56 protein-coding genes and 1 tRNA gene (2 of these 57 only partly in view) are annotated in these 57,671 nt (G+C 39.3%); 25 read left to right on the forward strand and 32 right to left on the reverse strand.

Going from position 1 to position 57,671, the window contains the following annotated elements; all coding sequences use genetic code 11:
- Nucleotides 1-644 carry the 3' portion of an AzlC family ABC transporter permease gene (locus F936_RS06535; RefSeq protein WP_005046063.1) on the forward strand. 73 nt of this gene lie to the left of the window's left edge, so the window shows 644 of its 717 coding nt (coding positions 74-717); the start codon falls outside the window, past its left edge; its stop codon occupies nt 642-644.
- Between the two features lies 1 nt (nt 645).
- Nucleotides 646-963: an AzlD domain-containing protein gene (locus F936_RS06540; RefSeq protein ID WP_005046064.1), complete on the forward strand. Its 318-nt coding sequence runs from the start codon at nt 646-648 to the stop codon at nt 961-963.
- Nucleotides 964-1,007: 44 nt separating this feature from the next.
- Here the strand turns inward: F936_RS06540 and F936_RS06545 are convergent, their stop codons facing one another.
- The 11 genes from F936_RS06545 to F936_RS06595 form a co-directional block, all read right to left on the reverse strand.
- On the reverse strand, nt 1,008-1,457 hold the full coding sequence (locus F936_RS06545; RefSeq protein WP_005046065.1) for an Mpo1 family 2-hydroxy fatty acid dioxygenase: 450 nt from the start codon (nt 1,455-1,457) through the stop codon (nt 1,008-1,010).
- A 570-nt stretch (nt 1,458-2,027) separates the two neighbouring features.
- Entirely contained in the window at nt 2,028-2,639 is a 612-nt protein-coding gene (locus tag F936_RS06550) for a septal ring lytic transglycosylase RlpA family protein (protein WP_003650639.1), read from the reverse strand.
- A gap of 289 nt (nt 2,640-2,928) precedes the next feature.
- A complete protein-coding gene (mltB, locus tag F936_RS06555) occupies nt 2,929-3,930 on the reverse strand; it encodes a lytic murein transglycosylase B (RefSeq protein WP_005046066.1) in 1,002 nt (333 codons plus the stop codon).
- A 19-nt stretch (nt 3,931-3,949) separates the two neighbouring features.
- Nucleotides 3,950-5,092, reverse strand: coding sequence for a rod shape-determining protein RodA (rodA, locus tag F936_RS06560; protein WP_005046067.1), 1,143 nt, complete (start codon nt 5,090-5,092; stop codon nt 3,950-3,952).
- A 127-nt stretch (nt 5,093-5,219) separates the two neighbouring features.
- The gene (locus F936_RS06565; RefSeq protein ID WP_003650645.1) at nt 5,220-5,870 is read right to left on the reverse strand and encodes a hypothetical protein; all 651 of its coding nucleotides are present in this window, start codon (nt 5,868-5,870) and stop codon (nt 5,220-5,222) included.
- 23 nt (nt 5,871-5,893) lie between these two features.
- Nucleotides 5,894-6,706: an NADPH-dependent 7-cyano-7-deazaguanine reductase QueF gene (queF, locus tag F936_RS06570; RefSeq protein WP_005046068.1), complete on the reverse strand. Its 813-nt coding sequence runs from the start codon at nt 6,704-6,706 to the stop codon at nt 5,894-5,896.
- The gene (locus tag F936_RS06575) at nt 6,703-7,476 is read right to left on the reverse strand and encodes an ABC transporter permease (protein ID WP_003650649.1); all 774 of its coding nucleotides are present in this window, start codon (nt 7,474-7,476) and stop codon (nt 6,703-6,705) included. Before F936_RS06575 ends, queF begins: the two co-directional genes overlap by 4 nt.
- Nucleotides 7,473-8,408: an ABC transporter ATP-binding protein gene (locus F936_RS06580; protein ID WP_003650650.1), complete on the reverse strand. Its 936-nt coding sequence runs from the start codon at nt 8,406-8,408 to the stop codon at nt 7,473-7,475. Before F936_RS06580 ends, F936_RS06575 begins: the two co-directional genes overlap by 4 nt.
- Nucleotides 8,409-8,524: 116 nt before the next feature.
- A tRNA-Arg gene (locus tag F936_RS06585) sits at nt 8,525-8,601 on the reverse strand.
- 101 nt (nt 8,602-8,702) lie between these two features.
- Nucleotides 8,703-9,335 (reverse strand): hypothetical protein, encoded by a 633-nt coding sequence (locus tag F936_RS06590; RefSeq protein ID WP_005046071.1) that lies wholly within the window; start codon nt 9,333-9,335, stop codon nt 8,703-8,705.
- Between the two features lie 149 nt (nt 9,336-9,484).
- On the reverse strand, nt 9,485-10,171 hold the full coding sequence (locus tag F936_RS06595) for a 3'-5' exonuclease (RefSeq protein WP_005046073.1): 687 nt from the start codon (nt 10,169-10,171) through the stop codon (nt 9,485-9,487).
- 248 nt (nt 10,172-10,419) lie between these two features.
- On the opposite strand from F936_RS06595, the gene F936_RS06600 reads away from it, so the two are divergent.
- On the forward strand, nt 10,420-11,649 hold the full coding sequence (locus F936_RS06600) for an alpha/beta hydrolase (RefSeq protein ID WP_005046075.1): 1,230 nt from the start codon (nt 10,420-10,422) through the stop codon (nt 11,647-11,649).
- Nucleotides 11,650-11,672: 23 nt separating this feature from the next.
- On the opposite strand, the gene F936_RS18665 is transcribed toward F936_RS06600, so the two are convergent.
- Entirely contained in the window at nt 11,673-11,834 is a 162-nt protein-coding gene (locus F936_RS18665; protein ID WP_080547567.1) for a hypothetical protein, read from the reverse strand.
- 59 nt (nt 11,835-11,893) lie between these two features.
- Between F936_RS18665 and glyA the strand changes: the two genes are divergently transcribed.
- Nucleotides 11,894-13,147 (forward strand): serine hydroxymethyltransferase, encoded by a 1,254-nt coding sequence (gene glyA / locus F936_RS06605; RefSeq protein ID WP_003650657.1) that lies wholly within the window; start codon nt 11,894-11,896, stop codon nt 13,145-13,147.
- Nucleotides 13,148-13,209: 62 nt separating this feature from the next.
- Here the strand turns inward: glyA and F936_RS06610 are convergent, their stop codons facing one another.
- From F936_RS06610 to adeF, 3 genes are read right to left on the reverse strand one after another with little or no spacing between them, the layout of a single operon-like run.
- Complete coding sequence (locus tag F936_RS06610; protein WP_005046077.1) at nt 13,210-14,685, reverse strand: efflux transporter outer membrane subunit; 1,476 nt, start codon at nt 14,683-14,685, stop codon at nt 13,210-13,212.
- A gap of 12 nt (nt 14,686-14,697) precedes the next feature.
- Entirely contained in the window at nt 14,698-17,877 is a 3,180-nt protein-coding gene (gene adeG, locus F936_RS06615) for a multidrug efflux RND transporter permease subunit AdeG (protein ID WP_005046079.1), read from the reverse strand.
- Between the two features lie 6 nt (nt 17,878-17,883).
- Nucleotides 17,884-19,104 (reverse strand): multidrug efflux RND transporter periplasmic adaptor subunit AdeF, encoded by a 1,221-nt coding sequence (gene adeF / locus F936_RS06620; protein WP_005046081.1) that lies wholly within the window; start codon nt 19,102-19,104, stop codon nt 17,884-17,886.
- Between the two features lie 197 nt (nt 19,105-19,301).
- On the opposite strand from adeF, the gene F936_RS06625 reads away from it, so the two are divergent.
- The 5 genes from F936_RS06625 to F936_RS06645 all read left to right on the forward strand — a co-directional run bounded on the left by F936_RS06625 (nt 19,302) and on the right by F936_RS06645 (nt 23,570).
- Entirely contained in the window at nt 19,302-20,330 is a 1,029-nt protein-coding gene (locus F936_RS06625) for a LysR family transcriptional regulator (protein ID WP_005046082.1), read from the forward strand.
- A gap of 174 nt (nt 20,331-20,504) precedes the next feature.
- Complete coding sequence (locus tag F936_RS06630; protein WP_005046083.1) at nt 20,505-21,290, forward strand: ABC transporter substrate-binding protein; 786 nt, start codon at nt 20,505-20,507, stop codon at nt 21,288-21,290.
- Nucleotides 21,291-21,381: 91 nt separating this feature from the next.
- Nucleotides 21,382-22,071, forward strand: coding sequence for an ABC transporter permease (locus F936_RS06635; RefSeq protein WP_005039343.1), 690 nt, complete (start codon nt 21,382-21,384; stop codon nt 22,069-22,071).
- Complete coding sequence (locus F936_RS06640) at nt 22,068-22,781, forward strand: ABC transporter permease (protein WP_005039344.1); 714 nt, start codon at nt 22,068-22,070, stop codon at nt 22,779-22,781. The genes F936_RS06635 and F936_RS06640 overlap by 4 nt, the downstream gene beginning before the upstream one ends.
- Nucleotides 22,782-22,793: 12 nt before the next feature.
- The gene (locus F936_RS06645; protein WP_003650668.1) at nt 22,794-23,570 is read left to right on the forward strand and encodes an ABC transporter ATP-binding protein; all 777 of its coding nucleotides are present in this window, start codon (nt 22,794-22,796) and stop codon (nt 23,568-23,570) included.
- Nucleotides 23,571-23,643: 73 nt separating this feature from the next.
- Here F936_RS06645 and abeS read toward each other — a convergent pair whose 3' ends face one another.
- From abeS to F936_RS06665, 4 genes are all read right to left on the reverse strand, one after another.
- A complete protein-coding gene (gene abeS / locus F936_RS06650) occupies nt 23,644-23,973 on the reverse strand; it encodes a multidrug efflux SMR transporter AbeS (protein WP_003650669.1) in 330 nt (109 codons plus the stop codon).
- A gap of 247 nt (nt 23,974-24,220) precedes the next feature.
- Nucleotides 24,221-24,472 carry a YfhL family 4Fe-4S dicluster ferredoxin gene (locus tag F936_RS06655; protein WP_005046084.1) on the reverse strand — a complete coding sequence of 84 codons (252 nt, stop codon included), beginning with the start codon at nt 24,470-24,472 and terminating at the stop codon, nt 24,221-24,223.
- A gap of 2 nt (nt 24,473-24,474) precedes the next feature.
- Nucleotides 24,475-25,845, reverse strand: a complete 1,371-nt coding sequence (gene trhP / locus F936_RS06660) for a prephenate-dependent tRNA uridine(34) hydroxylase TrhP (protein WP_005046085.1) — start codon at nt 25,843-25,845, stop codon at nt 24,475-24,477.
- Between the two features lie 56 nt (nt 25,846-25,901).
- Nucleotides 25,902-27,368, reverse strand: a complete 1,467-nt coding sequence (locus F936_RS06665) for an aminotransferase-like domain-containing protein (RefSeq protein ID WP_080595400.1) — start codon at nt 27,366-27,368, stop codon at nt 25,902-25,904.
- A gap of 232 nt (nt 27,369-27,600) precedes the next feature.
- Between F936_RS06665 and F936_RS06670 the strand changes: the two genes are divergently transcribed.
- On the forward strand, nt 27,601-28,470 hold the full coding sequence (locus F936_RS06670) for a PhzF family phenazine biosynthesis protein (protein WP_005046087.1): 870 nt from the start codon (nt 27,601-27,603) through the stop codon (nt 28,468-28,470).
- 53 nt (nt 28,471-28,523) lie between these two features.
- Here the strand turns inward: F936_RS06670 and F936_RS06675 are convergent, their stop codons facing one another.
- A complete protein-coding gene (locus F936_RS06675) occupies nt 28,524-29,303 on the reverse strand; it encodes a ferredoxin--NADP reductase (RefSeq protein WP_003650674.1) in 780 nt (259 codons plus the stop codon).
- Nucleotides 29,304-29,404: 101 nt separating this feature from the next.
- On the opposite strand from F936_RS06675, the gene tsaA reads away from it, so the two are divergent.
- Complete coding sequence (tsaA, locus tag F936_RS06680) at nt 29,405-30,124, forward strand: tRNA (N6-threonylcarbamoyladenosine(37)-N6)-methyltransferase TrmO (RefSeq protein ID WP_016802161.1); 720 nt, start codon at nt 29,405-29,407, stop codon at nt 30,122-30,124.
- Nucleotides 30,125-30,133: 9 nt separating this feature from the next.
- On the opposite strand, the gene F936_RS06685 is transcribed toward tsaA, so the two are convergent.
- Nucleotides 30,134-31,405 (reverse strand): MgtC/SapB family protein, encoded by a 1,272-nt coding sequence (locus F936_RS06685; RefSeq protein WP_005046090.1) that lies wholly within the window; start codon nt 31,403-31,405, stop codon nt 30,134-30,136.
- 288 nt (nt 31,406-31,693) lie between these two features.
- Between F936_RS06685 and F936_RS06690 the strand changes: the two genes are divergently transcribed.
- The 4 genes from F936_RS06690 (at nt 31,694) to F936_RS06705 (ending at nt 35,996) form a co-directional block, all read left to right on the forward strand.
- Complete coding sequence (locus tag F936_RS06690; protein ID WP_005046091.1) at nt 31,694-33,451, forward strand: type IV pilus assembly ATPase TfpB; 1,758 nt, start codon at nt 31,694-31,696, stop codon at nt 33,449-33,451.
- An 80-nt stretch (nt 33,452-33,531) separates the two neighbouring features.
- Nucleotides 33,532-33,891 carry a NirD/YgiW/YdeI family stress tolerance protein gene (locus F936_RS06695; RefSeq protein WP_005046092.1) on the forward strand — a complete coding sequence of 120 codons (360 nt, stop codon included), beginning with the start codon at nt 33,532-33,534 and terminating at the stop codon, nt 33,889-33,891.
- Nucleotides 33,892-33,996: 105 nt separating this feature from the next.
- Nucleotides 33,997-34,659: a response regulator transcription factor gene (locus tag F936_RS06700; protein WP_004643474.1), complete on the forward strand. Its 663-nt coding sequence runs from the start codon at nt 33,997-33,999 to the stop codon at nt 34,657-34,659.
- Entirely contained in the window at nt 34,656-35,996 is a 1,341-nt protein-coding gene (locus F936_RS06705) for a sensor histidine kinase (RefSeq protein WP_005046093.1), read from the forward strand. Before F936_RS06700 ends, F936_RS06705 begins: the two co-directional genes overlap by 4 nt.
- A 72-nt stretch (nt 35,997-36,068) precedes the next feature.
- Here F936_RS06705 and hemP read toward each other — a convergent pair whose 3' ends face one another.
- The gene (gene hemP, locus F936_RS06710; protein ID WP_004643472.1) at nt 36,069-36,239 is read right to left on the reverse strand and encodes a hemin uptake protein HemP; all 171 of its coding nucleotides are present in this window, start codon (nt 36,237-36,239) and stop codon (nt 36,069-36,071) included.
- A 136-nt stretch (nt 36,240-36,375) separates the two neighbouring features.
- Between hemP and F936_RS06715 the strand changes: the two genes are divergently transcribed.
- Nucleotides 36,376-37,278, forward strand: a complete 903-nt coding sequence (locus tag F936_RS06715) for an NUDIX domain-containing protein (RefSeq protein ID WP_005046094.1) — start codon at nt 36,376-36,378, stop codon at nt 37,276-37,278.
- Nucleotides 37,279-37,303: 25 nt separating this feature from the next.
- Here F936_RS06715 and F936_RS06720 read toward each other — a convergent pair whose 3' ends face one another.
- Nucleotides 37,304-37,855 (reverse strand): tetratricopeptide repeat protein, encoded by a 552-nt coding sequence (locus tag F936_RS06720; RefSeq protein ID WP_003650683.1) that lies wholly within the window; start codon nt 37,853-37,855, stop codon nt 37,304-37,306.
- Between the two features lie 21 nt (nt 37,856-37,876).
- A complete protein-coding gene (gene mrcB / locus F936_RS06725; protein ID WP_005046096.1) occupies nt 37,877-40,273 on the reverse strand; it encodes a penicillin-binding protein 1B in 2,397 nt (798 codons plus the stop codon).
- A gap of 185 nt (nt 40,274-40,458) precedes the next feature.
- Between mrcB and F936_RS06730 the strand changes: the two genes are divergently transcribed.
- The 3 genes from F936_RS06730 to F936_RS06740 all read left to right on the forward strand — a co-directional run bounded on the left by F936_RS06730 (nt 40,459) and on the right by F936_RS06740 (nt 42,106).
- Nucleotides 40,459-41,367: an NAD(+) kinase gene (locus F936_RS06730; protein WP_003650688.1), complete on the forward strand. Its 909-nt coding sequence runs from the start codon at nt 40,459-40,461 to the stop codon at nt 41,365-41,367.
- Nucleotides 41,364-41,636, forward strand: a complete 273-nt coding sequence (locus F936_RS06735; protein ID WP_004643467.1) for a YeaC family protein — start codon at nt 41,364-41,366, stop codon at nt 41,634-41,636. Before F936_RS06730 ends, F936_RS06735 begins: the two co-directional genes overlap by 4 nt.
- 62 nt (nt 41,637-41,698) lie before the next feature.
- Nucleotides 41,699-42,106, forward strand: coding sequence for a hypothetical protein (locus F936_RS06740; RefSeq protein ID WP_005046099.1), 408 nt, complete (start codon nt 41,699-41,701; stop codon nt 42,104-42,106).
- A 38-nt stretch (nt 42,107-42,144) separates the two neighbouring features.
- On the opposite strand, the gene F936_RS06745 is transcribed toward F936_RS06740, so the two are convergent.
- A complete protein-coding gene (locus F936_RS06745; protein ID WP_005046102.1) occupies nt 42,145-43,140 on the reverse strand; it encodes a glycosyl transferase family protein in 996 nt (331 codons plus the stop codon).
- 504 nt (nt 43,141-43,644) lie between these two features.
- Between F936_RS06745 and F936_RS06750 the strand changes: the two genes are divergently transcribed.
- Nucleotides 43,645-45,003: a dicarboxylate/amino acid:cation symporter gene (locus F936_RS06750; RefSeq protein WP_003650695.1), complete on the forward strand. Its 1,359-nt coding sequence runs from the start codon at nt 43,645-43,647 to the stop codon at nt 45,001-45,003.
- 163 nt (nt 45,004-45,166) lie between these two features.
- A complete protein-coding gene (locus F936_RS06755) occupies nt 45,167-46,312 on the forward strand; it encodes an acyl-CoA dehydrogenase family protein (RefSeq protein WP_003650697.1) in 1,146 nt (381 codons plus the stop codon).
- A 50-nt stretch (nt 46,313-46,362) separates the two neighbouring features.
- Here the strand turns inward: F936_RS06755 and F936_RS06760 are convergent, their stop codons facing one another.
- Both F936_RS06760 and F936_RS06765 read right to left on the reverse strand, forming a co-directional pair.
- Complete coding sequence (locus F936_RS06760) at nt 46,363-46,989, reverse strand: hypothetical protein (RefSeq protein WP_005046105.1); 627 nt, start codon at nt 46,987-46,989, stop codon at nt 46,363-46,365.
- A gap of 107 nt (nt 46,990-47,096) precedes the next feature.
- Entirely contained in the window at nt 47,097-48,041 is a 945-nt protein-coding gene (locus tag F936_RS06765; RefSeq protein ID WP_005046107.1) for an alpha/beta hydrolase, read from the reverse strand.
- A gap of 185 nt (nt 48,042-48,226) precedes the next feature.
- Between F936_RS06765 and pheA the strand changes: the two genes are divergently transcribed.
- The 4 genes from pheA (at nt 48,227) to F936_RS06785 (ending at nt 53,832) form a co-directional block, all read left to right on the forward strand.
- A complete protein-coding gene (pheA, locus tag F936_RS06770) occupies nt 48,227-49,336 on the forward strand; it encodes a prephenate dehydratase (protein ID WP_005046108.1) in 1,110 nt (369 codons plus the stop codon).
- Nucleotides 49,337-49,443: 107 nt separating this feature from the next.
- Nucleotides 49,444-51,690, forward strand: coding sequence for a bifunctional prephenate dehydrogenase/3-phosphoshikimate 1-carboxyvinyltransferase (locus F936_RS06775; protein ID WP_005046109.1), 2,247 nt, complete (start codon nt 49,444-49,446; stop codon nt 51,688-51,690).
- A 127-nt stretch (nt 51,691-51,817) separates the two neighbouring features.
- A complete protein-coding gene (locus F936_RS06780) occupies nt 51,818-52,201 on the forward strand; it encodes a hypothetical protein (protein ID WP_005046110.1) in 384 nt (127 codons plus the stop codon).
- Between the two features lie 170 nt (nt 52,202-52,371).
- Nucleotides 52,372-53,832 carry an aminoacyl-histidine dipeptidase gene (locus F936_RS06785; RefSeq protein WP_005046111.1) on the forward strand — a complete coding sequence of 487 codons (1,461 nt, stop codon included), beginning with the start codon at nt 52,372-52,374 and terminating at the stop codon, nt 53,830-53,832.
- Between the two features lie 34 nt (nt 53,833-53,866).
- Here F936_RS06785 and rtcA read toward each other — a convergent pair whose 3' ends face one another.
- The 5 genes from rtcA to F936_RS06810 all read right to left on the reverse strand — a co-directional run.
- A complete protein-coding gene (gene rtcA / locus F936_RS06790) occupies nt 53,867-54,913 on the reverse strand; it encodes an RNA 3'-terminal phosphate cyclase (RefSeq protein ID WP_005046112.1) in 1,047 nt (348 codons plus the stop codon).
- Nucleotides 54,914-55,171: 258 nt separating this feature from the next.
- A complete protein-coding gene (locus tag F936_RS06795) occupies nt 55,172-55,630 on the reverse strand; it encodes a DIP1984 family protein (RefSeq protein WP_005046114.1) in 459 nt (152 codons plus the stop codon).
- A gap of 12 nt (nt 55,631-55,642) precedes the next feature.
- A complete protein-coding gene (locus F936_RS06800; RefSeq protein ID WP_005046116.1) occupies nt 55,643-56,026 on the reverse strand; it encodes a DUF7684 family protein in 384 nt (127 codons plus the stop codon).
- A 2-nt stretch (nt 56,027-56,028) separates the two neighbouring features.
- Entirely contained in the window at nt 56,029-57,297 is a 1,269-nt protein-coding gene (locus tag F936_RS06805) for an RtcB family protein (RefSeq protein ID WP_005046118.1), read from the reverse strand.
- Nucleotides 57,298-57,551: 254 nt separating this feature from the next.
- On the reverse strand, nt 57,552-57,671 hold the 3' end of the coding sequence (locus F936_RS06810; RefSeq protein WP_005046119.1) for a ribonuclease Z. The gene runs 855 nt beyond the window's last position; 120 of the gene's 975 nt are visible here — the last part of the coding sequence; the start codon falls outside the window, past its right edge; its stop codon occupies nt 57,552-57,554.

A 57,671-nucleotide genomic window follows, 5' to 3' on the forward strand; every position in this document is an offset into this window, starting at 1 on the left:
TGGATATTTTACTCTTGTCAATTTCTGTCATTCCGTGGGCAATTTTAGCAGGCTCTATGGCAATTCATGCAGGATTATCTTTTTATAAGGCGCTTGCGATGTCAGGAATTGTCTTTGCTGGGGCAGCGCAATTAGTTAGCTTAAGCATGGTAATGGAAGGTGCATCCATTTTTACAGTTTATGTAACTATTTTCTTTTTAACGGCTCAGCATTTTATTTATGCATTAACTTTAAGAAATGACATTTCTATTTTGCCTCTTTCGAAGCGATTAAGTTTGGGGTTTTTATTAACAGATGAATTATTTGCGGTGTGTGCATCCGGTGAAAAAAGGCAGCCACAATATCTATTGGGCGCAGGCCTGTCTTTTTATTTATTCTGGGTGATTTTTAGCTTGGTAGGAATACTTTTGGCAACAGTGATTCCTGATTTATTAAATTATCATTTAGATTTTTCAATTGTGGCTATTTTTATTGCAATGATAGTACCGTTATGTAAAGGGTTGCCTGTAGTCGCTGGTGTGTTAATGACTTGTTTTAGCGGATTTTTCTTTAAATCTCATCAAGTTGAAGGGGCGATTTTACTTTCAGGATTACTAGGGATGTTGGTTGCTGTGTTAACTGAAAAAATAGAGAAGGAGCGATAATATGTCTTGGTTCATGATTTTAGGCTTGGCAGCAATCGTCTTTTTTAATCGTTATTATTTTTTAGAGCCTAACGTTAAAATTAAGCTGCCTCTTATTATGAATAAGATGCTTAATTATTCTGCTCCCTGTTTATTAACAGCAATTTGTATTCCAGTTGTTTTTTTTGATGGTGATAATTTAAAAGGAGTTTTAGATAATTCTTATATTTATGCAGCAATCTTTTGTATTGTGATTTCCATTTATCTAAAAAGAGTACTTTTAAGTGTTATCGCTAGTTTGGTTTTTTTCTATTTTATAAATTTTCTAATAAATCAGTAAAATGTAAAAAGCTGAATCGAGATGATCCAGCTTTAATTTAATAATTAGGAAAGAGCGTGTTTTTGTCTGCTTTTCCATTTAGGTAAGACTTTTCCTAAATAGGCATCCATGCACCAAACTGGTCCAATCAGTAGAAATTGTAAATCTTTAAAGAAAGATGGCTTTTTGCCCTCGATTTTATGGCCATAAAACTGTCCGACCCAAGCAACCACAAAAATAGCAATATAAAAACCGATTCCTACAGGTAGGGTGTAAATAAGCCACGCCATAACCACCAGTAAAGCAGCCATTGCAACAGCAAGTACAAGATCTAAACGTGCATAAAATACGAGAGTCAGTACAAGTAATAGAGCTGTGAGTAAAGCGCTGAAATGGGCAATGATTCCAATAATAGAAAATAAAATGGCAGGAACGCAGAGCCAGTGAATTTGTTTATTGGTTGGGTTTTGATGGCTTTCGCTATATTCATCAAACCATTCTGTAATGGATTTCATTAATGGCACACTCCTTGTTTTAGCTTTGATTTATTTTTTCTGAGTATATTTTATCCTGTTCTTAAGGTGGTCGACAAGAAACCGGTACTATTCAACTATAGGAACTTGGCAATAGAAGCTAAAAAAAAGCATGAGAAAAACTTAATGCCTTGCTTATATAAAAAGTACTCAATGTAACCTTAAGAATGATGCAATATTTCAGAATATTTTTTATAGGTTGCTAGATGATGAAATCATCAAAAAAAGTGTAATTTTGAGATAGGTGGGAAAATTGTATGAAAAAGCTCTGCTCATCTACTCTAAAAACGCCATAAATAGCCCTGATTTTAGAAAAATGGTACTAGGGTAGCGCGAATTTAATAAAGTCGCTCTAAGCGCAATTTAGAAGTGAAATAAGCTTGGGGAAAATAAACGTACTTTTTTGTGTAAAAAATATTCAAATTTAAGGGTGGGAAGGGGCTAAAAAAGATGATTTTTTTAACCTAAGCTAGAAATTATTTTTATAGTTTAAAACATAAAAAAGCCGCAGAAAAAATTGCGGCTTTTTACATGAACTCTAGAGGCTATAACTTATGAAGTTGGACCATCAACACGTTCAATATTTACTTTTGCAGTTCCCGCATTGGTAATACCAAGACGTTTAGCAGCACCGTATGATAGGTCAAGTACACGATTGCCATGGAAAGGACCACGGTCATTTACTTTTACAACCACACTTTTACCATTGTCTTTGTTGGTTACTCGGATGTAACAGTTCAATGGTAGGCTACGGTGAGCAGCAGTGAGCGCATTCATATCGAATGTGTCACCACTTGCTGTTTTGCGTCCATGGAATTGACGACCATACCATGAAGCCATGCCAGTTTGGCTAAACTTACGAACAGTATTTGAAGCTACTGTGTTAAGTTTTTCAATCACTGAAGGCTCATCTTCAGGGATTTCAATTTTTGCTGCGATCGCTTGACGACGGATTTGATCGCCAGAACGTTCAGTGATTGAAAGACTGTTAATGTTAGAAAAACGAGAATTAAAATTTTGAGTATCTTTACTCAATACACGAGCTGCTAAATTAGAGCCATCTACATCACTATTTAATGATGATGATTGCACCATTTCAGCATGCAATGGGGCCATACTTAAACTAGCCGTCAGTGCAAGAACGTATTTCAGCGATAACTGCATTTGTATAAACTCCTGAGAACATGTACTTTTTTCTTTCAGCGATTGACTGAAATTTAAAGTGAACATGTCTGATTATTCACTTTTGCAATTGCTACATTGGGGTGGATAATATTCATCGCTTACGGAGAGTGTCTAGTCTTTAACGAGAAATCGTTACAAAAAGGGCAAAAACTTACAGTTCTGGGTTAAAAAATAATCAAAAGTGTAACAAGATATTAAATTTGTGTGTATTGTGACCTATTTAACAAAAATATTTATTGACTTTTACATAACTCATAAAAAAGCTAGCCTATCGGCTAGCTACCTCAGTGCCTAATAACCATACAGCAGTCGCATACATACGACTCTTATTATAGGTCGTAATCACTTGAAAATTCGGGTAAGTTAAATAGTAAATTGGTCCGTTATAGTCTTGTAATTGAATAACATTCACCATATCCAGATCATCAATTTTAACTAAAGGATTTAATGGTGAGACACCTAGTGTCTTTAATGCACCATATGGAAAAGGCTGAGTTAAATCTTTAGCAATAATACTTTCCGGATTTGATCCCGTGTAACGTGCCATAAAGCCGATAGGTTGATCGCGTTGCCATCCTTGTTTTGCTAAGTAGTTTGCGATTGAACCAATTGCATCTTCCGCAGAGTTTCTTAAATCGATATGTCCGTTACCGTCATAATCGACACCATATTTACTAATATTGCTCGGCATAAACTGTGGATAGCCAATTGCACCTGCGTAAGAACCTACAATACTATTTGTTGGGTAACCTTCTTTATAAGTCCATGCAATAAGAGCAGCTAACTCATCGCCAAAATATTCAGCACGGCGAGGGTAGCCAAAAGCAAGTGTGGCTAAGGCATCACGTGTAATAAAAGAACCTTTATTCGAGCCATAACCTGTCTCAACACCCAAAATGCCCAAAATGACAGCTTGAGGTACACCATATTGTTGTTCAGCGCGGTTTAAAGCATCTGCATATTGGTTTTTAAAACGGATGCCACGTTGAATTGTCCCTTCAACCAAAAACATAGAACGATAGTCATACCAAGGTTTGCTTTCCCCTGGACGAGTCATAATATTTAGAATGTTTGGTAAATTCTTTGCACCACTCATGGCTGCATCAACTTGATCGCCACTTAACCCATAAGCGCTCATCGTTTTTTGTTTAAAATTTACATAATCAGGATGTGTTGCAAAATCGTTGGCCTGAGCGAAGTGACTTGTACTGATTAAACCAGTACACAAAGCGAGCATTTTTAAAGTTTTATTTAAGTGTTGAGACAACATATCGTTTTAAAATTCCAGATTATCGATGTGTATGAATGGACATGACTAAACCAAAGGTGGCCATTAAAGTAATAATAGCTGTTCCACCATAACTCATAAAAGGTAAAGGAACACCTACTACAGGTAAAATACCACTGACCATTCCCGCATTTACAAATACATAAACAAAAAAAGACAAACCAAAGGCGCCAGCAACTAAACGTCCATAGTTATGGAAGCTTTGTAAACCGATTTGGAATGTTCTAAAAATAATAGCAAAATAAAGAATAACTAAAATAAGTACACCGATGAGCCCAAATTCTTCGGAATACGCAGCAATAATAAAGTCGGTATGACCTTCGGGTAAAAAGTGCAAATGTGATTGAGTTCCTTCAAGAAATCCTTTGCCTGAAAAACCACCAGAGCCAATCGCAGTTTTAGATTGAATAATATTCCAACCTGTACCGAGTGCATCTGCCTCTGGGTCAAGCAACGTTAAAACCCTTTGACGTTGATAGTCGTGTAAAAGAAACTCCCAAGCAATCGGAATGATAATCGCAGCGCAGGCTCCTGCGGCACTGATCATACGCCATGATAGTCCACTTAAAAATAAAACAAATATGCCGCTTGCTAGTACTAAAAGTGATGTCCCTAAATCCGGTTGTTCTGCAATTAGTAAAAAAGGAATACCAATTAACATTAATGATAAAACAACTTGTGAAAAGCTAGGGGGAAGAGGTTTACGTGCTAAAAACCATGCAATCATCATGGGCATGCCGATTTTCATGAACTCACTGGGTTGGACACTTCCGAAACCAGGAATATCAATCCAGCGCTGAGCACCCATCCGGACTTCGCCAAACACCATAACTGCAACAAGTGAAAATAAGCCAAACAAATAAAAATATGGTGAAAAAGCTTGATAGACCTTGGGCGGAATCTGGGCTAGACCAAACATAACTAAAAAGCCAATACCAAAACTCATGGCTTGTTTACTCACTAACCCTACATCCTGCGCAGAAGCACTATATAGTACGGTTAAACCTAATAGAGCATTTAAGAGCAGAAATAGGCATAACCAAGGGTCAACATGGAGTTGTTGCCACTTTGACGGTTGCATAGCGGTGCTAAGACCATCTCGAGGAGCTTGGCGTAAAAATTTATATTGTGGGCTAGGAGACATGCGGCGTTAACTAAGGTCAATCAGTGCTTGGCGCATGCTAACATAAACGTGGTGAATGGCAATGTATATCAATATTTTGCAATAAAAAAACCTAGCGAGAGCTAGGTTTTCGATAGTCTATTTTTTATTAGTTAAAGAATAAACCATCATGATATTCAGCCATAGCTTTAAGTTCAGTGCGATTTAAGCTTGGAATCAGTTTGTCGATTGCAATGTGAACGGCTTTTGTTACAGCTGCTGCACCAATATCTGCTGCTTTGCGCTTGATCATGCCAAGGTCTAATGTTTTATTAAAATCAGACATGAAGTGTTTGATCATCGCATCGCCGAATTGTTTATATAATTCAGCTAAAGCAGCTTTATTAATGTCATTTCCTGCTTCAAGCTCAGCAAAGTTGTGCTTAAGGTTCGTCACTAAACCTGCATCTAAATTTACGCCTACTTTATATTGACCCTGTGGATCTTTGAATAAGCTTTTTTCAGAAAACTCTACTGACTGTTTAACCACATCATTTGGCGCTTTGCTTAACAATTGCTTTAAAAGAACAGCAACAGTTGATTTGACATAACCTGCTAGTTTTTCGGCAGTATCGCGTTTTTCACTTGCAGGAAAATGCTGAACTAACTTAATTAAGACATTATTAATAATTTCTTCATTAAGTTGTAAAGCAATCTTATCGCGAAGTGGATATAAAGGTTCACTAGAATTTTTATTCGCAATTCCAGTCTGCATATCGTTCAATAAGCCTTCAGAAGGGGTAAAACCAAAAAACGGCATGGTATATCCTCAAATTATTCGTTTTATTGTCGTGCCAATCGAATCGGTTTTGGCATCCATGAAAGATCCGATACTCGGCAAGGGTTAATATCAAGTCCGCCGCGACGAGTATAAGTTGCATAAACCATCAGCTTTTCAGGCTGTAGATTTTGCCAAATATCGGCAAAGATCTGCTCGACACACTGTTCGTGAAAGCCGTTATGCTGACGGTACGAGATAATATAAGCTAAAACACTACGATAACAAGGTTTTTTGCCTTTAAAACGAATAAAAACTGTACCCCAATCCGGTTGTCCCGTGACTGGGCAGTTACTTCTTAAAAGATGAGAATACAATTCAACTTCGACTTCTTCACCAGACTCATCAAATTTTAAAAGGCTTGCATCAGGATGCTGCTCTAAACGCTCTGGAGTGAGGTCATCAACACAAATACCTTGAGGCTTAGAAATCTCTAAATCATCTACTTGAAATAGGGTTAACTCAACTTTTGCACCTGCCGCCGCCGAGAGGTCTTTTTCAACAGTTTCAATAAATGATTGTTTAGACTCAAACTGAGTGAAATTAAGACTATTAAAGTAAAGTTTTAATGACTTTGATTCAATCAAATTCGGTGAAGATGCAGGTAGCGTAATTCTGCCAATAGCAACTTGCGGGATAGCATGAGCGTTTAACCATGAAATTTCAAAAACATGCCACCAATCTTTACCTTGTGTGATGCCTTCAATATGCGAGTAGGCTTCACGAGACTGAGCACGAGCAATTGGAAATAAAACATCAGGTTGATAGTTAGTTGGATATTGGGTTTCTTTACCCAATAAAGACTGTTCGACACTCATTCACGCATTCCTGAACCACGAGCAAGTAAATAGTAAGCAACTCCGTAAAGTACAACACAGCATGATGTCACAATGATTAAAGAGAATGAAACATTCACATCGCTATGACCTAAAATACCGAAACGGAAAGCATTAACCATATAAACAATAGGATTAATTAAAGAAAGTTTTTGCCAAAAAGGACTAAGTGCACTAATGGCATAAAACACACCACCTAAATAAGTTAAAGGTGTAAGAACAAAGGTTGGAATAATAGAAATATCATCAAATGATTTTGCATAGACTGCATTAATAAAACCACCTAATGAGAAAAGAACCGAAGTAATTAAGACGGTATATATAGTTACGAACCAGTTGTGTATGAAAAGGTCAGTAAAGAACATGCTCATTGCAGTCACAATTGTACCAACTAATACACCACGGCAAATACCACCAATCACATAGCCCCACAAAATAATATGTAGTGGCACAGGACTCATGATGAGTTCTTCAATGCTTTTTTGGAATTTTACGCTAAAGAAACTGGAAGACACGTTGGCATAACTATTGGTAATGACAGCCATCATAATTAAGCCAGGCACAATAAATTGCATATAGCTCACGCCACCCATTTGTCCAATGCGTGAACCAACCAAATTACCAAAAATGACGAAGTACAAACTCATTGTAATTGCCGGTGGTAATAAGGTTTGTGGCCAAATGCGTAGAAATCGGCGTACTTCTTTACGAACTATGGTCCAGAGAGCAATTTGCAGTTGGCTAAAATTCATTTTGCCTCTCCTTCAAGATTTTTCTCGACCATTTTGACAAATAACTCTTCTAGACGGTTCGATTTATTACGCATACTGTGAACACGAATACCTTGAGATTCTAATAACTGGAATAGGTCATTCAATGTATGCGCTCTATCCATCGTGACTTCTAAAGTATTGCTATCAATTAAGTTGAACTTGACACCAATAATGTTTAACTGGAGCGGCCCAATCGGTTCGGCTAAATCGAAGATAAATGATTCTTCATTGAGCTGATTAAGGAAGCTCTTCATGCTGGTATCTTCTTTAATTACACCGCGATCAATAATCGCAATGCGACGACACAGCATTTCTGCTTCTTCTAAATAGTGGGTCGTTAAAATAATAGAAGTACCGCTTTCGTTCATTTCGGTCAGAAAATCCCACATAGAACGGCGTAATTCAATATCTACACCCGCAGTAGGTTCATCTAAAATAAGCAGTTTAGGTTCATGCATCATGGCGCGGGCAATCATCAGACGACGCTTCATACCACCAGACAGCATACGTGCTTGTATATTACGTTTTTCCCACAAACCGAGTTTTTCTAAATAATGTTCGGCACGTTTTTCTGCAATCTTTTTATGGATACCGTAATAGCCAGCTTGAGTGACTAAAATATCGAATGTTTTTTCAAACTGCCCGAAGTTAAATTCTTGAGGAACGACGCCAAGCTGCTGTTTTGCCAGAGAAGGATGGGTATCGAGGTTGTGCCCAAAAATCTCAACTGTTCCTGAGGTTTTTTTTGTGAGGGAGCTGATAATACCAATGGTTGTTGATTTGCCGGCACCATTTGGGCCTAACAACGCATAAAATTCACCTTCAGGCACAGTGAGGTTAATACCTTTTAACGCCTGAAAACCATTACGATATGTTTTGGACAAATCTCTTAAAACCAAAGCATCAGTCATGAAATTCTCACATTATGAAAGAGGGGTATATTTTGAGCGATAATGATTAATAAACCAAGTAAAATAGTCGGAATTTTATAAAATTAAGATAAATTGAGAAATTATTATATAAAAGCTGGTGCGCCCGGCGGGGATCGAACCCACGACCCCAGGTTTCGGAAACCTGTACTCTATCCAACTGAGCTACGAGCGCATGTGTGGGGCACATCATAGGAAAAAAACACTTGCAGGTAAAGCACGAAATACATGCCAAGTGATTTTAATGCTTAATTAAACAGCAAGTTGTTCAATATTTTATATGCTTTGTGAAAGAAGCTGAATTGAATAGTTAATTGTACGTAAAGATCTTGCAAGTTCCTGAGGGGGAATGCGTGATTCTTGTAAACTTGTAATCCATTGTACTTGACATAATTTAAGCTCTTGTATTGTTGTAGCTTTCTCTATTTTTTGAACAAGTGGTTTGGTCATTAGTCCGCAATAATTGCTAAGAGTTTTCATCATTAACTGTTGTATTTCTTCGAAAGAGAGAGGATGAGACGGTATTGTTGGTTGAGAATATCTAGTACTGGGCTGATCTAAAGTTTTTTGCTCGGAAAGCTGGATTTCTCCAACAAGATGAGCGGAATGCGGTATAGAGCTATCAACAGATTCTTTTTGATTTTCTTCTACTTTATTTATGGCTGATGTTTTTAGAATAATTTCTTCATTAGTAGATGTTTCGGTAGAGGCGATTGGGGCAATAAGTTCTAAGTTGATAAGCTGTTGAATCAGCTCTGGAGAAGCAATACGTTTTTTAAATTCACCATTTAAGTTCTGAAAATCTTCATGGTCTATTAAGAGTAATAAACGTCTTTGTTTTGCATTTAAAACAATATTGCGTTGTTGAAGCGCAACTCTTCCCAAATTGGTTCGATAAAAACCAGCCATTACTTTTCCCCAAAATAAAAAAATAAATCAGACTGTTCAATCATCTGAGTCGAACAGTACTGTTTTTAATAAAATATAAATGGGATTAACAATAAAACCTAAAAATGACAATATGATGAATAATCTATAAATATCATTTGGTTAAAATCTTAAAAGGCACTTTCTAATGCTTTTCGAAGATAGACATCAAGCTCATCTTGGCGTAGTAGCCATTGAATATAGTCTTTAGGAAGTTCAGCAATTGCTGTGCCTTTATGCTTACCAAAGTTAACAGTAGTGGGGATACGTGCTTCTTCAGAAATTCGGTAGAGCTCTTCAATATCTTGAATATTTAAATGATAGACAATATGCATCAAAATATTAGCAGTCAAAATAATATCAGCATCGGCACGGTGAGCACCTTTAAGCATTTCCCGAGCTTTGCTGCTGCCTTGAGAAATCATATAGATGAGTGCTGAGATATTATGAGCCTCTGCATCTGCCCAAACTTTACGAGCTAAAGCCAAAGTACAAATCGGTTTAATATTCGATACATCAACACCACAACGAGCAATCGCGGCAATATCGTAATCAATATTGTGACCAATAATATAAGTTGTAGTCTCTGGCAATTTAAAAGTTTTATAGTGAGGCTGGTTTTCTAAATCTGTTTCTAATATGTGGTGTACTGCCATCGCAGCATAAGAGATAGGCGCACCAACCTGATAGAGCTGATCAAACAATTTGCTTTTATCTAAGGTGAGTTTGCCTTCATTAAGCTCAATCGGGGCATACGCAATTTCAATAGGCAAACCATTTAGTGTATGAGTTTCTGTATCTAAAATAATGGCTTGCATATTTGGCCCTTTAAAAATCGCGAGTAATTAAGAATGTTAACAGTTGGCTATTCACTTTAAAACATGAAGTAGGGCTATAAAGTAGCTATAACGACAATTTCTATTAAAAAATGAGAGTATTTCAGAGATTAGTTTCATCAAATAGAACTTGCGAAAAATAAAGATTAGGCGTAATTGTTTTTAAGGCATTGGAAAATGTTGATTAAAAAGCTAAAGCACAACAAAAATGGAATTTAAGGGATATATCAATGAAAATAAAACTATTAATGACCAGCGTTCTTAGCACAAGTTTATTTTTAGTGGCTTGTGGTGGAAGCAGTAGCGATGATGACACGCCGATTGTTGATCCATCAGGGACTCCTGTCAATAACATTCAAAATCCAGTTGTTAAAGTTGATGCCTATACAAGTACCAACTTGGGAACAGTTGCTGCTGAAAGTAGTATTTTGACTTATAAAATGTTGGGCCAAAGTGGGCAAGAGGTGCAGGCAACCAGTTTGGTATTCACACCAAATACACCGCCACCAACAGGCGGTTGGCCAATTGTAGTTTGGGCACATGGGACAACCGGTGTTGCAGATGTTTGTGCACCAAGTAAAGCAGCGTTAGCAGACAGTACAAAAGATTTAATTAGTAAGTTACTTGCAGCAGGTTATGTTGTCGTAGCACCAGATTATGAAGGTTTGGGCACACCAGGAATACATCCATTTTTAAATGTTAAAAGTGAAGCTTTTTCAATTACGGATGCGGTAGTTGCAACACGTAACTATTTAACGCAACGTAATTTATTAACTTCAAAAAAATGGCTTACAGTCGGGCATTCCCAAGGTGGGCATGCTGCGTTGAGCGCTGCACAATATGCGAGTCGTGCGCAGTTAGACTATAAAGGTACGGTAGCGGTAGCCCCAGCCTCTAATTTGGGTTTTATTTTAATTGCTGGAGAGCAATCTGTTGCGAATGCAACCTTGGATAAAAAGATCCCAATGTATGCACAGCTTAATACATATACAGCTTTGGTTACAGCAGGGATGCGTAACACACAGCCGAGCTTTGATTACTCGCAAGTATTTACTTCGCAAATCTCAGGTATTGCAGCACAAGCCGAAATGATTTGTTCTGGACCATTGGGTCAAGCCTTTGGAGCGGACATGACAGATTATGCTACAAAACATAGTGGAACACTGGATGGCTATACGCGTACACAACCTAACTTTATGGCAGTGGCGTTGGTTAAAACCTTTTTAGATAAAGATTCGCAGCCGCTGCAAGCAAAAGTCACCACACCGATTATTATTTATCAAGGGGTAGGCGATACGACAGTACCTAAAGTCGCAACGGATATCTTGATATCTAATGCCACAGTAGTAGGTACTAAAATTAATAGTTATGTTACGGGTAACTGGGACCATGGTACGGTCATGAGTACTAATGTAGACAACATCGTTGGAAATGTTCAAACTTTGCTAACAGCACAATAGAGTTATTGATATTTAAAGTATTTTTAACATTGTTGTAAGGTAAAGTTAATGATGGGAAAATTAAAAATATAAGCTTTAAGCGGGCTTTTTAATTGATTTATAAACAATGGCTCATTTTTTATAAAACTTGAGCCATTTTTATTTAAAACTGAGCTAACTTGATTCTGTTTAATTATAAACTTCATGCTACAATATGTCGCAATCTTAGCACGGCTTAAAAGCCCTACTTATAGGACCCCCGCTAATGTTTGCCAATATTTCCATTTCTGAATTTGATCCAGAATTAGCTCAAGCAATTGCTTCTGAAGGTGAGCGTCAAGAAGCACATATCGAGTTAATTGCATCTGAAAACTATTGCTCTCCTGCTGTGATGGAAGCGCAAGGATCAAAACTTACGAACAAATATGCAGAAGGTTATCCAGGTAAACGCTATTATGGCGGTTGCGAATATGTGGATATCATTGAGCAAATGGCGATTGATCGTGCTAAAGAACTTTTTGGTGCAGATTACGCAAACGTTCAACCACACGCTGGTTCACAAGCTAACTCTGCTGTTTATCTAGCGCTTCTTAACCCAGGCGATACTGTTTTAGGTATGAGCTTGGCTCACGGTGGTCACTTGACTCACGGTGCAAAAGTAAGCTTCTCTGGTAAAACTTATAACGCGGTTCAGTATGGTCTAAACTCTGAAACAGGCGAGATTGATTACGAAGAAGTTGAGCGTTTAGCATTAGAGCACAAGCCACGTATGATCGTTGCTGGTTTCTCTGCTTATAGCCGTGTTGTAGATTGGCAACGTTTCCGTGACATCGCGGACAAAGTTGGCGCTTACCTTTTTGTTGATATGGCTCACGTTGCAGGTTTAGTTGCTGCGGGCGTATATCCAAACCCAGTTCAAATTGCTGACGTAACCACAACTACGACTCACAAAACACTTCGCGGTCCACGTTCTGGTTTAATCCTTGCGAAAGCGAATGAAGAAATCGAGAAAAAACTTCAATCAGCTGTATTCCCTGGTAACCAAGGTGGTCCATTGATGCATGCGATTGCTGCTAAAGCAATCTGCTTCAAAGAAGCAATGTCTGATGACTTCAAAGCTTACCAACAACAAGTTGTGAAAAATGCTCAAGCTATGGCTGAAGTATTAATCGCTCGTGGTTATGACGTTGTTTCTGGTGGTACTGACAACCACTTATTCTTGTTATCTTTAATCAAACAAGACGTAACTGGTAAAGAGGCAGATGCTTGGTTAGGTGCTGCTCACATTACTGTTAACAAAAACTCAGTTCCAAATGATCCACGTTCTCCATTTGTGACTTCTGGTATCCGTATCGGTACTCCAGCAGTAACAACTCGTGGTTTCGGTGAAGCTGAAGTACGTGAACTTGCTGGTTGGATTGCAGACGTGATTGACAGCAAAGGTGACGAAAAAGTTATTGCTGACGTAAAAGCGAAAGTTGAAACTGTTTGTGCAAAATTCCCTGTATATGCACAATAAGTTATAGATATAAAAAAAGCGCCGTATGGCGCTTTTTTTATATCTAGTTAATTACGTAAGAATTAACTTTTAGTTTTTAGCGATGACTCGGCATCATGCCATCCACCACCTAATGCCCGAATTAAATCTACACTAGCCATCATTCTGCTGCCGTTAAGCTGGGCAGAAAGTTGCTCTTGTTGCAAAATAGTACGGTCAGAATCAATCACATCAAGATAGCTAATAGCACCTTCTCGATAACGTAGATGAGAAAGCTGATTTGCGTGACGAGAAGAAGCGAGTGCTTGGTTTTGAGCTTGTATTTGTTGATCGAGAATACGTTGATCGGACAAACCATTTTCAACTTCACGGAATGCATTCAGCACTGTTTGGCGATAATTCGCAACGCTTTCTTCATAAGCAGCTCGCGCTTGAGCGACTCCTGCTTTACGTTGCCCGCCGTCAAATAATGGCAAAGATAAAATAGTGCCTGCGACTGGCCCAAGCAAGAATGTGCGGCTCGACCATTTACCCAAATCACCTAAAGTTGATGATTCATAACCAAGAGCACCTGTTAGATCTAGTTTTGGAAAAAAAGCAGCGCGTGCAATTCCAATACGCGCATTATCTGCTGCCATAGCACGTTCAGCAGCAGCAATGTCAGGCCGTCTTTCAAGCAAAGTTGAAGGTAGACCTGCTGGAAGGCGAATGCTGTTTGTTGCTAATGGTTGAGCTGCTAGATTGAAGTCAGCTGGCGTTTTTCCAAGTAAAACAGCAAGTGCATGTTCCGCAGTTGCTCGGTTACGGGCAATCGTTAGTGCATTGGTTTGGGCTGTAGCCAGTTCAGTCTGTGCGCGAGAAACATCTAATTCACTGACTAAACCATTACGAAATCGAGTTTGAACTAGATCTCGAGTCTCACCAAGTAATTTAATAGTGCGATTATAAATTACTTGTTCAGCATCAAGCTGGCGAATTAGAAAATAGCCTTGAGCAACATCTGCTTGTAAGGCTAAAAGTGCCGACTGATATAAAGCTTCTTGTTGCTGTACATCAGCTGTTGCTGCATTGACACTACTGGCGATACGACCAAATAAATCGAGCTCATATGAAACATTCGCTTGAGCACGCCATAAAGTTTGTGCAGATGTATGCGCATTATCATCTAAACCCAGTGAAGCAGGAGATGGTTTTTGGCGAGTTGGGCCAAAGCCAGCACCAATACTTGGTAAGCGTTCCGCTTGCGCTGCTGAACGTAATGCACGTGAAGCCTGAATATTGGCAGCCACCGCTTTAAGGCTTTGGTTACCAGCAATTGATTGTTGCTCTAGTTCGTTTAATAGTGGGTCATTAAAAACACGCCACCATTCGCCACGTGATTGTGCATCGGCAGGTTGAGCAATTTTCCAGTTGCTATCTTCAAGTTTAGGGTCTGACTCTTTAAATTTAACAGGAACTATGACCTTTGCAGGTTGATATTCCGGAGCCAATGAGCAGCCTGCAAGGAGCAGGCTTCCCATGAGTGAGGACACTAACCATTTTTGTTTTGATGATGTCATCAAATGTCCTCCTTAGTGATCATGTGGGTTAGCTAATGGCGCTTCATGAGCAGCTGCCGAATGCAGTTTATGTTTGCTGTTGAGTGTACGAATCAGGACATAAAAGGCAGGGGTGAGGAATAAACCAAACAACGTTACCCCGATCATGCCGAAGAACACTGCAATACCCATGGCATGACGCATTTCTGAACCTGCACCTGTTGAGGTAACCAGTGGGACTACACCCATAATGAATGCAATTGATGTCATTAAAATTGGGCGTAAACGCAGACGACTCGCTTCAACTGCGGCATTAAATGCAGTTGCACCTTGCATTTCAAGTTCCCTTGCAAATTCGACAATCAAAATGGCGTTTTTACAGGCCAGCCCGACCAGTACCATCAGACCAATTTGCGTAAAGATGTTGTTATCTCCACCTGTCAGCCAAACACCGGTTAGAGCCGCTAAGATCCCCATTGGCACAATGAGAATTACAGCTAAAGGCAGAGTTAAGCTTTCGTATTGTGCTGCCAATACCAAGAACACGAGTAATACACTAATTGGGAAAACCCACAGTCCTGCATTACCAGCCAAGATTTTTTGGTAGGTTAAATCAGTCCATTCAAACTTAATGCCGCGAGGTAGGGTTTGAGCAGCAATACGTTCAACAGCAGCTTCAGCTTGGCTAGATGAATAGCCCGGTGCAGGGCCGCCGTTAATGTCCGCTGAGGTATAGCCGTTATAACGCACCACCATTTCTGGACCATAAGTTTGAGTCACATTCACCAAGGAAGATAAAGGCACCATTTGTCCAGTACTGTTGCGGGTTTTTAGTTGCAAAATATCTTCAGGGTTAGCACGGAAAGGAGCATCGGCCTGAGCACGAACCTGATAAACACGACCAAAGCGGTTAAAGTCGTTGACGTACTGAGAGCCTAAATAAATCTGCATGGTGTTGAACACATCTGTCACAGCCACACCTTGCTGCTTAGCTTTTACACGGTCCAGATCTACGTTCAGTTGAGGTACATTAATTTGATAACTTGAGAACATTGGACCAAGTTCAGGGGCTGATTGTGCTGCTTTCATAAAGTTTTGTGCAGCATCATTCAAGGCTGAATAGCCTAAGGCACCTCGGTCTTCAAGTTGGAGTTTAAAGCCGCCCATGGTCCCTAAGCCCATCACTGGTGGAGGTGGGAAAACTGCAATATAGGCATCTTGAATGGCTGAATATTTCTGGTTGAGAGCACCTGCAATTGCATTGGCAGATAAGTCTTTGGCCTTACGTTCATCGAATGGCTTTAACGTCACAAAGACAATACCGGCGCTTGAGCTGTTGGTAAAACCGTTAATGGAGAGGCCAGGGAAGGCAACAGCACTTTCTACACCAGGTTGCTTAAGTGCTGTATCGCTCATTTTACGAATGACTGTTTCGGTACGATCTAATGAAGCACCATTTGGTAATTGAGCAAAGCTAATTAAATATTGTTTGTCTTGGGCAGGAACGAAGCCACCAGGAACAATATAAGAAATACCAACGGTTAAGCCGAGAAGTGCTGCATAGACACCCATTGCCGATGCTTTATGAGATATGACACGATTCACACCTTTACCATAGTTGTCTGACGCACGGGTAAACACACGGTTAAACAGCGCAAAGAAACGTCCAAATATGCGGTTCATAATGCGTGTTAATGCATCTGGTTTAGCATCGTGCCCTTTAAGTAGCATGGCTGCTAAAGCAGGAGAGAGCGTAAGGGAGTTAAATGCCGAAATGACAGTTGAAATGGCAATTGTCATGGCAAATTGTTTATAAAATTGCCCTGTTAAGCCCGTCATAAAGGCAAGTGGTACGAAGACCGCAACGAGAGTTAAGGCAATGGCGACAATTGGACCACTCACTTCTCGCATGGCGCGATAAGTTGCATCTCTCGGGCTTAAGCCCGCTTCAATATTCCTCTCGACATTTTCGACGACGACAATCGCGTCATCGACCACAATGCCGATGGCAAGTACCATCCCAAACAGTGATAACGCATTGATGGAATACCCAAAGGCAAGCATAAGTGCAAATGTACCAATAATAGAAACCGGTACTGCAAGCAATGGAATAATCGACGCACGCCATGTTTGTAAGAATAAAATAACAACCACAACAACCAGTGCAATTGCTTCAAGTAGGGTATGAACGACTGCTTTAATACTAGAGCGTACGAATTGAGTTGGGTCGTAAACAATGTCGTATTTAATTGAAGATGGGAAATCTTTTGAAAGCTCCTTCATTGTGCTACGCACTTGATCGGATACTTGCAAAGCATTGGCACCCGGAGCTTGGAAAATTGGAATGGCAACTGCTTGTTTATTATCAAGCAATGAACGCAAGCCATATTGTGAGGCTGCAAGTTCAACACGTGCAACATCACCCAATCGGGTGACTGCACCATCGGGTGCAGTTTTTAAAATAATGTCTGCAAATTCTTGCTCAGTCGTTAAACGACCTTGAGCATTCACTGAAAGTTGTACAGGTGAATTAGTTGGTGATGCACCAATTGTACCTGCCGCAACCTGAATATTTTGTTCACGGATTGCATTCACAATTTCAGTGGCTGTGAGATTACGTTGCGCTACTTTTTGTGGGTCGAGCCACACACGCATAGCGTAGTCACCAGAACCGAATAAACCGACTTCACCTACACCTTGTAAGCGTGCCAAACGATCTTTTACGTTCAGTACAGCGTAGTTACGTAAGTAAGTCATGTCATAGCGGTTATCTGGTGAAGTCAGATGTACAACCATGGTTAAAGTGGGAGAACTTTTTAACGTGGTGACACCCAAGCGCTGTACATCTTCAGGTAAACGAGGCATTGCCTGAGACACGCGGTTTTGAACCAATTGTTGAGCTTTATCTGGGTCAATACCGAGTTTGAAGTTCACTGTAATGGTTAAGTTACCGTCGCTGTTTGCTTGAGATTGCATATACAGCATGTCTTCTACGCCGTTGATCGATTCTTCAAGCGGAGAGGCAACAGTTTCAGCAATTACTTTCGGGTTTGCACCCGGATATTGAGCACGTACCACCACAGATGGTGGAACAACTTCTGGATATTCGGAAATCGGTAACTGAAATACGGAAAGTAGACCAGCGAGTAAAATCAGTACTGATAAAACACCAGCAAAGATTGGCCGATCAATAAAGAATTTAGAAATATTCATATGTGATTAACCTTTTGCCGGAGTTGATGTTTTTTCTGTTGGCTGAGGTTGAGGCGTGTTAGTACTTGCAGTGATTTGTGCATTCGGCATCGGGACTAGGTGCGGCGTAACAGGGTCACCCGGACGAATACGCTGTAAACCATTCACCACAATACGGTCCCCCGCTTGTAATCCGCTATTCACGATTTGCAAGCCATCTTGTTGTGCACCGATTTTTACTTCGCGGTAAGCAGTCTGGTTTTTAGCATCGACCACAACGACAAAGCGTTTATCTTGATCGACTCCAATAGCGGTTGGGCTAATGAGAATGGCTGAACGAGGTTGGCCACCACCCAGACGGATTCGTGCATATAAGCCTGGCAATAAAACTCCGTTTGGATTGTCAAAGGTCGCGCGAACACGAATCGTACCTGAGGTTGTGTCTAGGTTATTGTCGATTGAGTTGATAGTCCCTTCACGCGAGAAACCAGTTTCATTGGCAAGTCCCATATAGACAGGAACTTGGGCAGAATTGCGTTGATTACTGATGTATTTGAGATAAGTTTGTTCATCAACATCAAAAGATGCATAGAGACGCGATACAGACACTAAACTCGTTAAAACTTGTGCTCCGTTGCCCGCAGAAACCACATTACCCACGGTCACTTCAGCACGAGAAATTCGGCCGCTGACTGGTGCAGTAATACGGGTATATTCCAGATTTAAGCGTGCAGATTGAACTGCTGCTCTGGCTGCTTGTAGGTTGGCACTAGCTGAGCGTGCATCATTTTCTGCCAGATCAAGTTCTTGGCGTGATACAGCATTACTTTGAATTAGACGTTGAATACGGGAAAGATTGGTTGCGGTATAGGTGACTTGCGCTTCGGCTGAAGCAAGCTGAGCCTTGGCACGGTTGAGTTCTGCTTCAAATGGCCGAGGGTCAATTGTGAAAAGCAAATCACCTTTTTGAATGAGACTACCATCTTTAAAATGAACGGCAATTAACTTGCCCGAAACTTGAGGCCGAATGTCGACTTGATCAATCGCCTCTAGGCGACCGGAATATTCTTGCCAGTCGGTAATGGTTTTGCTGATGACATTGGAGATATCAACAGTGGCAGCTTGTTGGGCAGTGGTCGGTGCAGCTTTTGCATCGGCATTTTCATGTAAGAATATAAAACTGCCACCCGTTGCCAAAATGGCGACAAAGATGGCAGACAGTGCGAACTGTTTGCGGGAAAATGACATGTTGTGCTCCTACTTATTTGGATACCTGTTTTCAGACTTTTAGTTATGGTCCGTATGGGAGAAACAGGGTTTAGGCAATGGACGGAGCATAAAAGTTTGTCAATCACGAATAAATATATTAAATTTGATAACACTATTCGTATTTTTATAACAATTGATGTGTTTGAATTAGAAAATGCATTGATAGGAGTGTGCGTGTGGATCTATTTCATGCCATGAAAGTATTTAACAAAGTTGTCGAAACAAATAGTTTCAGTTTAGCGGCTGACAGTTTAGGCCTACCGCGTGCTTCTGTGACTACAACCATTCAAGGTTTAGAGAAACATTTACAAGTTCGCTTATTGAACCGAACCACCCGTAAACTCAGTTTGACACCCGATGGTGCGGTTTATTATGAACGTACTTCGCGAATTTTAGCCGATGTTGAAGATGTTGAATCGAATTTTCATGATTCGGAACGTGGACCAAGAGGCCGACTACGGATTGATGTTAAAGCTTCGATTGGGCGACTTATCCTGATTCCGATGCTTTGTGATTTTCATGCCAAGTACCCCGATATTGATTTGGTGATTGGAATGAGTGATCGTCCAGTCGATTTGGTACAAGATGCAGTGGACTGTGTGATTCGTATTGGTCAGCTGAAAGATTCAAGTTTAGTTGCACGTCGTATCGGAACCATTCAGTGTGTGACGGTTGCTGCACCTAGTTATTTGGCTGAACATGGTGAACCGCAAACCATTGATGATCTACAAAAACATCAGGTCGTGCATTACTTTAATAGTCGTACCGGACGTAATATCGACTGGGATTTTATGGTTGATGATGAGATTCATAGCGTTGGCGTGAAAGGGCGTGTTTCTGTCAACGATGGTGATTCATATGTTGATTTGGCTGTACAGGGTTTTGGCTTAATTCAATGCCCATATTATATGGTGGCGAAACATCTGGAGGATGGCTCACTAAAGGAAGTGCTGACGGAATGGTTGCCAGCACCAATGCCAATATCAGTCGTTTATCTACAAAACCGTCATTTATCGCCTAAAGTTCGAGTATTTGTTGATTGGGTGGCCGAATTATTTGCAGGTTGTCCATTGTTGAGTGGTTGCTCAATGGTATGGGATCAGAAATGTGAATTTGCCAGTGCCAAAGAACATAACCATGAATACACCATTCGGACATTGGTCGAAAATGAAAATATGGCAGAGGCTTATACACTCAAAAATTAACCTCGCAGTTTGATTGATTTTTCAACATTTAATCAGTTAATACGATCTGCTGTTTTGACATCTTCCTGATTCTTTAACTTATGGTATAAAAATTGCAATTATTTCGGCAGAAGAGTAATTTAGAAATACTCAAATTTTTATCACCTTATTTGGATTTCAAGGAGAAGCTTCAAGATGGCAAGCTTTATGAAAAAAATGTTCGTTTCAACAACCTTAGTTCTGGCTGCTGTTGCGACTAATGTGCAAGCAAAGGATTGGAAGGTGATTCGTTTTGGTACTGAGTCCTCTTATGCACCGTTTGAATATAAAACACCAGATGGCAAGTTAACTGGTTTTGATGTTGATTTGGGTAATGCCATTTGTGCAAAACTCAAAGCCAAATGTGTTTGGGTTGAAAACTCTTTTGATGGGATGATTCCAGCACTTAAAGCGAAAAAATTTGACGGCATTCTTTCATCAATGACGGTCACTGATGAACGCGCAAAACAAATTTTGTTTAGTAGCAAAATCTACAACACACCAACACGTATGGTTGCAAAAAAAGGCTCGCCGTTATTGCCTACAGCTGCCTCTTTGAAAGGTAAACGTGTAGGTGTACAACAGGGCACAATTCAAGAAACTTATGCTAAAACCTATTGGGCAACAAAAGGTGTAACCGTTGTACCTTATCCAGTCCAAGATTTGATTTATCAAGATATGATGTCAGGTCGTTTAGATGCAACTTTACAAGATGCAATCATGGTTGATGGTGCTTTCTTAAAACAACCAAAAGGCAAAAACTTTGCATTTGTCGGTGGCAATGTAGTTGATGCAAAAACACTGGGTGTAGGCGCGGCTATTGGTTTACGCAAAGAAGATGCAGATTTGAAAGCGAATATTGACAAAGCACTCGCAGCAATCATTGCGGATGGTACATACAAGAAACTAGAGAAAAAATATTTCTCCTTTAACATTTACTAATGATGTGAAAAATGTCGGCTGAGTGCCGACATTTTTAAATCTATTCTCATCTCATCAATATTAGATATTGTTTTTAAGGAGAAGATGAGTCATGTTTTTATCTGGCTATGGGCCACTCCTTCTCAGCGGGACATGGATGACCCTCCAGCTTGCGCTGTTGTCACTTTTGCTTTCTGTCATTATTGGCTTAATTGGTGCGAGCTCAAAACTCTCTAGTTTTAAAGCTTTACGCTATATTGCGACAGCCTATACCACACTCATCCGTAGCGTGCCTGACTTGGTGATTATGCTGCTGTTATTTTATAGCTTGCAGTTGGGTCTAAACCAAATTACTGAATCACTGCAAATGGATCAAATTGATATCAATCCTTTTGTGGCGGGTGTGATTACTTTAGCGTTCATTTATGGTGCATATTTTACCGAGACCTTTCGTGGTGCATTTCAATCGGTTCCAACGGGTCAAATTGAAGCAGCAATGGCCTATGGTATGACCCCTTGGCAGGTTTTTCGACGTGTATTATTCCCTCAAATGATGCGTTTTGCATTGCCGGGTATTGGTAATAATTGGCAGGTCTTGATTAAGGCAACCGCACTGGTTTCTATTATTGGCCTGACTGACATTGTAAAAATTACCCAAGATGCGGGCAGAAGTACCATGCAACTGTTCTTTTTCAGCATAGTGGCTGCCGCGATTTATTTGGCAATTACCACGGTGTCGAACCTCATTTTAATGTGGCTTGAGCGTCGTTATTCTGCTGGTGTGAGGAAGGGACAATTATGATTGAAATCCTTCAACAATATTGGCAGGCATACCTTTGGACAGATGGTTTACAAATGACTGGAGTGGCGATGACTGCTTGGTTATTGGTGCTTTCTATTGGTATTGGTTTTGTGCTTGCTGTGCCTTTATCACTTGCACGAGTATCAGAAAATCTTTGGTTGCGTGGCCCTGTTTGGTTGTATACATATGTTTTTCGTGGCACACCACTGTACATCCAATTGCTGATTATTTACTCAGGCATTTACAGCTTTGATTACATCCATGAACATCAGACGCTTGATGCGTTTTTTCGAGAGGGCATAAATTGCACCATTTTGGCATTCGCGCTCAATACTGGTGCATATACCACTGAAATCTTCGCTGGGGCAATCCGTTCTATTCCACATGGCGAGATTGAAGCTGCACAAGCTTTTGGAATGTCAAAATGGAAACTCTATACCCGCATTATCATTCCATCGATGTTGCGCCGTGCTTTACCATTTTACGGTAATGAAGTCATTTTAATGTTGCATGCGACAACCATTGCATTTACAGCAACTGTTCCTGACATTTTAAAAATTGCGCGTGATGTGAATGCGGCAACCTATGACACCTTCAATGCTTTTGGAATTGCCGCGGTGTTGTATGCGATGCTGGCATTTATTTTGATTTGGCTATTTCGTAAGTTGGAAAAACGTTGGTTGGCATTTTTAAAGCCATCGAATCATTAGGAGACATAAATAATGGAACAAGTTGCAAAACTAGTGATTCGTGATTTACATAAGACATTTGGCGATCATGAAGTACTGAAAGGGATATCACTTGATGCAAATGCTGGTGATGTCATTAGTATCATCGGTTCATCTGGTTCAGGTAAAAGTACCTTGCTACGTTGTATTAACTTTTTAGAACAACCGAGTAATGGCACCATTAAGCTCAATGGTGAAAAACTGCGCACAGTCTTTGATAAAAAAGGCAATTTAAAAGTGGTTGAACCAAAGCAACTACAAAAAATGCGTACCCAGCTCATGATGGTGTTTCAGCATTTTAATTTATGGTCACACATGACAGTGCTGGAAAATGTGATTGAAGGGCCAATTCACGTACTCGGGGTAAAACGTGCCGAGGCAGAAGAGCGTGCGCGGAAATATCTACGCAAAGTTGGTTTGCCTGAAAGCGTTGAAAGTAAATATCCTGCATTTTTATCTGGTGGTCAGCAGCAACGTGTAGCGATTGCTCGTGCTTTGGCTATGGAACCGGAAGTTATGTTGTTTGATGAACCAACCAGTGCGCTTGATCCAGAGTTAGTGGGTGAAGTACTAAAAGTAATGCAGGGTTTGGCTGAAGAAGGGCGCACCATGATTGTGGTGACACATGAAATGGGCTTTGCGCGTCATGTGTCTAATCAAGTAATTTTTTTGCATCAAGGGAAGATTGAAGAACAGGGTCATCCTGATGAAGTACTCAATAACCCGAAAAGTGAACGCTTAAAGCAGTTTTTAACGGGCAGTTTAAAATAAGCTGTTCATACCGAGTATGGTGAAATTTTTTATAAAAAATTCTCACCGTACTCGGTTGTTTTTTAATTATATTTTATAGATGAGTATTTTTAGAAAACACATTAATAATGATAATGCCTGCGATCATTAAAGTAAGGCCAATGCAGGCTGCCAAGTCTAAATGCTGTTTGTAAAATATCCAGCCAATTGCAGAAATTAAAATAATACCTGCACCAGACCAAATGGCATATGCAATTCCGATAGGAATTGTTTTTAGCGTCAGAGACAATAAATAAAAAGCAATTGCATAACCTACAACAGTAATAATCGAAGGAATTGGAACAGTAAAACCTTGAGATGCTTTTAAAGCTGAAGTTGCAATGACTTCACAAGCAATCGCAATTGCTAAATAAAGATAAGACATGGGGAGCTGCGCCAGAATGAGTTTTAATCAATCTATATGAAATGTTGAAATGGTTAGATCAGTTTTAACGATTGTTCAATTTTTTTGGTACACAAATACAAGTAAATTAAACTGAACTGATCATTTGATTTTATCACTTGCAAAGTGGTCTCAGCTATTTATTCGTTTATTTAATCATTGATCCGTGCAGTCATTTAGAGGATCAGCGACTTTAGCTTGATCCTCTATAAACTTTTTAAAAGATAGATTAGCCGAGCAAATTTAATCCCTTAAATTTCTCTAATAGTTGATCTTGGGTTTCAATATGTGCCGGATCTTGTTTTATACAATCGATTGGACAAACCGCCTTACAGGTTGGCGCATCGTAAAAGCCTACACACTCAGTACAACGGAATGGATCAATTTCATAAACTTTACTCCCTTCACAAATGGCGATGTTGGGGCATTCAGGTAAGCACATATCACAATTGATACAGTCGTTCGTAATTAAAAGTGCCATTTTTAACTCGCTGAATAAGCTAATGTCGATGCAGTAATACTTTCCTTCGCATGTGGTAAGTTGCGTACGAGTAGTGCATAACTGATATCAACATCTTGTGAAAGCGGAATTTCAACGAAATGCCCCGAACCTTTGGCATCTATAATTGGGTTACCTTTTAAATCGCGCATTTTGGTTAAGCTAAAGGTAATATTGCCTTGCGGTGTCATGAGTTCAAGTGAGTCGCCCACTACAAAACGGTTTTTAACTTCAATACGAATATAGTCGCCGTGACGCTCTAAAACCTCTCCACAAAATTGTTGATAGTCAAAATGTGATGAGCCATCGGCATAGTTTTGATATTCACTGTGCACATGACGTCTTAAAAAGCCTTCGGTATAACCACGGTTTGCCAAACCTTCAAGCTGAGACATTAAGCTTGGGTCAAATGGTTTTCCTGCTAATGCATCATCAATCGCTTTTCGATAAATTTGGGCAGTACGGGCACAGTAAAAATAGGATTTAGTACGGCCTTCAATTTTAAGCGAGGCTATGCCCATTTTTGTTAAACGATCTACATGTTGTACAGCACGTAAATCTTTCGAGTTCATAAAATAGGTACCGTGTTCATCTTCTTCGGCAGCAAACATTTCTTCATCATTACGTTGTACTAATAGGGTTTGAGCCGAAGTTATTTCTGATTGTGCTGATGAGCAGCAAGACTTTTCTGACTCATTGAGCTGAGTGACTGGAATTACATCACCGTTTAAATCTTCTTGGGCTTCATGCAGCTTATAGTCCCAACGGCAAGCATTGGTACAAGCACCTTGATTGGCATCACGTTTGTTCATATATCCTGAAAGTAAGCAGCGACCTGAGTAGGCCATGCATAATGCGCCATGCACAAAAACTTCAAGTTCAATATCGGGCACATGTTGCTGGATTTCTTCTATTTCTTCTAAAGACAACTCACGCGATAAAATGACACGGCTTAAACCGTAATCTTTCCAGAATTTAACAGTTGCCCAATTAATCGCGTTGGCTTGAACCGATAGATGAATTTGTACATCAGGAAAATGTTCACGCACCATCATAATTAAGCCCGGATCAGACATAATGAACGCATCTGGTTGCATAGCCACAATCGGTTCAAGATCACGAATAAAGTTTTTTAATTTGCTGTTATGTGGCTGAATATTCACCACAACATAAAACTTTTTACCCAAAGCATGAGCTTCATCAATTCCAATTTTTAAGTTGTCATGATCAAAAGCATTATTACGCACACGTAAACTGTAACGTGGTTGGCCTGCATATACGGCATCTGCACCATAGGCAAATGCATAGCGCATGTTTTTAAGTGAACCTGCGGGAGAGAGAAGTTCAGTATTCATAAAATAAAAGGCATAAAAAATTTATGGTTTTATTTTATTAACTCTGTATTTTTGATTCAACCTACTGAATTAGTAGGAATTTGGCCTATATCTTTTTGCGCGGGTAGCATATTTTTTGCCAACTCTCCTAAACGCATCAAAGCATTTAACATTTTGGGATTTAACTCAAAACATGCTGCAATACGTAAACAATGACTAAAACGTTTATCAGCCGAACATAAAATTCCCGGCATACATAAGATTTTTTCATCCATAGCTTGATGAAACAGTTCTAATGTATCGATAGATTCGGGGAGTTCTAACCATAAAATAAATCCAGCTTGTGGGCGACTGACTCGAGTACCGAGTGGAAAATAACGACAAATATAAGACTTAATGGTGTCAATTTGTTGTTGATAGCGTTTTTTGAGCTGACGTAAATGCAGGTCATAACCACCATTTTCCAAGAAAAGTCCTAAGGTTTCAGTGAGCAAAGCAGGCTCGGCCACCGTTGTTGTAAATTTCAGTTGCTGCACAATATTACGAAAGCGCCCAGCTTCTAACCAACCGATTCGATAGTCGGGTGCTACAGTCTTGGTGTAGCTACTACATACGAGAACCCATCCATTTTGATCAAATGCCTTAATGTTGGGTAAGAGAGGTTCGGCTAGTTGTAATTCGGCATACATCGCATCTTCAATAACAGGAACTTGAAACTGATTAGCTAGCTCTGCCAAGCGACGGCGGCTGCTTTCCGGCATACTAAAACCGAGAGGATTGTGTCCGGTCGGAATCGTTAATATGGCTTGTACACTTTGAGATTTTAAGAGTTCTTCAAGCGTATCTAGACACATGCCTGTATGCGGTGAAGTGGGAACTTCTACAATTTTTCGGCCTAAATTATGCAGGAGCGGGTACAAGTTATGAAAAGTCGGGATCTCAAGGGCGATGGTGTCACCCGCTTGAGTTGTTGCCATAATCGCGAGACTTAAAGCCTCCATGGTGCCATGAGTCAGCACAATATCATCTGCTGAAAGAAACATACCGAGTTGCAAGCTTCGTCTAGCAATTTGTGTGCGCAGTCGTATTGACCCGGGTGGTAAGGTATAGCTTTTAAAAATATCTGGTTGTGTACGTAAAACCTGAGCAGTTAAGCGTTTTAAACGTTCAATCGGGTAGAAATTTTCTCCTGAGGGGCAAGCTAGGGCCAAATTAATATAGGCTGGGTCCATTTGCTTTTTAACGATTTGTGCGAGGAAGCAGCTAATACCTGAAAGAGGAACTTTTTCTTCACTGACATAACGTTCTTCGAGTTCTAGCAAGTTTGAAGGTGCATGACAAACATAGTAACCAGATTGCGGACGAACAGAAATTAAACCTTGATCTTCAAGCTGACGATACGCTTCTTTTACGGTGTTAATGCTGACTTGATAATGGTTTGCACAGTCTCGTATTGAAGGTAGACGCGAACCAATAGGCTGCCTCCCATTATGGATTTGAAGGATTAAGTCATCACTCACTTTTTTATATTTGTACATATCAATTCATTAAAAAGTCAAAGTAATGGGTACACTTTATAGTGATCTGTTATTTATCTCAAATATTGTGATTACTGTAGGTTGGTCCATTTAATCGAGTTTTACACTTAAAAACTGTGTCTATTATTTTTAATAAAAACTGATACTGTAACCATTAAAGATATCTCAGTAAGATCAAAAGCATGGTGAGGATTTAAAACCATAATTTTTTAATATCAAAATGAGTAGGAGTGGGTCTATGTCCGTTGTAGCATTTAAACAAGTTGATGTTTTTACTTCACAAGCATTTAAAGGAAATCCTGTCGCGGTGATTATGGACGCTAGTACCTTAACATCTGAGCAAATGCAGGCGATTGCCAATTGGACCAATCTCTCTGAAACTACATTTGTACTGCCTGCCACAGTTTCGCAAGCCGATTATCAGGTTCGAATTTTTACTCCGCAAAATGAATTACCATTTGCAGGCCATCCTACAATCGGCACAGCCCATGCTTTACTTGAAGCTGGTCTAATTACTGCTAAAGAAGGAAAATTGGTACAGCAATGTGGTGCAGGTTTAGTTGCTCTTACGGTAAGTGAATTGAATCATATTTCCTTTGAACTACCACAACCTAAAATTACGCCATTAGATACTAAACAGACTCAAAAATTGGCAGAGATTTTAAAATGTCAGATTGACACTCAATGGAATGCTGCATTGGTTGATGTTGGGGCACGTTGGGTTGTATTACAAGCGGTTAATGCCGAAGCTGTTTTAGCGACTCAACCAGACTTCGCTGCTTTAAAACAACATGATTTAGAAATGAAAGTTGGTGGAGCGACGGTTTATGGTTTTTATGAAAATAATGATGAGCAAAAACATATAGAAGTTCGCTCATTTGCCCCTTCAATTGGAATAAATGAAGATCCAGTTTGTGGTAGTGGTAATGGTAGCGTAGCGTCATTTATTCGTTACCATGGTATTTTGCCTGCACAAAATGATCAGGTACTTTCTTCACAAGGTCGCGTTTTAGGACGTGACGGACAGCTTCAACTAAATTTATATCAAGATAAAATTTTAGTGGGTGGAAGCGCTGTTACCTGTATTGATGGCACAATCAAGTTATAAAACAAATATAAAAAAACCGAGGACTTGGCCTCGGTTTTTTTAATTAGAAAAACTTATTTTTCTACGAACGCACGTTCAATTACGTAGTCGCCCATTACACCCATACGAGGTGATTCAACTAAACCATGTTCGTCAAGTAACGCAGCAACGTCTTTCAAGAAAGCAGGGCTACCGCAAAGCATTGCACGGTCAGTTTCACGGTTAAATCGTGGTAAACCAACTTTTTCGAATAAAGCACCAGTTTCAATTGCAGTTGTTACACGGCCTTGAGTGTGGAAAGGTTCACGAGTTACAGTAGGGTAGTAAACAAGTTTGTCTTTAATACCTAACTCTTCAAAGAACTCATGGTTTGGTAATTCGTTCAAGATAAGGTCTTGATAAGCTAATTCAGAAATATAACGTGTACCATGAACAACGATTACTTTTTCAAAACGTTCGTAAGTTTCTGGGTCACGAATAATTGATAAGAATGGTGCAAGGCCAGTACCAGAAGATAAAAGGTACAAGTTTTTACCCGGTAAAAGGTCATCATGAACCAATGTACCTGTGGGTTTTTTAGAAATTAAAATTTCATCGCCAACTTGTACTTTTTGCAAAATCGAAGTTAAAGGACCTTCTTGTACTTTAATTGAGAAGAATTCTAACTCTTCTTCGTAATTTGCACTTGCAATCGAATACGCGCGCATTAACGGTTTGCCATTCACTTCAAGTCCGATCATTACGAACTGACCATTTTTAAAACGTAAGCTAGTGTCGCGTGTAGTTTTAAAACTGAAAAGGGTGTCATTCCAGTGGTGAACATGAGTAATGCGTTCGACGTTAAAAGCAGCCATTAAAGGTCTCGATCACGATTAAAAGAAAACAGATTGCTATTCTAATCTAAATTCATTCCCGATAAACTGAATATATTTAATTGTGTTTATAAGAAAAAGTGATGATCAATTCTGTCACCTTCCCGATAATCGGCCACATGTGCTCTCCCTATCGAGAAAAATTCGGTATTCCACGCCAGCCTAATTTGGTAAATATCGAGTCATATATTGACATGGTAGAACCTTATAATGACTTGTTGGCTTTTGAGGGAATTGAACAATTTAGTCATCTCTGGCTAGTCTGGCAGTTTCATGACAATAAAAATCAGGGTATTGCAGATAAATTCCGTCCGCAAGTTCGTCCCCCACGTTTAGGGGGTAATGAAAAAATTGGCGTATTTGCTACACGTAGCATGTATCGACCAGCACCAGTGGGCTTGTCTGTAGTACGGTTAAAGAAGGTTGAAAAAGTTGGAAAGTCAGTCCGAGTGTACGTCACTGGCAGCGATTTATTAGATGGAACTCCAATTCTAGATATCAAACCCTATATTCAATATTCTGATGCGATTGCTGATGCACAAAGTGGTTATGCACATGCAGAACCAGAGCGTAAATCGGTCATTTGGTCTGAACCTGCTCTAAATGCTCAAAAATATTTTTTACAAAATAAAGAAATGAATTCACAGTACATTGATGAGCTTGAGCAGGTATTGGCTTTAGACCCACGGCCTGCCTATCAAGAAGATCCTGACAGAATTTATAAAATGAAATTTTCCAGTTTCGATATTCATTTTAAAGTCGGTCAGTTTGAAGTTACCGTAGTGGATGTGGTGCAAAGCTGATTCGCTATTTTAAAACCAATGTATGTTGAGCCAAAGTAAAGTAATGAATATAGCCATATGAATAAGCTGGGCGGGAACGAAAGCAAGTGCGTAGGGCAGCCCGCCCGAAATTGCAGAGTTTATACTTTTGGCAATTGCATGCACTGCAAAGCCCCCCATAAAAGCAATTAATAAAGGGGACATATGAGCACTATCAGGCTCACCTTGTACAATTACTGCGGCTATAGCTGCATGGATCTCAAACAAAGAAGCGAGTAACGTTCCGGCTATTAATCCTGCATCGCCTAAAGATATACTTAAACCATAAACACCTGCCTGAATGAGTGTAAGTGTTCCAGCAATAATAATGGCTTCTTTAAGACTAAACATTCTTGAGTCGAGTTCAGGTAAAGTAGTACTAGGCTCTGCTTTACGTAATAAAATAAAAGCCCATACCGCTAAAACAACTAATGCAATAATGGCAGGAAATATAATTAGCTTAAACCAAGTAAAGCTAATACCGATCACAATAATTAAAGTTTGAATCAGTGTTGAAACGCAGGACATTAATGCAGCGCCTGCATTAGTCGTTGCATTTGCACGACCAGAACGTACCTCTAAACCCAAACTGGCAATAGCTGCTGTACTGGAAACAAAACCTGAAGCCAAAGATGAAAGTAATAAGGCATTTTTAGAAGATAATAAGCGTTTGGCAATATGTGCCAGTGCCTGCACAAATAAGATTAAAGTCAGTAATTTTAAAATAACATTCGGATTTAAAACTGGACCCCAAAAGGGTTTATTTGGGACTAAAGGTAAAGCAATTAAAAGTAAGGCGAGTAGAAAAATTCCATCGCGCAATTCTGCCTCGGTAATCCATTGGCTAGCAATACCATGCATAGACTGCTTAGCTATTAAAATAGCCGTCATGATGACTGCTAAACTTGCTGCCAATGAAATATTCCAAATACAGAGAGCTCCAATGAAATAAGTCATGATAAATGCAAGTTCAGTGGTAACGCCCGGATCATTTGGCTGATTTTTAAGGGAAACGATGCTAATTGCACCGATGATTAAAGCTCCAACAATCCCAATTGAAGTGCCGAATAAAAAACAGATCGCGCCTAATAAAGCACTAATTGCAAAAGATCTAAAACCAGCGAAAGTTTTATATTCGTGTTTGAGCTTACTGTGTTCTCGTTCTAAGCCGATTAATAAGCCACAGCCAAGGGCAGCTGCAATGACTGTAATGAATTCTTCAAAGGATGTTGTTTGTAATGACATTGTCATTGGAAGTTCCATATTACTTCCTCTTATGCTTATAGTTATATGTAGATTTGAATCATTTTAAAATCATGTATTCAAGTTCAGTTTATGCTTTTTATGAGACTGATCATAGTATCTTTTTTAGACAATGCAACATACAAAATATTTTTATAAACATGACCCATGACGCAAAAAAATATCAAGTTGAGAATTGGTTTAATTATTTGAAGTTGAAGGATATTTAAATAGTGGATTTAACGATTTTGGGGTGAGTTAAATCTAAAACATCTCTGCTATATTATAAAAGTATATTGGGGATAACGCATGAATGCACATGTAGAAATAGATACCTATTGGTGTCTAGAACAACTATTACAAGAAGGCCGTATCACAGAACGAGATAAATTACTGGTACAGTCAAGCCACCGCCAAAAGGACCAGCTAAAGTGGCATCCATTACAATGGATTGCACATTTTAATTTAAAAGATCAGCAACACATACAGGCCCATTTAAGTTTAAACCGTTTGTGTTTATGGTTTGCAGATCGAGTTCAACTTCCTTTATTTGTGATTGATCCTTTAAAGGCAGATGTGAGTGCTTTAACTCAAGTCATGTCACAAGAATTTGCTATTCGTAATCATATTTTAGCTGTTGAAATTCATGCCGACCGAATTGTGATTGGAACCGACCAGCCATTTCAAACAGATTGGCTCAATAATCTTGAACGAAGTCTAGCTCCTAAAAAAATTGAGCGGGTACTACTTAATCCCGAACAGTTACAACGTTATTTACGCGAATATTATCAGGTCAGTCGAGCAGTAAATTCAGCTCAAAAAGATGCAGCTCATGACCGTGATAATAAAAATGTTGAAGCTCTTTTACAACTTGGGGATAGCCAAAACCCAGATGCCAATGATCAGCATATTGTGAAATTAGTCGACTGGATTTTACAGTTTGCGTTCGAGCAGAGTGCCAGTGACATTCATATGGAACCGCGTAAGGACAATGGCAAAGTCAGGTTTCGGATCGATGGCGTTTTACACACCATTTATAACATGCCTTCAAATACACTGACCGCCGTGATTGCACGTATTAAGATTTTAGGACGTTTAAATGTCGCCGAAAAGCGCAAACCACAAGATGGTCGATTAAAAACTCGGACACCAAAGGGGCAAGAAACAGAGCTACGTTTATCGACCTTGCCAACAGCCTTTGGTGAAAAACTGGTTATGCGTATTTTCGATCCCGATGTGCTGGTACGTTCTTTTCATCAATTAGGTTTTGAAGAGAGCTTATTACAACAGTGGCAGCAATTAACAAAAAATAGCCATGGCATTATTTTAGTCACTGGCCCTACGGGTTCAGGTAAAACGACAACGTTATATTCTTCGTTAAAGCAGCTCGCAACAGATCAGGTCAATGTCTGTACCATTGAAGATCCAATTGAAATGTTAGAGCCTAGTTTTAACCAGATGCAGGTCAACAATGCAATTGAATTAGGCTTTGCAGATGGTGTTCGTGCGCTCATGCGTCAAGACCCCGATATTATTATGATTGGGGAAATTCGTGATCAAGATACAGCGAATATGGCAATTCAGGCGGCATTAACAGGTCATTTAGTATTATCAACTTTACACACCAATGATGCGCCGTCCAGTTTAACTCGCTTGCACGATTTAGGTGTGCAGCCATTTTTAACAGCAGCCACAATTCTAGGTGTGCTCGCACAGCGTTTAGTACGACAGCTTTGTCAGCACTGCAAACAGCAAACTCATATTAATGAGGACGAATGGCAACATCTCACATTCGACTACATTATGGACATGCCAGAAAAAGTTTATCAGGCTGTTGGATGTGAACAATGTCGTCATACAGGCTATAAAGGGCGAATCGGTATTTATGAATTTATGCCGGTCAGTCTTGAGTTTAAGCATCTTATTAGTAGTCATGCGATGTTAAATGATTTAAGAACTCAAACTAAAAAAGAAGGTATAGAACCCTTGAGAATTGCGGGTGCTCGTAAAGTCATTGAGGGTGTTACGACATTAGAAGAGGTCTTACGGGTTGTTCCATTAAATTAAGTTTTTCTTAAGATTCACCTCATTTATGCTTGATTTAATTGCTTTATCCCAAGAGGAAACCATAAACAGAGGGTAATTATATGAATATGCTTAAAGTAATGTTGTTGACTGCTGGTATGGCTACTGCTGGCATAGTTGTAGCGAATACACCAGTGAATCAGGCTGCAATTGCGCCGGCAACTGTCACCACGGTAAAACAGGCATTAACGGCTAAAGATAGTACACCGATAAAATTACATGGTCAGGTTGTAAAATCTTTAGGTGATGAAAAATATCAATTTCGTGACAAGACAGGTAGCATTACAGTTGATGTAGATGATGAACTTTGGCAAGGTCGTCCTATTTCACCAAATACAAATGTAACTTTAATTGGTGAAGTAGACATTGATTATAAACCTTTAAAACGCGTCGAAATTGATGTGGATCAAGTTCAGTTTTAATTAATAATCTTAGATGTATTGCCTTTAGCCGCATTTTAATAATGCGGCTTTGCTTTTTCTAGAAAGGCTTGGCAAGATCAAATCAGGATATAACAGGAAAAATAGATGAGAATTTTGCTTGCAGAAGATGATCGCTCTCAAGCTGAAAGTATTCAATCTTGGCTAGAGTTAGACGGTTATCAGGTAGATTGGGTAGAAAGAGGCGATTATGCGCTTACGGCAATCGAGCAGCATGACTATGACTGTATTTTGCTTGATCGGGGGCTGCCTCAACTGGCTGGTGAAAAAGTTTTAACAACGATCCGCCATAAACAAAAAAATGTTCCTGTTATTTTTATTACAGCTCGTGACAGTATTCATGACCGAGTAGAAGGACTAGATTTAGGTGCAAATGATTATTTGGTTAAGCCTTTTAGCTTAGAAGAGCTATCTGCTCGAATCCGCGCTCAATTACGCAAGCAAACGTTGAGTCAGCAATCGGTTTTAACATGGGGCGATCTGCAACTCGATACACAAGCAAAAGTTGTATCATGTGCTGGCAAGTCCATTGATTTAACAGCAAAAGAGTTCCAAATATTACGTAAGCTTATGGTTCATCCTGAGCATATTATTACACGTGATCAATTAGAAGAAGCACTCTATGCATGGGGTGAGGAAATTGAAAGTAACGCGATAGAAGTATTTATTTATCAGCTTCGAAAAAAAATCGGAAGTAGCAGCATTAAAACCATACGGGGGTTAGGCTACCGTATGGGAGACTTAAAATGAAATCTAATCGCTCATCTTTACAGTCGCAACTGGTTAAAACCACGATGTGGAGTAGTGTCGTGGTGGGCTTGCTGGCTTTAAGCTTACTCACCATATTTTCTGTTTATCACAACATGTCAGTGCAAGACGAAATCATGGATGAAATTTCAGATACTTTGCTGGTTTCAGATCTTTCTCAATACTCCATGAAACAGTTTGACGAGCTCAGTGATGAATTTGACATTCAGTATGAGTTATTAGACACAGGCCAAGTACTTACTCATTCTCATAGCTATCAGCATGAGCTTTTTGAACAAGACAACTTATCAGAAGGTTTTTCATATTTTTGGTTTGATGGTCAATTATGGCGTAGTCTGGCTACACAGCAAGAAGACTCCCAACTTCAAGTTGAAGTCTTTCAGCCAATGAGTACACGTGTTGAAGAAGTACTCAAAGCACTTGCAGGTTATAGTGGCCTTATGGTGTTGTTCTGGCTACTACAATGGGTCATTGTAAGTTGGCGTACGGAGCAACAATTGGCTGCGCTAAATTTACTTTCTAAACGTATTGCTCAAAAAACAGCATCAAATTTAGAACCTATTCAAGACCCAGATGTCATTACAGAAATTCAACCTGTGATTGATGCTTTAAATCAATTACTCGCAAGGCTGCAAAGGGCATTAGTCGCAGAACAGCGTTTTACCGCAGATGCTTCTCATGAGCTGCGTTCGCCATTATCTGCTATAAAAATGCGCCTTCAGGTTTTACAGCGTAAATATCAACATGTTCCAGAGCTGCATCAAGACTTTGAACGTATACAAGAAGACGTTTCTAGAAGTACCAAAATACTTGAAAATTTACTCCTTCTCGCTCGATTGGAACCCAATGAAGCAGAGCAGCCACAACTTCCTAAGACAGTTATCGATTTAAATTATTTATTGGCCAGAGTTATTGAAACTGTAAATTTAGATGCGAAAGCTAAACAAATGTTGATAAAGACAAATACCTTATCGACAGAAACTAAAACATTTGCGAATGAAGAATTACTCTTTATTGCTTTTAGAAATTTATTTGATAATGCCATTCGTTATAGCCCGACTTTAGGTTCTATTCATGTTGAGATTAGTCAGCATGAACAGCAAATTAAGGTCTCCATTGAAGATACGGGAAATGGGGTAGATGACGAAGTGCTATTACGTTTAGGGCAGCGTTTTTTTCGGGTGTTGGGTACACAGCAGCAAGGTTCAGGGTTGGGAATTTCGATTACACGAAAAATTATTGAATTGCATAATGGTGAATTACATTTTATGCATGCTGAACAGGGTGGCTTGAGGATGGAGGTTAATCTACCTTTATAAAAAAATAGCATGGTTACCCATGCTATCCATTTTTTGTTTTCCCACGAATATTATTGAAACGCGAGTGTATTTTTATTTAGTTAAAATTAGACGATTATTGCGAGTGAGGCGTAAACGATATTCCTCGCCAGCATGCATAATGCGGATTTCACGGCCTAATGCAAAGAGGTTGTTAGAATGTAACATTGGTAAGGCATGAGCTGTTTCATTGTTACGGGTAAATAAGCTAAAAGGTGCGTTCATTTGTTGTGCTCCGTGGTATGTTCTTGAACGATTTAAATGATAATCATTATCGAATAGGTCTGTCAATGAGATTTTTAAAATTTTATAAAATGATAAAATTTGCTTACACTTGAGAAAAGTTTTAGAGAGTAAAAAGATGCCCAAACCAATAGTCGATGTCGCTATAGCAATCTTGATCCATCGTGGAAAAATATTAGTAGGATGGCGCGGGGAGCAGCAGCATCAAGGTGGAAAGCATGAGTTTCCAGGAGGAAAGGTTGAGCAGGGTGAAACACCAGAAGAAGCCTGCCGCCGTGAAATCTATGAAGAAGTGGGTATTGGTTTAAAAAATTGGCATCAGTTTGATTATATTCACCATGAATATGACGACATTATTGTCAATTTACATTTATTCCATAGTTATGTGCCTGATGAACTATTAAATCTTATTCATCAGCCATGGGCGTGGTATACACGGGAACAGTTACTTCATTTAAACTTTCCAAAAGCCAATAAAGACATCATAAAACGACTTTATTGGCCTCATCTCATCAAAATTAGCAATATGCTTTCAACAGTAGAAAGCAGTGATGCTTTATTGTATTGGCGTATAGAAGAAGCTGATGCTGATCAGAGATATTTAGAACAATTAAGTGCTTTAGATGAAAATCAGTTATCAAACTTAATTATTAATACAGATATCTGGCAGCAATTAAGCTCTGAGTTAAAAAAGCAGATTAAGACCGTTCATTTAAAACAATCTCAGCTCATGAATTTGCATAAAGGCGATTTGACAGTAGGCTTACGTTATATTGCCGCTTGTCATGATGCAGTTTCTTTAAGGCAGGCTGAGCAGATTGGTTGTGATGCTGTTTTTATTAGTCCTGTAAAACCGACAGCGACTCATCCAGAAGCCTTGGCATTAGGTTGGGAACGTTTTGCTGATCTAGCCCAAAATAGCCAGATTCCGGTTTTTGCATTGGGAGGAGTGCATCCTGATGATTTAGCTACTGCACAACAGCATGGTGCATATGGCTTAGCAGGTATTCGTAATTTCTAATAAGAAAATAGAAAAGCATTAAAAGCTAGAGAGCTTTTAATGCTTGTTGCGCTTCTTGAACAGTTTTTTGATTATTGCGTTGTTGTCCAGCTTTTAAGATGGTCAACCAAAGTTGCTTTTTCATGGCCTGACTTTGAGCAAAACTTAAACCACGTCGTGCTAGAGACTCGGCATTAGAATATTGCTGTTTATGATTTGCCGTAAGGGCAAGGAATAGATATGTTTCTGCGGCTTGTGGTGCTAAACGCTGTGCTTGGAGTGCATAGCGTTCAGCTTCTGACCATTGCTGATTTTTGTATGCCTGTTGGGTTTTCTGCATTAAGACTTTAAATGCAGGTAATTGGCTTCCATCATCATTAAAGCGTTGCGGCTTTTTCTGCTGAGGAACAATAACCTGCAAGTTCTTGCGGTGAATTTCCGGATGATCATAAGGCGTAATTTTTACACCCGATGGAGTTTCCGTGCTCTTTTTCGCTGGTGGAGCAGGTGCTTTGTCTTTGGAGCCAGATTGATCAGGCAAAGTTGTACAGCCGACCATAAGTACAGCACCAATATAAAAAACACCTTTCTTCAACATATCCTACTTTCCTGTTAACGCTTAGTTGTTATAACTACCACTTGAAATGACTCGTGTGTTATTTGACAGATCTTGTTGCATCTGGCTTTCACTTTCACGAATATAACTGTCGGTATTATCATCTTGAGCGTCGGGCGTTGTGTTATCACTTTGTGGCGTATATGTTGGATCAACTTGATAATACGGTGCTCCACATGGCGTAGCACGGTGCGGAACTGTATGCGTTAGCATCGGAATATACATAGCACCATCACAAGCCTGAGCAGATAAATCACCCGTTGCACGATCAATCCACTGCCACTGTACAGTGTCTGGTTGACGTATATTCACAGGAGTTTGACGTAATTGCTTCATCACATTAATCCATACTGGCAATGCACCAGATGAACCTGTTAATCCTGTTACTTTGTTGTCATCTAAACCTAACCAAACTACAGCAACGTGATTACCTGAGTAACCTGCAAACCATGAATCACGTGTATCGTTAGTCGTACCTGATTTACCTGCCAATTTTAAAGCTGGAGATAAGCTGCTATAAGCTGCACGACCAGTACCTGAAGACATCACCTGTTGTAGGCCATAATTCATGATATAGCCGACAGAAGGATCAATCGTTTGTTGAACATTAAGGCCATAACGGTCAAGCAGACGACCATTCGCGTCTACGACAGATCGAATCGCACGAGTTGGATATTTAAAACCGCCTGTAGCGAAGTTTTCATAAATTCCAAGTACTTCCATTGGTGACATATTGACTGCCCCAAGGAAAATAGAAGGGTAGGCAGGAATCGTTGATTCAACACCAAATTTTCTTAAATTATTAGTAAAAGTAGATAAACCAAACTCTTGACCCATGCGTACAGCAGATAAGTTATATGAATTTGCTAATGCTTCACTCAGACTGACTACACCATGTCCACCGCCACTATAGTTTTTAGGTGTCCAGCTTTTACCACCGTCTACAGGAACACTGATTGGTGCATCTTCAATTTGGCTTGCCCAGTTATAACGTCCAGATTCAATAGCACTTAAATAAATCACAGGTTTCAATAAAGAACCGACTTGACGTTTCGCATCTAAAGCACGGTTAAAACCAGTAAAGTCTTGTGTAGAACCAACGGCTGCAACTAACTCGCCATTTTCAGGATGTGCAATCAGTACAGCCCCTTGTAAGTTTTTCAAACGCGCTGGATTACTGTTAGCTAAACGGTCTACTGAAGCTTTAAAAGCATTTTGGACTTGAGTTTGAGTAATTGGATCTAAGGTCGTAAAAATACGTAATCCCTGATTGGTTAAATCACTTTCTTGATACTCTGTACGTAATTGACGACGTACAATATCTAAAAAGTCTGGGAATTTTGCAGGCCCTAAACTTGGTTTACTTAACACATTTAAAGGACGTGCAATTTCATCTTCATATTCAGCTTGAGTTAAATAACCCATCACACGCATATTATTTAACACAGTATCGCGGCGTTTTTTTGCACCTTCAGGGTTTTTCCAAGGGTTATATAAAGAAGGGCCTTGAACGAGTCCAACTAAATAAGCTTGTTGTGCAACACTGAGTTCACGTAGCGGCAGGCCGAAATAAAATTGTGAAGCCAAACCATAACCATTAATTGAATAGCTACCATTTTGGCCCAGATTCACTTCATTTAAATACGCTTCTAAAATTTCATCTTTGCTGTAATGCAGTTCGATGAGTAAAGCCATTAATGCTTCATTGACTTTACGTTTTAGTGTGCGTTCAGGGGTGAGATAGAAGTTTTTAACTAATTGTTGAGTCAGGGTTGAGCCACCTTGACGTTTTCCACCAGTAACATTACTGACCAATGCACGAGCTGTACCGCGAATTGAAATACCATGATGATGATAAAAATTGCGGTCTTCTGTAGAAATTAAAGCTTCAATGAGTGGTTTAGGGACATTATTCAGTTTAATGAGTACACGGTCTTCATTGTGTTGAGGATAAATTCCTCCAATGAGTAGCGGTTCTAAGCGTGCAACGCCGGTTGAAGACGGTTTAGTACTTCTAACTTCAACAACTTGATCATTTGCAAAACTTAACTCTAAGACTTGTTCTGGTTCAACGCTGTCACCGTAGTCAAAACCACGTGTGTGGATATACATATTGCTGCCTTGAGCAACATAGCTTCCAGACTTGTCATAATTACTTGAAGTTTTGTAACCCAATAGCTTTAATTCTTGAGTGAAATTTGCTTGAGAAATAGGCGCGTTGTTATAAATTTCCAAAGGTCGTGCAAACACTTTGGCAGGAATATCCCACCGCTGTCCTTCAAATTTTTCACGGATAATATTATCTAAACGAATCAGATAGATACTAAGAGCAATAAAAGCACCAATGACCAAAATGGAAAAGATTAGTGCAAAGAAACCGATACCACGTTCAAACTTCATAAAAATGAGATAAAACCCTAACAATGCCTGCAATGATGCGATAGCTTGTCATCAATTTGCAATGATAAAACTGTGAATAATTGGAAAACTTAGATTGAATTTTACAGCATCTTGTAGTTATGTTTTTTTAAATTAATCGGGTTAATGTTATTATATGCGAGTATCGCAGCGGAGCTTACTCATTCGTGCAAATTTCACATAAGTCCTTCAGAAACGTCGGGTTAATCGGTCGACCAGATAAATCATCAGTTGTAGAAACACTATGTTTAATTCATGATCATTTATTGAACTTAGGTTTGAACCCCATTTTTGATCAGGAAACAGCCGAATTAGTGCCTTATGATCATGCACAGATAGTAAGCCGTCATCTATTAGGTGAAGTTGCTGATTTAGTTATTGTGGTTGGAGGCGATGGTTCTCTACTCCATGCAGCAAGAGCATTGGTCCGTTATAATACCCCTGTTATTGGCATTAACCGTGGGCGATTAGGTTTTTTAACTGATATCAAACCTTCAGAAGCGATTTTTAAACTTGACCAAGTGCTTCAAGGTCATTTCCAGCTTGATCGCCGTTTCTTACTTGAAATGGAAGTACGAACAAATGGCGAAGTTATTTATGATGCAATCGCTTTAAATGATGTCGTTTTGCATTCGGGTAAGTCCGTCCATATGATTGACTTTGAACTCAACATTGATGGTCAATATGTTTATCGTCAGCATAGTGATGGTTTAATTGTTTCTACTCCAACTGGATCAACGGCTTATGCGTTGTCAGGTGGTGGACCAATTTTACATCCAAGTATGGATGCGATTGCATTAGTTCCAATGCATCCCCATACATTGTCATCACGTCCCATCGTAGTCGGTGGTCAGAGTGAAATTAAAATCGTTATTCGCGAAAATCGGGTGTTACCGATGGTGAGTGCTGATGGACAACATAGCATATCGCTGAATGTTGGAGATAGTTTACACATCCGCAAACATCCATTTAAACTAAGTTTATTGCATCCACCAGGTTATGATTTCTATATGGCCTGCCGTACCAAACTTGGTTGGAACCAAGATTTTGAATCTTTTCAAAGAGATGAATCATGAATATTGAACAAATGCTATCTGTTTTAAACCCTGAAATTGTAGAGCGTTTAAAAACAGCAGTAGAAATTGGTAAATGGCCAAATGGCGTTGTTTTAACAAAAGAGCAGCGTGAGACTTGTATGCAAGCTGTTATCGCTTGGGAGTTGAAAAACTTACCAGAAGAACAGCGTAGCGGCTATATTGACCGTGGTACGAAAGAGGAAGGTGAAGAGTGTGATGATGATCATCACAAGCATGAGCCAGAATTTAAGCCAATTCGTTTTGTTTAATTTAAGAAGCTCAGTGATTACTGGGCTTTTTTTATGTTTATCAAAATATAATAAAGAATCCTATGAAACGTTTAAAACCTATTTACGTACTATTATTTCTAATATTGTTTAGTGGTGCTGCATTCGCCAAACAACCGATTGAATGTTTACTCAACGTGAAGGTTGTTGCGAGTCGGAAATACACTTCACCTCAAGCTAAATATACAAGTATAAAGAACGACGGTTATCCCATGTTATTGATTGGGATTCAGGTGCTGGAGTCGCAAACAATACGAAGCTCCCAAAAGATCAAAGCGCATCATTTATATTGTAAGACACTTATTGGTCAACAACGAGATGCTTATCTTTCGGGTTCCTACGATTCTAATAAGATTACAATCAAAATAGGTGATCACTTGAAACTAAGAAATATTCATTCTTCAGGTCAGGAATATCCATTTTGGCCAGATTTTTATTATATTGAACCTTAAAACCAAGGCTATCCGATATAACCTTGGTCATTCATATATTAGAAACGACTATTCCATAACGCTTTTGCTTTCAGCATTGCCTCTTCAAAACTAGTAACAACTCCCATGGTATATAACGCGATTCCGATGGTTTCTGTTACTGCCATTTCACCGTATTCATGGTGCTGCTGACCTAACCATACTGCTTTAAAAGTTGCTAAATCTAACTCTTCTTCAGTTGGACTACGTTCAGGTGTGAGCTTTGGTAACTCATGTTCATAGAGTTCACCATTTTTAATACCACAAATGAGTGTTTTTGCATCTGGATTTCGCTCAAATTCACCGCCTTCACCCTTAATGACTGCACTATTTTGATAGCCTAAGCGCAGTGCACTATGTTGATGGGAAGTTCTATAAGCTGGATGGAATATAGCTTGTAAGGTGGCTTTTGCATTAAAAGGATTTATTAAGCGGGCTAAAGTATGAATAGGCGAGCGCAATCCCATCACATTTCTTAAAGAAATCAGTTCACTTAAAACAGGTGAAATCACGTCTAAAGGTAAGTAGGCAAAATTTTGCTCTGCTAATTGTGTACGCACTTCTTGTTCAGAATGACAAATTTGATAACCAAGATATTCTAAAACCTGCTCGGTATAGACGCGGTTAAGCGTGTGGCCTGAAGCACCGTGCATAACAATTTTATAACCGTGTTGAGCAAGGGTGAGGGCCGCTAACAAGAACCAAGGATAATGTTTACGTTTACCTGCATAAGATGACCAGTCTAAATCAACTTCTAATGGCTGAAAATTAAGCTGGTCTCTAGTCGCTTGAACAAATCCTGCGAGTTCATCAATAGATTCTTCTTTAACCCGAAGCAGCATTAAAAAAGCGCCTAACTGCACATCAAGCACTTCACCTTTTAAAATCATGGTAAATGCCTGATACGCTTCTTCATAGCTTAAGGAACGTGAACCACTTTTTCCCTTACCTAAAATACGGACATATTGAGCGAAGGGGTGTTCAGCATCTTTATAGATATTACGTTTAGTATTCATCGTAGTTCAAAAACAATAAAAATGATGGGATGCAGGCAGCTCAAAATGAAATGTCCACAAGTATTTAATCAATATGACATAAAAAACTGTCGAAAAAATATCAAAAGTGTTTCTTATACTAAAGTCTTAGGGCCACATGAGTGTTTTTTGCACGTATTAGCCAGAAATTTAATCGAATCATTGTTTAATTCGAGTACACTTTCTCGTGCTTTTTTGAGCACTCATATCATAATTTTCTGTGATTCTCCTATATCTTCAGCTTTTTATTGAAAAAGTAAGAGGTTATTTCTAACTACTCAAAGTAGTTAGGAACTTCAGGTATTCTCCTGTTTTAGAAAACAGCTTTTTTGTTTTCATTGAGGTAGTAGGAAGGTTTTTTGTTTACAAAGAACCGTTTCCCTTTTGCGGTGTTCATGTGAAAGGTTAGGGCTGTGTATTCGTAAAGAATAGACGTTTCATTTTGGTATTTCCAACGGACTTGGAAATATAGATTGAAGTAAAGTTATGGCTAAAAAACCGATTTATAAATCACTTTATTTTCAAGTGATTATTGCGATTATTGCGGGTATCTTGGTAGGGCATTTTTCCCCAAGCTCAACGCAAATTGTCAATGGTGTCGAACAGCATATTCCAGGTTTAGGTGAAAAACTCAAGCCATTAGGTGATGCCTTTATTCGTTTGATCAAGATGATCATCGCTCCAGTTATTTTCTGTACCGTGGTGAGCGGTATTGCTGGCATGGAAAGCATGAAGTCAGTCGGAAAAACTGGCGGCGTTGCGTTGTTATACTTTGAAGTTGTTTCAACAATTGCACTTCTAATTGGCCTTGTTGTAATTAACATCGCTAAACCGGGTGTAGGGATGAATGTTGACCCTACTACTCTTGATACTTCGGGCATTCAAAAATACGTCAGTTCTGGTGAGTCACAATCTACCATTGATTTCTTAATGCACATCATCCCTGATACGGTGGTTGGTGCATTTGCAAATGGTGAAATCTTACAAGTCCTTCTTTTTGCAATTCTCTTTGGTTTTGCTTTACATAAACTAGGTGATGCAGGACGTCCAGTTTTAAAATTTATTGATCAAGTTGCACATGTGTTCTTTAACATTGTGAACATGGTCATGAAACTGGCACCGATTGGCGCATTTGGCGCAATGGCATTCACCATTGGTAAATATGGTGTTGGTTCACTCGTACAATTAGGGCAACTCATTATCTGCTTCTATATTACGTGTTTACTCTTTATCTTTTTGATCTTGGGTACAATCAGCCGTATTAGTGGATTTAGTATCCTCAAGATGATTCGCCTGATTCGTGAAGAGTTATTAATTGTACTTGGTACATCTTCTTCTGAATCTGTTTTGCCGCGTATGTTGCGTAAACTCGAAATTGCAGGTTGTGAAAAATCTGTAGTCGGTTTAGTTATTCCAACAGGTTATTCATTTAACCTTGATGGAACGTCAATCTATTTGACCATGGCTGCGATCTTTATTGCTCAGGCCACAAATACACAGCTTGATGTCCAGCATCAGATCACTTTGTTATTAGTACTCTTAATTTCATCTAAGGGGGCGGCAGGTGTAACTGGCTCAGGTTTTATTGTTATGGCAGCAACTTTGTCTGCTGTTGGACATATTCCAGTTGCAGGCTTGGCATTAATCTTAGGTATTGACCGTTTCATGTCAGAAGCACGTGCTTTAACTAACCTTGTCGGTAACTCTTTAGCAACGATTGTGGTTGCTAAATGGGTGGGTGCTTTAGATAAAGATAAGCTGAATGAAGCTTTAAACAATCCAGATGAAGTCGACAGAAAAATGATGGAGCAAAAAACTCCTCAAGTCGCTGAAGGTCTAGATTAATTGGAATAAACCTATATAAAAAAGGAAGCTATGGCTTCCTTTTTTATTGGCTGACTGAAAAGTACAGTTTTAATGAGCAGCTATGCCATGACAGTTGCTTGAAAAATGATTAGCATGCACAACAACGAGATTCGATAAAACAATAAAGCTGAAGGAAAATATTATGTTGGCATACGATGCAGATTTAGAATTATTCCGTGATAATTTTAAGCGTTTTATGGGTGAGCATATTGCACCACACTACGACCAATGGGAACGTGAAGGCATTATGCCTCGTTCTGTTTGGAACCAATTGGGCGAAAATGGCTATTTATGTGTGGATGTCCCTGAAGAATACGGTGGTTATGGGGTTCCGACATACTATTCATTAATGTTAGTTGAAGAATCTGCACGTGCCGGTTTTTGTGCATTATCAACAGCCATTTCTTGCCACTCTGAAATTGCTGCACCCTATATTTTACACATCGGGACAGAAGAGCAAAAACAATACTGGTTACCGAAAATGGTAACAGGTGAAGTCGTTGGTGCAATTGGTATGACTGAACCAGGAGCAGGTTCAGATTTACAATCAATGCGTACTAGCGCCATCTTGCAAGACGATCATTATGTGTTAAATGGTTCAAAAACATTTATTTCAAATGGCCAACATGCCGATCTTGTTGTGCTCGCAGTAAAAACTGATCCTCAAGCCCGTGCTAAAGGCGTATCTTTATTATTAGCAGATACTCACTTAGAAGGCTTCAAAAAAGGCACAAACCTCGACAAAATCGGCCTGCATTCTCAAGACACATCTGAGCTGTTTTTTGACAATGTGAAAGTGCCTAAAAACCAGTTACTTGGTCAAGCTGGGCAAGGTTTTGCTTATTTAATGCAAGAATTACCACGTGAACGTACTGCAATTGCATCCACTGCAATTGGTGCAATCCGCGGTGCAATTGATTTGACAACGGCTTATGTAAAAGAACGCCAAGCATTTGGTCAACCCATTTCACAATTCCAAAATACGCGTTTTGTTTTGGCGCAAGCGAAAATTGATGAACTTGCTACAGCGGCTTTTTATGAAAGAAATATTGCTCTATATCAAGAAGGTAAACTAGATGTAGAAACGGCTGCAGCATTGAAAAGTTTCAGTAGCGATATGCAAATGAAAGTTGCAGATAACTTGCTTCAGCTTTTTGGTGGTTATGGCTATATGACCGAATATCCAATTTCACGTTTCTTTGTAGATGCTCGTATTCAGCGTATTTACGGTGGTACAAATGAAATTATGAAAGAAATCGTAGCGCGTGGATTAATTGGCAAAGCCTAATTAAGCAGAGTAAAAACAGCCTGTTCTAGAACAGGCTGTTTTGTTTTTAACTATTTGGTCTTCTGTTGAATGACAGGGTAGTTTTGTTGTTTCGGTAATTGCTGTAATGCATGATTCATCTTTTTTAAAAACTCATCGGCTTCATCTTGACGAAATGAGTCTTCGGTGTATGCACTACGTTCTTGGATATTGATACTACAACCTCTTATTTTCATATTTTTAGGATTAAATGACCAGTCATTTGGATCCTTTAAAGTAATGTCTAAATCACTTTCACAGCTTTTCCATAGACGTAAAAAATCATTTGATAACTCTGTTTTAAATCCTTGTGCAGGATAGACTGAAAATCCTTTCATTTCGGGATTATAAAACTGTATAAACATGTTTACTGGCATTCCACCCCAAATGATTGCTGTATCAGTTGGTAAAGAGATGCCTGATAAATTTTTCTCTTTTAAAGCATGTGTTTGTTCAAATTTCTGCCTGAAATGTTGCGACTGGTAGGTCAGCTTGGTTTGGGGTGGGATTGGAATACCACGAACTTGATTGCTGGCAGTAGTTATATAGTACGGGGACGGATCAGTACCATTGCATCCTGCAATTAGGGGACAGCCGCCACAAGCCGTTAGACTGACACTAATTAAACTCAGTAGACCTAAAACAATAATTTTATTCATTCTATTTTACTGTTGTTATGACATCTTCAGACAGTATAACTAATTCTCTCGATTAAGAGCTTTGTCTTTAAGAGGAGTGAATGCTCCTCTTAAAATTTAAGTGGGTTTTATTCAGTTGTTTGCTCTGTAGGCTCATCAAATAAAGATTTGCAGTTTTCTAAATTTTGGCATGCGGCAAACATAAGTGCTTTCGGCAAACTCGCATACAAATTGGTAATATGTTGTTCAGCAGGATTGTAAAAATGCCAATAAACAAATTGGGCTGAGCGGCGGTTTTCCAAAGCTTTAAAGAAATCTTTCTCGTTAAAGTTATGAGCAGATTGAGTACGAGGTCCGCCTTGCTCATGGGTGCCGACTGTAGTCAAAAGCATAGGAGAATTAATTTGTTTTTGACTCTGCCAATAGGTTAATTTTTGAAATAGCATGCCTTGATCAAACCAGAGGGAAGGGCTGGCTGCGATGTAACGTTGAAATGCTTCAGGTTTTTGAAAAAATTGATAAAGCACAAATAACCCTCCAAATGAGTGGCCATAAATACTTTGCTGCTGGCTATTAATTGGAAACTGTTTTGCAATTTCAGGTTTGAGTTCGTTATTTAAAAATGCAATAAACTGATCAGCACCACCATATTTATATTTACCTTGAGCCTGAAATTCAGCAGAAGGTTTAGGGGTGTAGTCATAAGCACGTTTTTGTACATCAAAAGTTTTTTGTTTAGGGTAACCGACCGCGACGATCATGAGCGGGTCTAGACCTAATTTTGTAGAACCTGCCCCAATAGATTGAGCAATATTGACTGCACTTGGAAAGGTTGCATTTCCGTCTAATATATAAAGTACGGGATAACCATGTTGGGGTGGGGCAATGGGTGGTTTATAAATTTGAATAAGATAATCATGGCCTGTATTTTTAGAGTTAATTTGAAATTGTGCTTGATTGTTTTGAAAAACGATTTTTGATTGATTTTGTGTAGAAGTTTGAGCCAAAACAGAGCCACTTACTAATGAGCTCAAAAGAAAACTGCAAGATAAAAAGAAAAATGAGTTATGCATAATAAACAAGAATAAAATTTATTATGCAAATGATAAATGAAAATCATTATCAAATAAAGCGATCTGAGGAATCCGATCAAGATGGTTTAATGAAAAAAGCCAATACAGCCATATTGCCTAACAAATCAAAGCAGACTATTGTTATACTCTCGTTTAAAAGATGATTTTGCTGAGGCTGCATTCCAATGATCAACGATGATCAAAACAAAACGACTTCTCTTAGTTTAGAACAAATTCGCGAAGATATTGATAGCGTGGATCAACAGATTCAAGAATTATTAAATCGACGCGCAAGCCTTGCTGAAGCAGTTGCGAAAGCTAAATTTGCTTCCGAAGAGAATCCTTTGTTTTATCGTCCTGAACGTGAAGCACAAGTCTTACGTAAAGTCATGGAGCGCAATCAAGGTCCTTTGTCTGATGTAACCATGGCGCGTTTGTTCCGTGAAATTATGTCTGCTTGCCTTGCTTTAGAAGCGCCGCAAAGTATTGCATTTTTAGGGCCAGAAGGTACTTTTACTCAATCTGCTGTACTTAAGCATTTTGGTAAAGATGCGGTTGTACGCCCACTTCCAACAATTGATGAAGTCTTCCGTGAAGTAGAAGCAGGTAGTGCACATTACGGTGTAGTTCCAGTTGAAAACTCATCTGAAGGTGTTGTAAACCATACTTTAGATTGCTTTAAAACATCGAATTTAAACGTGATTGGTGAAGTTGAATTACGTATTCATCATCAATTCCTTGTTTCTGAAAATACACGTAAAGACAGTATTAAGCAGATTTATGCGCATCAACAAACTTTGGCTCAATGTCGCCAATGGTTAGATGCACATTATCCGGGTGTTGAGCGCGTTGCTTTAAACTCAAATGCAGAAGCTGCACGTCGTATTCGTAATGAATGGCATTCGGCAGCGATTGCATCTGATATTGCAGCAGGCATGTATAACCTTGAAATCTTACATAGCAATATTGAAGATAATCCGGAAAATACAACACGTTTCTTAGTGATCGGCCGTGAAAAAATTCCACAAAGTGGCAATGATAAAACCTCATTATTGATTTCAGCGCATGATCGTGCGGGTGCTTTATTAGAAATTTTAGCGCCATTTGCAAAACATAATATTAGCTTAACAAGTATTGAGACTCGTCCAGGATTACCTGAAAAGTGGGCATATGTATTCTTTATCGATTTAGAAGGTCATATCGAACAAGAGAATGTTGCTGCTGCGATTAATGATATTCGCCCAATGGTGAAAGAGATTCGTATTTTAGGTTCTTATCCTGCTGCTGTTCTGTAATCACTTATGTTGGAATAATGACATGCATTAAGATAAGCATGTCATTATGCTTAAAAACAAATTGCTCAATGATTTAAATATCTTTGAGCAAAAGCAAAGTTGAAGTTATGTCACAACCCCTATTTAAAAAAGTTGCATTTATTGGTTTAGGACTCATCGGGTCGAGTTTAGCTCGTGTTATTGTTGCAGAAAAGTTGGCGACAACTATTGTGGCATCTACACGCTCACAGAAAACTTTAGAAGATGCAAAATCACTTGGCTTAATACACGAAGGATTTTCTGATCCAGTTGAAGCCGTGAAAGGGGCAGATTTAGTCGTTTTAGCCTTGCCAGTGCGTGCTACGCAAAAAGTGCTTGAGCAAATTAAACCTTATTTGTCAGAAACCACAATTTTAACCGATGTGGGAAGTACAAAAGGTAATGTCGTTGATGCAGCAAAAGCTGTATTTGGTGAAGATTTACCAGAAGGTTTTGTGCCAGGGCATCCTATAGCGGGTAGTGAACATACAGGCGTTCACGCGGGCAAAGTTGACTTATTTGCAAATCATAAAGTGATTTTAACGCCGTTACCAACAAGTGCAGAATGGGCTGTTGATAAACTGATTCAACTTTGGTCGGCAGCAAAAGCTGAAGTCATTTGTATGGATGTTGCCAAGCATGATGAAGTGCTGGCACATACGAGTCATCTACCACATTTAATGGCATTTAATCTGGTCGAGCAACTTGCGAATCGTGAAGATAATCTTGATATTTTCCGTTATGCAGCAGGTGGTTTTCGTGACTTTTCGCGAATTGCGGCTAGTGACCCCCAAATGTGGCATGACATTTTCTTTGCCAATAAAACAGCTATATTAAATGCTGTAGATGGCTTCGAAAAGCAGCTTACTGTACTTAGAAAATTGATTGAAAATGAAGACTCTCATGCATTAATGGGTTTGCTTGGCCATGCTCAGGCAGCCCGTCAGCATTTCAATCATATGTTAGCCAAAAAACCTTTAATGGAGAAAAATAAGGTGACACAGCAATTCAGTATCTTACCGGGAAATAAAACTTTTAAAGGTAAATTTACCGTACCGGGTGACAAATCTGTGTCACATCGCTCCATTATGTTTGGTGCTATTGCCGAAGGCACGACTCATGTAACTGGCTTCCTTGAAGGTGAAGATGCATTAGCAACTTTGCAAGCATTCCGTGATATGGGTGTAAGCATTGAAGGCCCTAAAAATGGTGAAGTGACCATTCACGGTGTAGGCATGCATGGTTTAAAAGCACCAGCAAGTGCATTGTATATGGGTAACTCTGGAACAAGTATGCGTTTGCTTTCAGGTATGTTATCTGCACAGAAATTTGATTCAGTCATGACAGGTGATGCTTCACTTTCTAAACGTCCAATGGAGCGTATTGCTAAACCATTGCGTTTAATGGGGGCGCAAATTCAAACTACAGGTGAAAAAGGTACACCACCTGTAAGTATTACTGGTGCTCAGCAATTAAAAGGTATTCAATACGATTTACCTATGGCATCGGCTCAAGTGAAGTCTGGTATTTTACTTGCGGGCTTATGGGCTGAAGGCGAAACTTCGGTAACTGAACCAGAGCCAACTCGTGATCATACTGAACGCATGCTTCGTGCATTTGGTTATGATGTTAAGACTGAAGGCAACAAAATTTCCCTTGTTGGTGGCGGTAAATTAGTGGGTACTGACATTCAAGTACCATCGGATATTTCATCTGCTGCTTTCTTTATGGTGGGTGCTGCAATTACTGAAGGCGCCGACGTTGTGCTTGAAGCGGTAGGGATTAACCCAACACGTACTGGTGTAATTGAAATTTTAAAACAGATGGGTGCTGACCTAACTGTTGAAAATGAGCGCATTGCTGGTGGTGAACCTATTGCTGATATTCATATTAAAGGCTCGCGTACACTTAAAGGCATTCATATGCCAGAAGACCAAGTGCCTTTAGCAATTGATGAATTCCCAGCATTATTTATTGCAGCAGCTTGTGCAGAAGGACAGACCGTATTAACTGGCGCAGCAGAGCTTCGTGTGAAAGAGTCTGACCGCATTCAAGTGATGGCAGATGGCTTAAAAATCATGGGTATTGACTGCACACCAACTGAAGATGGCATCATTATTGAAGGTAAGGGTAAGTCTGGCGATTGGTCACCAATTTTTACTGGCGGTGAAGTTGAATCACACCATGACCACCGTATTGCCATGAGCTTTAGTATGGCAGGCCTTCGTAATTCTGGTCCGATTACGATTCAGGGCACTGAAACAGTTGCGACAAGCTTCCCAACTTTTACTGAGTTGGCGAATCGTGCAGGCTTAACGATCGAAGTTAGCCAATAACTTTTTACCTAACACATTTTATAATTGCTAACACAATAGCAACGGCAGCAGCGGGCTAAAGGCTTGGCTGCTGTTTGTTTATTGCTTATGCTAAGCGCAGATAATGATAATAGTGTTAGGACAAAGGATGAAAAAATTACAATTTATTGCCAGTTGCCCACAACATGGGGTGCTTGATCATCCACCAAATGAATGCCATATCACTCAAGAATATGTAGCGGCTTTATTATTTAAACAATTGGGGCATTATGGTTTTGATGCACAACATATTGTGCATGAACATGAAAAAGTAGAAGTGAGTATTGATAATCATCTTTTACCCTTGTCTATTACTTGCCAAAAAACAGACCATGATGGGCATTTGATGTGTGAAATCTCTGCCAACCCAGATGAAGAACAAGACTGGTTTGAGAAAATTGAAACACAAAGCATTATTCGTCAGCTTGCACAGGCTGTTGAAAATAGTTTGAAAGCCGATCAAAGTTTTTCCGCATTTGAATGGAAAAGTTAAATAAAACGTTTCTTAAGACTCTTTCATTAAGTACGACTTTTAGAAAAGTCGTACTTTCTATTTAAATTAAATATAAAAATACAAAATCTTTACTCAAACCTCTACCTATCTTTAATGTGTTGTGTATATTGAAATTATTAAGATATTTACATAATTAGAGTGTGGTTTTCATGACACAAGTTGATATTGCAGCGTTATCTCCTCAAGTCGTTTGGCAGCATTTTCAAACACTTTGCACAATTCCTCGACCATCAAAGCATGAACAGCAACTTCGCGAGTTTTTGCAAAACTGGGCTGAAAGTCGGCATCTAGAAACTTACGTAGACGAAGTAGGAAATTTGATTATCCGCAAGAATGCGACTGCGGGTAAAGAACATGTATCTGGAGTCATTCTGCAAGGCCATTTAGATATGGTCACGCAAGCCAATACTGGCACTGTACATGATTTCTTTAAAGACCCGATTTGCCCAGTCCTTGAGAATGGCTGGTTAATCGCCAAAGACACCACTTTAGGTGCTGATAATGGCATTGGGGTAGCCCTAGCTTTAGCTGTATTAGATTCAAATGATATTGCTCATGGACCAATTGAAGTTCTTTTAACAGTTGATGAAGAAGCGGGCATGAGTGGTGCGCGGCTTTTGCAAGCGGGTGTGTTAAAAGGTAAATGGTTATTTAATATTGATACAGAAGAGTGGGGTGAGTTATATCTCGGATGTGCTGGTAGTATTGATGTTGAAATGGAACAGCTACTTAATTATGAAAAAATCCCTGAAAATTTGACCATTGTAAACATTCAGGTTGCAGGCCTCAAAGGTGGTCATTCTGGTGTAGATATTCATTTAGGACGTGGCAATGCCAACGTTATTTTAGCTCGCTTTTTAAATGAGTATTTAGCAAAGTTTGGTGGAAGACTTGTCGAGTTTAGTGGTGGTTCAGCTCGTAATGCACTACCTCGAGAAGCAGTCGCAACCATTGCAATTTCACCTAGTCAGTTACCTGAACTAGAAAAATTACTTACTGAATATCAAACGACATGGAAAAAACAGCTACAAAGTATTGATGACAATCTACAATTAACTATTCAACCGAATAGCGCTGACGTGACGGGAGTGATTGCTCAACAGCAGCAAAACGAATGGTTGCAAGCTTTGGCAACAAGCCCATACGGCGTTGCAAGTATGAGTCAAGCTCTTCCAGATGTGGTTGAGACTTCAAATAATATTGGGATTGTAAAATTAAATCGAGAGGGTGGAAAAGCTGTTTTAATGGTTCGTTCAATGGTGAACCAAGAAGCTGACGATTTTGCTAAGAAAATTCAGGCACATTTTAGTCAATTTAATATCGCTTCTACACTCACGCCGTTGGTTTCGGGGTGGACGCCAAATCCAGATTCGGCTGCTTTAAAGTGCTTACAGCAAGCCTATCAAAAGGCGTTTAACATTGAGCCCAATCTCAAAGTGATTCATGCAGGTCTAGAGTGCGGGATTATTGCCGAGCACTATCCAGATTTACAGATGGTTTCATTTGGACCTGATATTCAAGGTGCACATGCACCGGGTGAGCGAGTAAAAGTTGATACTGTAGATAATTGCTGGAAGTTGTTGGTGACGGCTTTGGCATCTGTAGAGTAATTTTTTAGAAATAAGAAGCTCATTAGTGAGCTTCTTAAACTTTGACCTTTACATGAAAATGATTTGTACCTAACTCGATAAATTCGATTTCACAATCAATAAATTTTTCAAGCATAGCTGCTTGAGTACGCGTATGCTCGCTAATACATTGTGCGGTGAACTCACCACCTTGACCCAAGGCCAAAGGCAATAACAACTGATCTGCTAAATACTCATCCACAGCAGCATTAGTTTCCATATATTGCTTAACTTGTTCAGCCAAATGATTGGCAATTTGTTCTGCACTTTTTCGCATTTCGCCTAAAGAGGTAAATAGCTGGGTATGATGCTTATGTTCAAGTTTGACATATACCGTATTGCCTTGGCTGATTCCATTCAGCTGAAATTGCTTTTGTGTATCCAATTTCAGTCTTTTATTTAAAGCTGCTAATTCTCGTTGTGCAATTTGCGCTTCTTCTGAAAGGTTCAGGGTGGCTGCAAAAGCCTCAGTACATTGCAAAGTACCACGATCTAATAAACTCATTTTGTTGCGATGTTGCCACGGCTGAATCGTAACTTGAATTTCACCTGCACCAATGGGAAAGAAGCCCGCTTTGTTTAATTTAAAATCGACGTGAATTCCAATTTTTGTTAGAGCAGCTAAAAAGCATTGTTCAATAAAATCCGCCGTTGGTGCAAGCGGGTTATGTGTGCCACCTGAAATAGTAAGCTCAGAGACTTCATTTTGTAATAAAAAAACAGGTAGAAGAGTTTGTAAAACCAGTGTTGTACTACCTGCGGAACCGATTTGAAATTGATATTTCCCACTTTGAACATATTGAGGTGCGAAATATAACCGTTGGCTGTGTAATTCAGCACCTTCAACATAAGCTTGGCTAATTTGTTGAGATGCTTGAACACAGACCAAATGCTGACGCATTAAGCCTGGTTTTTTTCGTCCCGCACGTATATTAATTAATTCAAATGCCTGACCTGTAATCATCGAAAGGGCAAGGGCAGTTCTTAAAATCTGCCCACCGCCTTCACCTTGTGAACCATCAATTTGAATGGTTGTTGGCATATTTGCCAAAGCTTTATTCACTTATATTTTCCTTATTTTCTAATTTAATGAACATACTGTCAGTACATGGCAATGCGAAGTAACGAGTGACTTTGCTTTCGACAAAGGTTTGCTAGGTGCATAGTGCTGAGCCTGATAAGTGATATCGATGCACGGCTCACATGCTGCCATAGCCGCCTGAATTATTTTCAATCCCTCAGATCGGAGTAACGCAGGATCTTGTACTCGCCCAGTATGCCCAAACTTTGATTGTGAAAAGGATTTCACAAAATCTATTGTTTAATCGATTAGATCAATTTGCCAATTAGCAGCCTGAATTTTAACGTTTAAGTCACGGAGTTTCGCACTGATATCATCCGCCTGCTTTTGTAAGCCAGAAACAGGAATGACTTTCTTCCACTTAATTTCACGTGAGCTATAACGATCAGGTTCTCGATGTGTATTGGCAATCGCATCTATTAAAATCTTATGCTGTTCAGCATAACTATCGCGCAAGCTTAATAGGGACAACAATACTTTGCCATCTTCTAGTTTTGCTTGAGCATTGGTTAGATGAATACGACAAATCAATTGATTACTTTCCTGAGTTAAAGCAAATACCTGTTTGATGAGTTCATTAGGTTCTTCACTAGGCTCATCACCATCTTGTACCAAGACATTGGCATTAATTCGTTGTTTTAACGAAGCAAGCTTTTTTTGTTGATCGCTTCGAAGTAAAAGTGCTTCTGCGAGTTTCATTTTATTTACCTTTTATTCAATATGCACAATCACTAAGTTCAAAATATCTTCTAATTGCATAGTAATTTTTGCACATTCAGTAATGTCTTCTAAAGTTTCATCTTCATGCCAAGTTGTCATAAAGCAATGATCGGCTGGTGGTTGATAGTTATAAAGAACTAGATATGTTTCATCTAGGACATCATGCCAAACAGAACACTCATATCCTGTAACCATTGCTTGAATACAGTGTTTTGAATAGACAATCTGCTCACAGATCCAATTACGCCATTTAGGCAGAATTTGATCGGTTTCCACAACCAAAAGGATGTAATAGGGTTGTTCAGGCAGAATCAGATGCTTTTCTTCATTTGCCCTGATTCTATAGCTTCGAATATTTAAACAACCTTTTTCCATATTTAACCCTTAACACACACCACTTGTCTTAATGTATAAACCACCTCAACCAAATCACTTTGAGCTTTCATTACATCTTCAATAGGCTTATATGCAGAAGGAATTTCATCAATGACAGCGGCATCTTTACGGCATTCCACACCTTCAGTTTGTGCAATTTGATCTTCAACAGTAAAGCGTCGTTTTGCTTCAGTACGGCTCATAACACGGCCTGCACCATGCGAACATGAACAGAAAGATTCCTGATTTCCAAGTCCACGTACAATAAATGATTTCGCACCCATTGAACCTGGAATAATTCCATATTCACCTAGACGTGCACGGACAGCACCTTTACGGGTGACCATCACTTCTTCACCGTAGTGTTCTTCCTTTTCCACATAGTTATGGTGACAGTTCACGGCTTCCAAACGTGCCTGAAAAGGCTTTGGTACAATCGTAGCCAAGGCTTTAATTGCAGATTGCATCATGATTTCTCGGTTCTTCATGGCAAAGCGCTGAGCCCAACCTACAGCAAACCAGTAATCATCAAAGTGTTCAGTTCCTTCGACTAAATATGCTAAATCTTTATTTGGTAAATTAATGAAATGCTTCTGCATGTCTTTACGGGCAAGTTCGATAAAATGATTACCGATAGCATTTCCTACACCACGAGAACCTGAGTGCAACATAACCCAAACATGATCATGCTCATCTAAACAGATTTCGACAAAGTGGTTTCCTGTACCTAAAGTTCCCAAATGCTTGCGGTTATTGGTGTTTTTTAAACGTGGATGTTTGGCACAAATGTATTCAAAATCTGCAACCAAATCCGCCCAAGCTTGATCTACCATTTCTGGTGGAGTTTCCCATGAACCACGATCTCGCCCGCGTTTAGTCATTCCATGTGGAATTAAACGTTCAAGTTCAGTACGTAGAGCATGTAAGTTATCTGGTAAATTTGAAGCAGTTAAGCTTGTACGGGTTGCCATCATTCCACAACCAATATCTACACCCACAGCAGCAGGAATAATTGCCCCTTTGGTTGGAATCACACTACCAATAGTTGCGCCTAAACCGAAGTGTACATCTGGCATTACAGCCATCCATTTATAAATAAAAGGCATTTGAGCTGTTTGCAATAATTGTTGTTTTGAGTTGTCGTCAACAAGTACGCCTTTGGTCCACATTTTGACTGGCATACTTTTTTCATTTTGCAGAACTTGGTAAGCACGTTCTTGCTGCTTTTGTTCAAACTGAGCTTGTTGGTTAATTTCTTCAACGACAGACATTTTTTTTCCTTTCAAAGCCTGCCTGCCAAGCGTTTGCAGGCAGGTGTTATTCACAATATCCCAATGATGTTGTGTGCTTTATACTATTGCACTGAGTGTGCCAACTTTTTTAAAAAACACTTAACTTTAAATTAAGTTATTGAAATTAATATGTAAAAATAATTGGTTTCTCTGTGTGATTAATTTTTATTGGAGATTTTAATGTCTAATACATATCTAAAAATATATTTAAATATCTTTTTAGATATGTATTATTAATGGGCTTTACGATTTTTATCGACTTTTAAAAGCTGTCCAGCTTCGTTTAAAGTAAAATCATCAAAATCATTTGCTAAATAAAAATGACCTTTATAAAACTGGCGAACTTCTTCAGC

Source organism: Acinetobacter calcoaceticus DSM 30006 = CIP 81.8 (genome assembly GCF_000368965.1).
Classification (GTDB): domain Bacteria; phylum Pseudomonadota; class Gammaproteobacteria; order Pseudomonadales; family Moraxellaceae; genus Acinetobacter; species Acinetobacter calcoaceticus.

Excerpts from the sequence above, each read along its gene's own strand:
- F936_RS06580 (WP_003650650.1), bottom strand. The coding sequence starts at position 8,408 with ATGACTGATGCTTTGGTTTTAAGAGATTTGTCCAAAACATATCGTAAT.
- F936_RS06640 (WP_005039344.1), top strand. The coding sequence starts at position 22,068 with ATGATTGAAATCCTTCAACAATATTGGCAGGCATACCTTTGGACAGAT.
- F936_RS06780 (WP_005046110.1), top strand. The coding sequence starts at position 51,818 with ATGAAAAAATTACAATTTATTGCCAGTTGCCCACAACATGGGGTGCTT.
- F936_RS06540 (WP_005046064.1), top strand. The coding sequence starts at position 646 with ATGTCTTGGTTCATGATTTTAGGCTTGGCAGCAATCGTCTTTTTTAAT.
- rodA (WP_005046067.1), bottom strand. The coding sequence starts at position 5,092 with ATGTCTCCTAGCCCACAATATAAATTTTTACGCCAAGCTCCTCGAGAT.
- mrcB (WP_005046096.1), bottom strand. The coding sequence starts at position 40,273 with ATGAAGTTTGAACGTGGTATCGGTTTCTTTGCACTAATCTTTTCCATT.
- F936_RS06700 (WP_004643474.1), top strand. The coding sequence starts at position 33,997 with ATGAGAATTTTGCTTGCAGAAGATGATCGCTCTCAAGCTGAAAGTATT.
- F936_RS06600 (WP_005046075.1), top strand. The coding sequence starts at position 10,420 with ATGAAAATAAAACTATTAATGACCAGCGTTCTTAGCACAAGTTTATTT.
- F936_RS06800 (WP_005046116.1), bottom strand. The coding sequence starts at position 56,026 with ATGGAAAAAGGTTGTTTAAATATTCGAAGCTATAGAATCAGGGCAAAT.
- abeS (WP_003650669.1), bottom strand. The coding sequence starts at position 23,973 with ATGTCTTATCTTTATTTAGCAATTGCGATTGCTTGTGAAGTCATTGCA.
- mltB (WP_005046066.1), bottom strand. The coding sequence starts at position 3,930 with ATGTTGTCTCAACACTTAAATAAAACTTTAAAAATGCTCGCTTTGTGT.
- hemP (WP_004643472.1), bottom strand. The coding sequence starts at position 36,239 with ATGAACGCACCTTTTAGCTTATTTACCCGTAACAATGAAACAGCTCAT.
- F936_RS06670 (WP_005046087.1), top strand. The coding sequence starts at position 27,601 with ATGTCCGTTGTAGCATTTAAACAAGTTGATGTTTTTACTTCACAAGCA.
- F936_RS06690 (WP_005046091.1), top strand. The coding sequence starts at position 31,694 with ATGAATGCACATGTAGAAATAGATACCTATTGGTGTCTAGAACAACTA.
- F936_RS06565 (WP_003650645.1), bottom strand. The coding sequence starts at position 5,870 with ATGCCGTTTTTTGGTTTTACCCCTTCTGAAGGCTTATTGAACGATATG.
- glyA (WP_003650657.1), top strand. The coding sequence starts at position 11,894 with ATGTTTGCCAATATTTCCATTTCTGAATTTGATCCAGAATTAGCTCAA.
- F936_RS06765 (WP_005046107.1), bottom strand. The coding sequence starts at position 48,041 with ATGCATAACTCATTTTTCTTTTTATCTTGCAGTTTTCTTTTGAGCTCA.
- F936_RS06705 (WP_005046093.1), top strand. The coding sequence starts at position 34,656 with ATGAAATCTAATCGCTCATCTTTACAGTCGCAACTGGTTAAAACCACG.
- F936_RS06575 (WP_003650649.1), bottom strand. The coding sequence starts at position 7,476 with ATGAATTTTAGCCAACTGCAAATTGCTCTCTGGACCATAGTTCGTAAA.
- trhP (WP_005046085.1), bottom strand. The coding sequence starts at position 25,845 with ATGAATACTGAACTTCTCTCTCCCGCAGGTTCACTTAAAAACATGCGC.
- F936_RS06735 (WP_004643467.1), top strand. The coding sequence starts at position 41,364 with ATGAATATTGAACAAATGCTATCTGTTTTAAACCCTGAAATTGTAGAG.
- F936_RS18665 (WP_080547567.1), bottom strand. The coding sequence starts at position 11,834 with ATGAAGTTTATAATTAAACAGAATCAAGTTAGCTCAGTTTTAAATAAA.
- F936_RS06655 (WP_005046084.1), bottom strand. The coding sequence starts at position 24,472 with ATGGCACTTTTAATTACGAACGACTGTATCAATTGTGATATGTGCTTA.
- F936_RS06785 (WP_005046111.1), top strand. The coding sequence starts at position 52,372 with ATGACACAAGTTGATATTGCAGCGTTATCTCCTCAAGTCGTTTGGCAG.
- adeF (WP_005046081.1), bottom strand. The coding sequence starts at position 19,104 with ATGTCATTTTCCCGCAAACAGTTCGCACTGTCTGCCATCTTTGTCGCC.
- F936_RS06805 (WP_005046118.1), bottom strand. The coding sequence starts at position 57,297 with ATGTCTGTCGTTGAAGAAATTAACCAACAAGCTCAGTTTGAACAAAAG.
- tsaA (WP_016802161.1), top strand. The coding sequence starts at position 29,405 with ATGATCAATTCTGTCACCTTCCCGATAATCGGCCACATGTGCTCTCCC.
- F936_RS06755 (WP_003650697.1), top strand. The coding sequence starts at position 45,167 with ATGTTGGCATACGATGCAGATTTAGAATTATTCCGTGATAATTTTAAG.
- pheA (WP_005046108.1), top strand. The coding sequence starts at position 48,227 with ATGATCAACGATGATCAAAACAAAACGACTTCTCTTAGTTTAGAACAA.
- F936_RS06645 (WP_003650668.1), top strand. The coding sequence starts at position 22,794 with ATGGAACAAGTTGCAAAACTAGTGATTCGTGATTTACATAAGACATTT.
- F936_RS06685 (WP_005046090.1), bottom strand. The coding sequence starts at position 31,405 with ATGGAACTTCCAATGACAATGTCATTACAAACAACATCCTTTGAAGAA.
- F936_RS06550 (WP_003650639.1), bottom strand. The coding sequence starts at position 2,639 with ATGCAGTTATCGCTGAAATACGTTCTTGCACTGACGGCTAGTTTAAGT.
- F936_RS06590 (WP_005046071.1), bottom strand. The coding sequence starts at position 9,335 with ATGGCTGGTTTTTATCGAACCAATTTGGGAAGAGTTGCGCTTCAACAA.
- F936_RS06795 (WP_005046114.1), bottom strand. The coding sequence starts at position 55,630 with ATGAAACTCGCAGAAGCACTTTTACTTCGAAGCGATCAACAAAAAAAG.
- F936_RS06675 (WP_003650674.1), bottom strand. The coding sequence starts at position 29,303 with ATGGCTGCTTTTAACGTCGAACGCATTACTCATGTTCACCACTGGAAT.
- F936_RS06610 (WP_005046077.1), bottom strand. The coding sequence starts at position 14,685 with ATGACATCATCAAAACAAAAATGGTTAGTGTCCTCACTCATGGGAAGC.
- F936_RS06720 (WP_003650683.1), bottom strand. The coding sequence starts at position 37,855 with ATGTTGAAGAAAGGTGTTTTTTATATTGGTGCTGTACTTATGGTCGGC.
- F936_RS06750 (WP_003650695.1), top strand. The coding sequence starts at position 43,645 with ATGGCTAAAAAACCGATTTATAAATCACTTTATTTTCAAGTGATTATT.
- F936_RS06545 (WP_005046065.1), bottom strand. The coding sequence starts at position 1,457 with ATGAAATCCATTACAGAATGGTTTGATGAATATAGCGAAAGCCATCAA.
- queF (WP_005046068.1), bottom strand. The coding sequence starts at position 6,706 with ATGAGTGTCGAACAGTCTTTATTGGGTAAAGAAACCCAATATCCAACT.
- F936_RS06595 (WP_005046073.1), bottom strand. The coding sequence starts at position 10,171 with ATGCAAGCCATTATTTTAGATACAGAAACTCATACACTAAATGGTTTG.
- F936_RS06715 (WP_005046094.1), top strand. The coding sequence starts at position 36,376 with ATGCCCAAACCAATAGTCGATGTCGCTATAGCAATCTTGATCCATCGT.
- F936_RS06775 (WP_005046109.1), top strand. The coding sequence starts at position 49,444 with ATGTCACAACCCCTATTTAAAAAAGTTGCATTTATTGGTTTAGGACTC.
- F936_RS06760 (WP_005046105.1), bottom strand. The coding sequence starts at position 46,989 with ATGAATAAAATTATTGTTTTAGGTCTACTGAGTTTAATTAGTGTCAGT.
- adeG (WP_005046079.1), bottom strand. The coding sequence starts at position 17,877 with ATGAATATTTCTAAATTCTTTATTGATCGGCCAATCTTTGCTGGTGTT.
- F936_RS06630 (WP_005046083.1), top strand. The coding sequence starts at position 20,505 with ATGGCAAGCTTTATGAAAAAAATGTTCGTTTCAACAACCTTAGTTCTG.
- F936_RS06695 (WP_005046092.1), top strand. The coding sequence starts at position 33,532 with ATGAATATGCTTAAAGTAATGTTGTTGACTGCTGGTATGGCTACTGCT.
- F936_RS06740 (WP_005046099.1), top strand. The coding sequence starts at position 41,699 with ATGAAACGTTTAAAACCTATTTACGTACTATTATTTCTAATATTGTTT.
- F936_RS06635 (WP_005039343.1), top strand. The coding sequence starts at position 21,382 with ATGTTTTTATCTGGCTATGGGCCACTCCTTCTCAGCGGGACATGGATG.
- F936_RS06745 (WP_005046102.1), bottom strand. The coding sequence starts at position 43,140 with ATGAATACTAAACGTAATATCTATAAAGATGCTGAACACCCCTTCGCT.